The following is a 57671-nucleotide window of genomic DNA, read 5'->3' on the forward strand; positions in this document are numbered from 1 at the left end:
TGGTGAGCCGCGGTAACCAACACAACCGTATTTCGCTGATGGTATTGCAAGCCGCTTATTTGGCTGGGGACTTAAAGCTGGCTGATAAGATAGCCGCAGCTGTGAAAAAGGATTTGCAACAGCAAGTGCGCTATTACAATAGCCTCTCTGGTTATGCAGCTGATAATATGATGGATGATAAGCAAACCTGTGAAGCATTTATACAGGGTATTAACCAAATGCAGCAGATGTTTGCGCCTAAGCCGGATAGCACAAAAGATGTGATAATCCCGGGTAAAACAGCACCAAAAGATTCTGCAAAGAAATAAACTGGAAAGGGCTGCTGCAAAGCAGCCCTTCTTATTTAAACCATTACTTTGTTCTGGTGTTTTATCATAACTTGATTCTATGATCGGACATCGCTTTCTGAAATATGATCCACAAGCCAATGGCAAAACCCGCTTCGAGCAGATGCTGGATATTTTCACGCAACTGCTCAACTATACCAATGGTGATGCGGGCGAAGCATTGGAATGGATGAACCAATTAGATCGACAGTATCATTTTACAGACGATCAATATGGTATGGGCGATTTTATAGAAGACCTGAAAGAGAACGGTTATCTGCAAGAGAATCCTGCCAACGGAGAAATCAGCATAACTGGAAAGACAGAGCAAACCATCCGCAAAAGAAGTCTGGAAGAGATTTTCGGTAAGCTCAAGAAATCAAAGCAAGGCAATCACCAGACCTTTAAACCTGGTCAGGGTGATGAGTCCAATTCTGAAACACGTCCCTTTCAGTTTGGCGATATGCTGGAGCAGATTGATTTCACGGAAAGTATCCGCAATGCACAGGTGAATCATGGTATTGAAAGCTTCTGCATGCAGGAGGATGATTTGCAAATTCGTGAGAGCGATTTCAAAACACAGACTTCAACAGTATTGATGATTGATATTTCTCACTCCATGATTTTGTATGGTGAGGATCGCATCACGCCAGCCAAGAAAGTGGCCATGGCTTTGAGTGAGTTAATCACTACACGTTATCCAAAAGATACTTTGGATATTGTGGTGTTTGGTAATGATGCATGGAGTATTGAAATCAAGGATTTGCCTTATTTGCAAGTGGGTCCTTATCATACCAATACGGTTGCAGGTTTGGAGTTGGCGATGGACTTGTTACGCAGGCGTAAGAACCCCAACAAACAAATATTTATGATCACTGATGGTAAGCCAACTTGCCTGAAAATTGGTGGTCGCTATTACAAGAATAGTTTCGGCTTGGATAGAAAAGTGCTGAACAGGTGTATGAATCTGGCGGCACAGTGTAAGAAATTAAAAATTCCCATCACCACTTTCATGATTGCTTCAGATCCTTATCTGCAGCGCTTTGTGCAAGAGTTTACGGAAGTGAATCAGGGTAAAGCCTTCTTTGCTTCACTGGATAAGCTCGGTGCTTTCATCTTCAAAGATTTTGAAAGTGGTAAAAGAAAGACTGTCTATTAATATGGAATGGCAAAAGATTAAAACACTCGGTGAGCTGAAGCAGGCTGGCTATCGTTCCCGTTCAGTGAAAGAAGAAGTACGTGAGAACCTAATTGGCATGATCCGCAGAAAGGAAAATCCTTTCCGTGGCATTATGGGCTATGAGGATACAGTGATTCCTGATACAGAGCGTGCGTTGCTATCGAGACACAATATGTTGTTTCTGGGTTTACGCGGACAAGCAAAGACGCGTATGGCAAGGCAGATGGTGGATTTGCTGGATGAATATATTCCGGTAATTGCGGGTAGTGAAGTGAATGATGACCCGCTGCAGCCTTTGAGCAAGTATGCCAAAGACTTGATTGCCGAGCATGGCGATGATACGCCCATTCATTGGGTGCATCGTACAGAGCGTTATGGCGAGAAGTTAGCAACGCCTGATGTAAGTGTGGCTGATTTGATAGGTGATATTGATCCCATCAAAGCAGCCAATCTCAAGCTCAGCTTTGCGGATGAGAAAGTGATTCACTATGGTATCATCCCCAGAAGTAACCGAGGCATTTTCGTGATTAATGAATTGCCAGATTTGCAAGCACGTATTCAGGTTGCACTCTTCAATATTTTACAGGAAGGCGATATTCAAATTCGTGGTTTCAAACTGCGTATGCCATTGGATATTTTGTTTGTGTTTACTGCCAATCCGGAAGACTACACCAATCGTGGCAGCATTGTTACGCCGTTGAAAGACCGTATTGAAAGCCAGATTCTCACGCATTATCCAAAAGATTTAGAGACTGCATTGGCTATTACTGAACAGGAAGCAAATCTACATTCTGAGCAGTCAGGAAATATCAATGTCAGCGATCTGATTAAGCGATTGATTGAGCAAGTAGCTTTTGAAGCGAGAAATAATGAATACGTAGATCGCAAGAGTGGCGTAAGTGCCCGTTTAACCATTGCTGCTTTTGAGAATGCAGTCAGTGCAGCTGAGCGTCGTCTCTTGATTCATGGCGAAAAAGCTACACAGGTTTGGATTGCCGATTTGATGGGTATCATACCTGCTATTACAGGTAAGATTGAGTTGGTGTATGAAGGTGAGCAGGAAGGGCCTTATCAGGTTGCCTTGAATTTATTGGAGAAAGCTATCCGTACACAATTCACACAATACTTTCCCAATCCTGAGCTCAGTAAGAAGAAGCGTAGCACTGGTAAAGCATCTCAGCAAGAGAAAGGCGAGGAGAACCCATATCGTCCGATTACTGCATGGTTCGATAAGGGCAATCAATTGGACCTTTTGTTAGACATGTCTGATGCTGATAAAAAAAATACACTCTATCAGGTAGATGGGCTGCACGCGTTTGTCAAGAAGTCCTATCCCAAAGCCAATGAATCAGAATTGTCCTTACTGATGGAGTTTGTGCTTCATGGTTTAGCGGCTTACTCGCTCATCAGCAAGCGCATGCTGGATGGGAAACTATCCTTCCAGGATTTAATGGGCAGCATGATGAACTTCGGTGGTCAATCGCTTGACCTAACCGAAGAAGACTTTGAAGAAGATGATGATAACTAAGCTTAGAACTTAAAGCCTGCTGAGATACCTCCGTAAAAAGGGAAAAAGCCACCTTCTGGTACAATCAAAGGAGAGAGAAATACTCTGCCCGTAAACCCTTTTTTGATGGGTTGATAACGATAGCCTAAGCTGAGGTATCCAATCACTGTAGAGTTGTTGGCCTCAAAAACAGATTCACCATCAGACAAAGAAAATAAGGAAGCACCAGCGCCGGCTTCAAAGTAATGACCATCCTTACCGGATAAGTAGTTTAAACCAACGGGCAAAGTGAATACACCTGCATTAAGAAATCCAATACCACCTAAGCCAAGACGCATACCTAGACCTGATTGTGATTTTTGGAATCTGAAATCATAGTTAACAGAAAATAATCCCGGACCGCCTATTTCACCGTAAACGGAGCTGGCACCTTTTGTTGAGGTATTGGTTGATTTATCTTGCGCTGTAGCAGTAAAGGATGCAATCAATAGTATTACGATAGGCAGTATCTGTCGCATATTGTTTTTTTTATCAAGTTATGTAATCTCTGCGAAACTAGATCAGTGTGGTTAATAGCTGCACTGTTTGATCAATTTCTGCAGTGGTATTGTGCTTGCTGAATGAGAAGCGCACAGTCACCTGGTTGGGATTATTGTTGATAGCCCTGATTACATGGCTACCGGCATCCGCACCACTGGTACAAGCACTGCCTCCAGAGGCGCAGATATGGTTGATGTCCAAATTGAAGAGCAACATCTCACTTTTCTCTGTCTTAGGGAAGCTAACACTCAACACGGTGTATAAACTGCGTCCTTCAGGATCGCCATTAAAGTTTACAGCCTTGATGTGTTTCTCCAACTCGCGCTTCATATACAATTTCAACGATTGCATGTAAGCGCTGTCTTTATCATGATTCTCTGTAGCTAGTTCTAAAGCTTTTGCAAAACCAACGATGCCATACAGGTTTTCAGTGCCTGCACGCATGTTTCTTTCCTGTGAACCGCCATGTACAAAAGGTTTGATGCGCACATTCTCATTGATGTAGAGAAGGCCCACACCTTTAGGTCCGTGGAATTTATGTCCCGCACCTGTGATAAAGTGTACTGGTGTATTGCGTAAATCAAATGGAAAATGACCAACTGTTTGTACCGTATCGCTATGAAAAATGGCTTGGTGTTTTTTGCATAATTCACCAACTGCATGGATATCCAGCATATTGCCAATTTCATTATTGGCATGCATCAAAGTAACCAGACATTTTTCTTCACTATTCGCTAATAATTGCGCTAGATCATCCATATCTACATGGCCATTGGGCAGAATCTTTACATAGCTTAATGCTGCTTCTCCGGTATGATACAAATGTTCTACCGTGTGCAGGGTTGCATGGTGTTCGATAGGAGAAGATATAATGTGTTTACAGCCCAAATCACGAACAGCAGCAGTGATAGCTGTATTGCTACTCTCAGTGCCACCACTGGTGAAAAAGATTTCAGCAGGGTGGGCGTTCAGGATTTTAGCCACGCTTTTACGTGCATTCTCGATCGCTAAACGACTCTCTCTACCATAACTGTAGATAGAAGACGGGTTGCCAAAATGCGACGTTAGATAGGGCATCATGGCTTCCAGAACCAACGGGTCTAGGGGTGTGGTAGCAGCATTATCCAGATAAATCCTGTTCATTCGTTTGGGCTTAGGAGGTGCAAATGTAAAAAATCCCGCCGAGGCGGGATGATTAAGTATTGTGTAGGATTTACATAGCTTCTCTGATGTCCTGCATAATCCGCTTGGCAATATTGTCTGCCGTTGTTTCGAAATTGCTTTCGGCATAAATGCGGATAATGGGTTCTGTATTGCTGGTGCGCAAGTGTACCCAGTCTGTTTCAAATTCGATTTTCAGTCCGTCTTCTGTATTGATCTCCTGTTTCTTGTACTTCTTTTTAATCTGCTCAAAGATCTGCTGTACATCAATCTGCTTATCCAGCTCAATCTTATTCTTACTCATGAAATAATCCGGATAGCTGTTGCGGATCTGTTTGGCAGATTTGCCTTCCTTGGCCATGAAAGTGAGGAAGAGTGCAATGCCAATCAGTGCATCGCGACCATAATGTAAATCGGGTACAATAATACCGCCATTGCCTTCGCCACCGATTACGGCATTGACTGCTTTCATCTTTGTTACCACATTCACTTCACCAACAGCAGAAGGGTAGTATTGTCCGCCATGTTTCAACGTAACATCTTTCAAAGCACGGGTAGAAGACATATTGCTGACGGTATTGCCTTTTCTTTCGCGCAGCACATAATCAGCCACAGCTACCAGTGTATATTCTTCGCCGAACAGGCTACCATCTTCGCATACAAAACAGAGACGATCAACATCGGGATCTACTGCAATACCCAAATGGGCTTTTTGTTTGTTCACCTCGTTGCAGAGCTCAGTAAGGTGTTGGGGTAATGGTTCGGGGTTGTGGGCGAATTTGCCATTCACTTCTCCATTCAATACCACCACATCTTTTACACCCAATGCTTTCAATAATGCGGGCACTGCAATAGCACCTGTACTATTGATGGCATCCAGCACAATGCGGAATTTCTGCTTCTTGATAGCTGCAACATCTACCAGCGGATAGGCAAGGATTGCTTCAATGTGTTTATCTAATGCGTTTTCAACAACAGTATGCGTACCCAGTTTATCAACACTTGCAAAATTGAAATCTTCTTTTGCAGCAATTTCCAATAAAGCTGTGCCATCGGCACCGCTGATGAACTCGCCCTGCTCATTTAATAATTTCAGGGCATTCCATTCTTTGGGGTTATGGCTGGCAGTGAGGATAATACCACCGGCTGCTTTTTCAAATACCACGGCCATTTCAACCGTAGGAGTGGTGCTCAGGCCCAGATCCAATACATCAATACCCAAAGCATTTAGGGTACTGATCACAAGCCTTTGTACCAATTCTCCGCTGATACGGCCATCACGGCCTATTACTACTTTTTTATTATCGCCGGCACGGGATAAAAGCCAAGTGCCATATGCTGCAGTAAAACGAACTACGTCTAAAGGGCTCAATGTATCCCCGGGCTTACCGCCAATGGTGCCTCTGATACCTGAAATACTCTTAATCAATGCCATGATTCACAATTTTGCTTCGGGGGGTAGGGCTGCAAACTTAGTTGAAAAACTATTTCTTGCACCTGTTATTTTTGCGCCAATTTAGCAGCATGCAACAGCAGTCGTGGTATAGAGATTGGTTTAATTCGCCGTATTATCATATGCTTTACCAGCATAGGGATGACCGGGAAGCTTTTGCCTTTATCAATACCCTGATTGGCTATCTGCAACCACCGCAGGGTGCTATTATGCTCGACATAGCCTGTGGCAAAGGAAGGCATAGCAAGGCACTGGCGGAAATGGGTTTTGATGTAACCGGTATCGATTTATCACATGCATCTATTGAAGAAGCAAAACAGGACGAATCAGACAGGTTGCATTTCTATCAGCATGATATGCGCAGAACATTTCGGGTGCACTATTATGATTATGGGTTTAATTTCTTTACCAGTTTTGGTTATTTCAATACCCGCAGAGAGCATGATAATGCCATTCGCACCATGGCGCAAAGCCTGAAACGCACCGGAACATTAGTTATTGATTATCTGAATGTCCACTACGTGGAAGCCGGACTGGAAAAAGCAGCTATTCACACAGTGGATGATGTGCAGTTTCAGATTACACGCTGGCATGATGAAGCGCATTTTTTCAAACAGATTCAGGTACTGGATGCCGGTGCGCATTCGCCAAGGCATCTGTATACAGAGCGTGTGGCCAAATTCACTTTAGGTGATTTTACAGAAATGCTGGCGTATCAGGGCTTACAGATACAAGAGGTATTTGGTGATTACCATTTGGGCCAATATGATATACATCACTCCCCAAGGATGATTCTGCTGGCGAAATATCGTTAAGGCTTTTTAATTTTTGATAGACTATCTGTCAATGATTGCTGGGGCATAGAAAGTATAATTCTTGGATTGTTTGAATAGCCAATGGTTGGGATGGTGCTCTTATAGTGTTTATCCGGTCGTATCACTGCCATTCGATCCAAATTAGATTCGTATATATCAAAACCGCCACCATTATTGCCTTTGAAAACAAAAGAGGGTTTTTGTTGATTGCTGATCGCATTCGGCATTTGATTTTCGGGTGCTTGTTGATGAGCTTTTAATCTATGCTTGTTGAATTCGGGCAGGGATGTATCCCCTTTCTGCTTTTTGGGTTGCGCAGTAAATACTTTTATTGAAGGCGGATAACTCATTTGCGCACTTGCAAATGAGCCAATCAGGCTGAATAAGCAAATAAAACTTACACGCATACAACAGATTTCGCTACTAATTTATCCTTTTTGCCGAATGTGTTTCCTGTTTGTGCGGTGCCTTCTTTAATTTTAACAAATGCAGACCCTGTTAAGTGCCTTCAATTTTTGGGATAGAATCTGGTTTACACTCAATGAGTGGGATACCTGGCTTTTTCTGCAGATCAATAATCATTGGACCAATACCCTTTTCGACAGTGTTTTTCCTTGGTGGAGAGAATCTGTTGCTTGGGCGCCATTATATGTCTTTTTAATTGCACTGGTATTTGTCAATTTTCGCAAACAGGCTTGGTATATCATCTTGTTTGTACTTATTACCGTTACCTTGAGTGATCAGATCAGTAGTAACCTGCTGAAAAAATGGATTGAGCGTCCAAGGCCTTGTAATGATGCAGCTTTATTGTCTGATGTGCGTTTGTTATTGAATCACTGTTCGGGAGGATTCAGTTTTACCTCATCTCATGCTACCAATCATTTCGCCATCAGTATGTTCTTGTTCATGACCATGCGTCAATTCTTTGGTAGATGGATATGGGCTTTTTTCCTTTGGTCGGCCAGCATTTGCTATGGTCAAATCTATGTTGGTGTACACTATCCGCTGGACGTTTTTTGCGGCGCATTACTGGGTTTGAGCATTGGTTGGTTTACCGGGACAGCGTTTTTGAAACAACAAGCATCTCTTGAACTGACCTAAATCCAATAGCACATGATCCCCCAAAGAGTCTTTTGGTTCATCATTTTTTTATGTATTGGCACCTACCTGCTTGGTGCTTTCTGTATACCCCTAATGGATATTGATGCAGCACAGTATGCATCCATCAGCCGTGAAATGTTGGAAAAGCAAAGTTTCTTACAGGTATATGATCTAGACCATGATTACCTGGATAAGCCGCCCATGATATTCTGGCTATCGGCCTTGAGTATGTCTGTATTTGGTATACACGACTGGGCTTACAGGTTACCTTCCATTCTTTTCGCATTGCTGGCTATTCTGAGTACCTATCGCTTTGCAAGAATCTATTATCAAAAAGAGATTGCACAATTGTCTGCCATGATTTTGGCTGCATCTCAGGCGATGTTTCTAATTACCCATGATGTGCGCACAGACACCATGCTCATGGGTTGGGTGATGTTGAGTGTATGGCAATTGGCTGCATGGTACCAGACCAACCGGTGGATTCATTTTATTATTGCTTTTACTTGTGTGGCTGGAGGAATGATGACGAAAGGTCCGATTGCATTGGTGGTGCCTGGTGTTGCATTTGCTATTCACTTTTTATTACGCCGTTCGTGGAAACAGTTTTTCAGATGGGAGTACATCGCTGCAGTGTTGTGGATTGCCTTGCTTTTATTGCCGATGAGTATCGGATTGTATCAGCAATACGATTTGCATCCCGGCAAGATGATCAATGGTGTACCCATTCAATCGGGATTGCGCTTTTATTATTGGACACAAAGCTTTGGTAGATATACAGGCGAGAACGTATTCAATGAAATGAATCACTTCACCTTCCTGTTGGAAAACATGTTCTGGAGTTTTCTGCCCTGGGTATTTCTTTTCTTGATTGGTTTATTGAATCAGGTGATTGCATTGATCAGAAGTCGGTTTCATTTAACAGATAAAGAAGAGTGGGTAAGTGTTGGTGGATTCCTGCTTACCTATGTGATGTTAGCTCGCAGCCAGGCACAATTGCCGCATTATATTTTTGTCGTCTTCCCATTTGCGGCAATCATCACTGCAAGGTTTGTATATCAATTATTTCATACGGCAGATTTTACAAAATGGAGGAAACCTTTATTGATTTTTCATGGTTTCATCTTTGCCATCATTTGGTTGGCTACCATTGCGCTGATGTACTGGCCTTTCCGAGCAACAGTACCCATCTATGTACCCATACTCGCAGCATGTTGTTTGCTAGGTTATTTTACCATCCTCTCTGCTAAAAAACTATCACTGCCGCACTTGCTTGAGATTAGCTTCTTTACCATCATCGGTGTGAATATATTCTTGTCGACAGCATTTTATCCCAACGTGCTTCAATACCAAATGGGTAATACTGCTGCCGAAAAATTGGCTGCAAAGAAGATTGATCCGGACAAAGTATATCTCTATCACATCTACCCTGGTCATTCCATGCATTTTTATGCAAAGCATGTATTTCATCCGCAACATCAGCCTGATTCACTAGCGCAAGGCAATTATTTACTAGCACCTAAAGACAGTACTGCTGTGCTAACAAGCAAACATCCATTTTTACAAGTGATAGATGAGGGCCCGCACTTTGGCGTAACCAAGCTTTCATTGCCTTTTTTGAATCCTGCTTTACGCAATCAGGAAGTGCCGGATTATGTCTTGCTACAGCGCAAATAAAGCACTTGTAGAAGTTTGATTAGTTTCGCAGCATGACTGAAGTCTTAATCATATTTGGTTTGATTGTGGTGAACGGTCTTTTCTCCATGGCTGAGATTGCCTTGGTATCTGCGAGAAAAGCCAGATTGGAAGGGCAGGCTGCTAAGGGCGATATGGCTGCAAAAAAAGCACTGGAGCTGGCGAACCATCCAGATACTTTTTTGTCCAGCGTGCAAATTGGTATCACACTCGTTGGTATTTTGACAGGTATTTTTTCTGGCGAAAAATTTACCGGCGATCTGGAAAACTGGTTACAAACCATTCCTTCGCTTGCGCCCTATAAAGGCATTATTGCAACATCAATAGTGGTAGTGGCCATTACTTATTTCTCCTTGGTGCTTGGTGAGTTATTGCCCAAGCGTATCGGTTTGAGTAACCCGGAAACAATTGCCAAAAGAGTTGCGGGCCCAATGCGCATCATCAGCCTGATCACTTTCCCTTTTATCTGGTTATTGAGTAAATCTACTTGGGTATTGGTGAAACTGCTTGGTATCAAAAGCAACGAGAATCAGGTTACGGAAGAAGAAATCAAAGCCATTATCAGCGAGGGTACCGAGCAGGGAACTATTGAAGAGGCGGAGCAGGAAATTATTGAGCGTGTTTTCCATCTGGGTGATAGAACTATTACATCCTTAATGACCCATCGCAGCGATATTGAATGGGTGAGTCTTCAGCAGACTGTTGGAGAAATGAAAGCTGCTATGAGCGAAATGGTTCACACTGTATATCCTGTTTGTGATGGCTCGATTGACAATATCAAAGGCGTTATCTCTGTTAAAGATATTCTCAAAGCTGATGAGCAATTGTTGGTGAAAAACCTCATGAAGCCGGCAATGTATGTGCCGGAGAATAACTCTGCTTATGTGGTGTTGGAACGTTTCAAGCAAACCAAGATTCACCATTGTTTTATTGTGAATGAATATGGCAGTATTGAAGGGATGATTACCCTAAATGATATCCTGGAAGCCATTGTGGGCGATATTCCGCAGCCTGATGAAGAGAATTATGAAATTGTACAGCGTGCAGATGGTAGTTATCTGGTAGATGCACAAATCAGTTTCTTTGACTTTCTGGCTTATTTTGATCACGAAGATTGGATGCCAGAAGGGGAACAGGAGTTTGATACGCTGGCCGGCTTTGTGTTACATAAGCTCGAGAAAATTCCAGCAACGGGCGATGTCTTCAGCTGGAGAGGTTTTCAGTTTGAGATCATCGATATGGATAACCATCGTATCGATAAGATTTTGGTAACTACTGCAAAAACAGCAGACTAAAACTCGAACCTTACAGTATTCTTGGGGTATTCCAGTTTGTAGCTTTTTTCTGTGCCTTTATTTTTCACATGGAAAATATTGATCTGATTTTTTTCAAAATCATACAATAGCTCACAGTGGATGTCCATTGACTTGAAGCCTGTAAAATTTTCTACCTCAAGATAACACCAAGTACTTTCTTTGATTTGTTCAAAGCCTAATAATTGCCATTTAACAGCCTTGCCATCAGTGCTGATATGTAGTTGCTTATTCAGATAAGCAGCAAGCAAAGCTTCTGTAGCTTTTTTGTCTGCAGGATTTAATAAATCCACTTTGGTTTTGCCAAACTGTTGCAAGGTTTTCTCGAGGTCATCCGTAAAAATGCGCACACTAATTTCAAGGGATCTGTCCTGCTGATTATGGTTGATATCGATTACGCTCACGAAAAATGGGTGAAGCAGGCCCAGCAGGGCAGTGAACAGCCATTGGTGTACTATATTTACCATTCAACCGGTTTTTTTGGACACGACAAATGTCCTGATTAATTTGACACCGACTGCATATGAGTGACTTCAGCATATATTTCGGTATCGGCTACGAACATATCGCCGATTTTAAAGAGTTCAAAGGCCTGGATCATATTTTATTTATCCTGGCACTTACCCTTCGTTATCAATGGAGTGATTGGAAAAAACTGTTGATTCTTGTAACAGCTTTTACAATAGGCCATTCCGTTTCGCTGGCATTAACAGCTCTTGATATTATTGATCCGCCAATGGATTGGGTAGAGTTCCTGATTCCCTTATCTATCGTCATTACAGCTGCCACCAATGTTGGGGTAAAGAAATTCAATTTTAAATCAAAGTTTCCTTTAATATATTTCCTAGCCCTTTTCTTTGGTTTGGTACATGGTATGGGTTTTGGTTACGGCCTCAAAAGCCTTTTGGGTAAGGGTACAGAATTGCTGATGCCATTACTGGCTTTCAATGTCGGGCTGGAAATTGGGCAATTGGTAGTTGTTGTCGCAATACTATTGCTAACCTTTATATTTACAGGCCTTTTGAAAGTGAACAGAAGAGAATACCTGCTTTTTGCGTCTGCTATGGTATTCGCACTGGCACTGCAAATGAGCATTGAAAGAGCACCTTTTTTAAACCACTGATACAATGAGAAGAATTACTGTCCTATTCATGTTGTTTTGTTTCGCAGTAGCTGCGCAAGCACAAAATATAATGAATAACCCCACGTCTAATCACGGTAACAAGTTTGAGCAGCTGGGTACCATTCTGCCTACGCCAAATGAGTATCGTACCGCGAGCGGTGCACCTGGTCCCAAGTACTGGCAACAGCGTGCTGATTACGACATCAAATGTGAGTTGGATGAGAAAAACCTGAAACTCACCGGTAGCGAAACCATCACTTATTACAACAACTCTCCAGATGTATTGACATATCTCTGGTTGCAGTTGGATGAAAACGAGCATAGCTCTGTTAACAATGCCAACTATCAGGATGGCTCATCACTGGGTCGCCAGGTTTCTGTTCGCACCTTGGAAGCAATGGAAGAGGCCAAGACAGATAATGGTTATGGCCATATCATCAGCAAGCTAACTGATGCTTTGGGTAAGCCATTAAAGTATACTATCAACAAAACAATGATGCGTATTGATTTGCCGGCCCCACTCAAGCCTGGTCAGAAATTCGTGTTCAACGTTGATTGGAGTTATAAGATATCTAACCGTATGGCTATGGGTGGCCGTGGTGGTTATGAGTTTTTCCCTGAAGATGGTAATCATGTGTTTACCATTGCACAGTGGTATCCTCGTTTGTGTGTGTACAGCGATTTCCAAGGCTGGCAAAACCATCAGTTTACCGGGCGCGGTGAATTTGCACTCACATTTGGAAATTACAAAGTGTCTATGACCGTACCTGCTGACCACGTTGTTGGTTCTACAGGTGAGTGTTTGAACTATGCACAAGTGTTAAGCCCAGCACAATTAAAGCGTTGGACTGATGCTCAAACTGCTAAAGAGCCTGTAGAGATTGCAAATTTGCCTGAAGCAGTTGCTGCTGAGAAGCAGAAGAGCAGTGCAAAAAAGACTTGGGTATACAAATCAGATAATGTGCGCGATTTTGCCTGGACTTCTTCACGCAAATTCGTTTGGGATGCAATGCCTGCTTATGTAGAAGGTAAGAAGATCATGTGTATGAGCTTTTATCCTAAGGAAGCGTACAACTTGTGGAAGCGCTATTCAACAAAAGCTGTAGCACACACCATCAAAGTCTATTCTAAATTCTCTATTCCATATCCTTATCCAACTGCACAAAGTGTAGAAGCCGCAAATGGTATGGAATATCCAATGATCTGTTTCAACAACGGTCGTTGCGAAAAAGATGGCAGCTATAGTGAAGCTACCAAGTATAGCATGCTGGGTGTAATCATTCACGAAGTTGGACATAACTTCTTCCCAATGATCGTAAACAGCGATGAACGTCAGTGGAGCTGGATGGATGAAGGTTTGAATACATTTGTGCAGTATCTGGCTGAGGAACTGTGGGATAATAAATATCCTTCTCGTCGCGGGCCAGCCTGGGCAATTGCTGATTATATGAAATTGCCAAAAGATCAGTTGGAGCCAATCATGACCAACAGTGAAAACATCATTCAGTTTGGTCCTAACGCTTACTCTAAGCCTGCAACTGGTTTAAATATTCTGCGTGAAACCATCATGGGCCGTGAACTCTTTGATTTCTCTTTCCGTGAATATTCACGTCGATGGGCATTCAAGCATCCAACACCTGCTGATCTCTTCCGCACAATGGAAGATGCCAGTGGCGAAGACCTGGATTGGTTCTGGAGAGGTTGGTTTTATAGCATTGAAGCTTGTGATATTGCGATTGATACTGTAAAGTATGCTGTATTTGATCCGAACGCAGCTGCTGCAGCACCTCAGGGTGGCTTTGGTGGTCAGCGTCCGGGTGGCGGCATGGTGAACCTGGCAAAACCAATGATGAACAGCTTTGAAGACATCTCTAAGATTCGTAACCGTCAGGATAAGAGCATTCTGTTTGCAACGGATGTTGATACCACATTACGTGATTTCTACTGGCGTTATGCACGTGGTCTGGAACCATACGATACAACGAAGTATCCAGCTCCTAGCTTTAATATGACACCTGAAGCTTTAACGGATGCAGAAAAAGCCAAGTGGTCAAATGCACACTTGTATGAAATTACTTTCACCAACAAAGGTGGTCTTGTAATGCCTGTGATTGTTGAGTTTACTTACGAAGATGGTACTAAGGAAACAGAGCGTATTCCTGCACAAATCTGGCGTAAGAATGAAAACAAGTTCAGCAAAGTATTCATGACCAAGAAAAAAGCTGTAGGTATCAAATTGGATCCAATGCGTGAAACTGCAGATATTGATGAGACAAACAACAGCTGGCCTAAAGTAAGCGAGCCTAGCAAGTTCTCCATCTTTAAAGCGGCTGCACGTTCTCGTGGTGCTGGTGGTGGTATCAACCCCATGCAAAAAGCTATGGAGAAAAAGAACAGCAACTAATTCGTTGATAAATTTAGCTAATCCCTCTGCCGCAATGCAGGGGGATTTTTTATTTTAGACACATGAAAAAGCTGTTACTCCCCATCTTGCTTGTGTTTGTATCCATTTGTGTGCAAGCGGCTGAAGTAGATACTATTCAGGTGTTCAGCAAAGCCATGCAGAAAGACATCAAAGTTGTGGTGGTAAAGCCAGCACAGTACAAGAAAAAGAAACTGCGTTTTCCTGTCGTGTACTTACTGCATGGTTATAGTGGCAGTTATGCGCAATGGGTAAAAGATGCACCACTGCTGATGCAACATGCAGATCAGTTCAATCAATTATTGGTTTGTCCTGATGGCGGCTTTAATAGCTGGTATTTTGATAGTCCTGTTGAACCCAGTGTGCGCTATGAAACTTTTTGTAGCAGCGAATTGATTAATGCCATTGATGCGCAATACAGAACCATTGCAGATAAATCAGCACGTGCCATTACCGGTCTAAGTATGGGCGGACATGGAGCGATGTATTTAGCTATCAGACATGCAGATGTTTTTGGTGCGGCTGGCAGTATTTGTGGGGGAGTGGATATCCGTCCTTTTCCTAAAAGCTGGGATATGACACGTGTGCTCGGTAACCCTGCTACGAATCAGGAGAATTGGGAAAAGAATACAGTCATCAATGTGGTAGATCAACTGCAGAATGGAAGCGTAAAGCTGATTATTGATTGCGGCTTGGGCGATTTCTTTTTACAAGTAAATAGAGCATTTCATCAAAAGCTTGTCGAAAAGAAAATAGATCATGAATACATTGAACGTCCCGGTGCGCATAACAAAGCTTATTGGGGTAACGCAATAGGGTACCAGTTGTATTACTTCAACAATTTCTTTAAACAAGTGAAAGCTTAACCGCCTGTTCTGCCATCACGAACTTTGGCACCTTTCTTTACCTTTTTTTCAAACTCAAGCACTTGCTTGGGTTTGTTTTTATCTTTTTCTTTATCTGCATCCTTACTGTTAATCAGGCCTGTTGCAGATTTCTTTACAGAGAATGAATCTGTAACAACATTGAAATTTTTATTGTCTTCACCTGCTTGCCTTAGCCTGCCTAAGAAATATTCTTCTTTCTTCACTAATCTGCCATACACTGGATCGTAGTATTTCCATTCTCCGTGTTTTACAGAACTGCCTTCCAGTCGAATAGCTACTCTTTCAATCTTTGTTGGATCTGTTGGATCAGCAACATCAATGGTGTCTAATGGTTTATCAGGATTGGCTGCTTTCCAATTTTCTTCTCGTTCCAAACCTGCAAGTGTGAAATATTGTGATTTGCCATTGAGTAAGCCCCAGCGATAGGTCTCGGCTGCTAGCATATCACCCATCAGATTGAAGCGTCGCCAAACGCCCTCTTTCTTATCATTCTTAAAAAAGCCCTCTTCTTCATAACCTGGCTCTCCGCGCAATGGAGGCATCCTGACAATCCACTTACCCTGGCGCAGGTTATTCATATCAATACAGTTCAATGTATCGCCTTTGGCGGATAGCTTATAAGTCTTGCATTGAGCCAGACCGTCCATCCAAAAAATCAATAATGGTATGATCAGCAAGCGCATAACCTGTAAATTAGATTCCTAAAATTAAGTCTAATCCCTAAAGCCATGAGGAAATTAACAGTCTTTCCGGCCTTACTATTGGTGGCACTTGCTAATGCCCAGGTAAAGCCTACACCCGCCTCAGAGAGAATGAAATCTGTAGAACAGCGTGCAGCGCTGGAACAGAAATCAGTTGTGAATGATATTTCATTCAGAAATATTGGACCAACCGTGATGAGTGGTCGTGTGGTGGATATTGAAGTAAACTTCGCCGACCCAACTGAATTCTATGTTGCGTATGCATCAGGCGGACTTTGGCATACCACCAATAATGGACAAAGCTTTACACCCATTTTTGATTCAGAAGCCATCATGACGATTGGTGATATCGCTGTGAATTGGTCAAATAGAACCATTTGGGTTGGTACAGGTGAAGTAAACAGTAGCCGTTCTTCTTATGCAGGTATTGGCTTGTATAAATCAACCAATAATGGCAAGAGTTGGGAATACCTTGGATTACCTGAATCGCACCATATTGGTAAAATACAATTGCATCCAACTGACCCCAATACTGCATGGGTAGCTGCTTTGGGCCATTTGTATTCGCCTAACAAAGAGCGTGGCGTGTACAAAACTACTGACGGCGGTAAAACCTGGAAGCTTACACTCGCCATAGATGAGAATACTGGCGCGGTTGATTTGGAAATGAACCATGATAAGCCAAACGAACTGTATGCTGCCATGTGGTATAGAACCAGACGTGCTTGGAATTTTGAAGAGGGTGGAAAAACAAGTGGTATTTATAAAAGCACTGATGGTGGTGAAACATGGAAACTCGTGAGTGGCCCTGGTAGTGGTTTTGCTACTGGTGATGGTATTGGCAGAATTGGATTGAGTATGGCCTGGACCAATACCAATACGATTTATGCGATCGTAGATAATCAGAACAAGAAAGAAGGTGGTGCTGCCAGACCAACTTCAACAGGCATGAGTATTCGTGATTTCAAAGGCCTTAGCAAGGATCAGTTTTTACAATTGGATGAGAAGCGTGTAGATAGTTTCCTGCGCAATAATCGTTTCCCAGCGGAATATACTTTTAACAAAATCAAAGAGAAAGTAGGAAAAGATGAGTTTAAACCATCTGTTATCTATGATTACCTCAAAGGTCCAAACGATGATTTACTGGATGCTTCGAATATCATTGGTTGTGAAATATACAGAAGTGATGATGGCGGTGCTACATGGAAAAAAACGAATACCAAAGACCTGCCTAACATGTACAGTACCTATGGATATTATTTCGGAAAAGTATTCGTGTCGCCCACCAATATCGAGAAGATTGTCATTACAGGTGTGCCTATTATGATGTCAGTTGATGGTGGTAAAACCTTCACCAATATTGATGGAGACAATGTGCATAGCGATCACCATTTTGTGTGGATGAATTATAAGCGCGATAGTCATATGATCATCGGTAATGATGGCGGTGTGAACATTACTTATGATGATGGCAAGAATTGGTACAAAGCCAATTCCATTCCTGTAGGACAGTTTTATTCCGTATTCGTTGATGAAGCTAGACCTTACAATGTCTATGGCGGCTTGCAGGACAATGGTGTATGGTATGGTCCGTCTACAAACAGAGAGAGTAGTGGTTGGCATGATAACGGTAACTATGCATTCAAGATGATTGGCGGTGGCGATGGTATGCAAGTGCAAGTAGATACGCGCGATAACAATACTTTCTATGCTGGTTCACAGTTTGGTAGTTATTTCCGTAACAACAAACAGGGTACGCAGCGCCTGCCGATTCGTCCAAGACATCAGTTGGGTGAAACACCACTACGTTTTAACTGGGAAACACCTATTTGGTTGTCTAAACACAACCAGGATATTTTCTACATCGGTTCTAACCGAGTACATCGCTCTTTCAATAAAGCAGAGAATCTGCAGAATGTATCTCCTGATCTTACCAAAGGAGGTATCGCCGGTGATGTGCCATTTGGAACGCTTACTTGCTTAATTGAATCACCAATTCGTTTTGGCTTACTGTACACAGGCAGTGATGATGGTTTGGTGCATGTGTCTAAAGATGGTGGCTATAGCTGGACGAATGTAACAGGTAAATTACCTAAAGATCTTTGGGTAAGTTCAGTTCAACCATCAGCACATGTAGAGGGTAGAGTTTATGTAACGCTCAATGGGTATAGAAACGACCATTTTACAGCTTATGTGTATGTTAGTGATGATTATGGCACAAACTGGAGACCTGTTTGTAAAGACCTGCCAGCAGAGCCAGTAAATGTGGTGAAAGAAGACCTGAAAAATGCGTCTATTATTTATGTTGGTACAGATGGTGGGCTTTATGTAAGTCTGGACGGTGGTGAAACCTCGATGATGTGGACCAAGGGCTTGCCAAAGAGTATTCCAGTGCATGATATAGCAATTCAGGCTCGTGATAATGAGCTCGTTCTGGGCACACATGGCAGAAGCATCTATATCGCTAAACTGGATCAGGTGCAGCAAAAAGCTAAGAAATAGCGATTTGTTAAAAATCTGACGGATAATCAAGCCAGGATATAGGGTTTTGTGTAGGAACACATAAAATTTGGCTTAAAAAAGTTGCAAAGGCAACGAATAACATAACCTTAACTAAATGATAATCATTTGGTTAAGGTTTTTTAATGTATCAAAGCTAACGGGTGTTAGCAAAAATTGAGTTTTCATTTGAGCAATTACTTTATATTCGCACTGGTTTTTCATAGGATATTGGATTTTAAACGGGGTTGCATGTCTATGCAGACCCTTTTTTTATGTCTGCACATCACAATTCTCTCATTTTAAGCACCTTCTTTGTTACATTCACGCTTCATTTTCAATTCATATGAAGCGATTTATCCTCGTATTGGCAACCCTGTTTTTTGGGTTACAAACATGGGCACAGCAGGTGCCAACTCCGGCAAGTTTTCTTGGTTATTCAGTTGGAACAAAATTTACCAGACACCATCGTATTGTAGAGTACTTTAAAACAGTTGCACAGAGCAGACCTGATATGGTAAAACTGGAGCAGTATGGTGAAACCAATGAAGGTCGCCCATTGATGCTGGCATTCATTGCATCACCAGCTAATTTGCAGCGTCTGAATGAGATTCGCCAAAACAATCTGCGTCTTGCAGGCTTGGCAAAAGATAAAATGGCGCCAACAGAAAATACGACACCGATTGTTTGGCTGAGTTATAATGTGCATGGTAACGAAGCCTCTTCTTCTGAAGCGGCAATGCTTACTTTATATGCATTAACCAATCCAGCTAATGCTGAAGCTGCTGAATGGTTAAAGCAGGTAGTAGTGGTGCTTGATCCTTGTATTAATCCTGATGGTCGCGATCGCTATATCAATTGGTACAATAGTGTGGTGGGTAGAAATATGAATCCTGATCCGCAGTCACGTGAGCATATTGAACCATGGCCTGGTGGCAGAAGTAATCATTACAATTTTGATCTAAACCGTGATTGGGCTTGGCAAACCCAAGTTGAAACACAACAACGTCTAAAAGTTTATAACAGTTGGATGCCTCAAGTACATGTGGATTTTCACGAGCAAGGGTACAACGAGCCTTATTATTTCGCACCTGCTGCAGAACCATTTCATGATGTAATTACCAACTGGCAGCGCGACTTTCAAACAGCAATTGGTAAAAACCACGCACGCTATTTCGATAAAAATGGTTGGTTGTTTTTTACCAAAGAGCGTTTCGATTTATTGTATCCTTCTTATGGTGATACCTATCCAACCTATAATGGAGCTATTGGTATGACGTATGAGCAAGGTGGTCATAGTCGCGGCGGCTTGGGTGTAATCAATGAAGACGGTGATACGCTTACATTGGTTGATAGAGCAACGCACCATTACACAACTGGTATTTCAACTATTGAGATTAGCGCCAAGAATGCTGCTAAGCTTGTTAGCGAGTTCAAAAAGTTTTTTGATGATTGTCGTAATGGTAAACCCGGCGAATACAAAACATATGTTATGACCAGCAAGGATGAATCACGTATTCGTTCACTGGCTGCATTATTGGAAAAGAATGGTATTGAATATGGTACAATCAATAACAAAACCTTCCGTGGTTTTAACTACACAACCGGTAAAGACGATGCATTTACAGATGAAGGCTTTCATCTGGCTGTAAGTGCTTTTCAACCTCGTTCTGCCATGGCGAAAGTGTTGCTGGAGCCAAGAACCTTTGTGTCTGATTCCAATACTTATGACATTACAGCATGGTCATTGCCTTATGCGTATGGTGTAAAAGCATTTGCTGTTAAAGAAAAACTGGATGTGCAAATAGGTTTGCCAGCCGCTACTCCTGCAAAATCTGTACAGTCAGATTATGGTGTAATTATTCCTTATACTTCTTTGAATTCAGCCAAAGCACTGGCATATATCTTAAAGCAAGGTGTGAAAGTGCGATACACAGAAAAGCCTTTCAGCTATAAGGGAGTGAATTATGACAGAGGAACATTATTGGTTTTAAAAACATCGAATGCTGCTGGTTGGCTGAATACGGTGAATGAAGCCATCGCTAAATTCCAGATTAAAGCTGATGCTGTAGAAACTGGTTTTATGGATAAGGGTCCAGATTTTGGTAGCCCTGATATCAAGATGATGCAACAGCCTAAAGCTGTTCTGGTAACAGGCGATCAGGCATCTTCATTGGGTGCAGGTGAAGTATGGAATTTCTTTGACCATCAATTAGAATACCCACTCACATTGGTGAATGCCGCAGATTTAGGCCGTACCAATTTGAGAAATTATAACGTTGTTATTGTTCCTGATGGGTACTACAGAAGTCTTACAGAAAAAGCAGTGGCTGATAAGCTAAAGGAATTTGTACGCGGCGGTGGTAAGATTATCGCTATGGAAAATGCGGCAGTGCAAATGGCAGGTTCTGATTGGGGTGCCAAAATGAAAGAAGATAAAGACGATAGCAAAACAGAATTGCAGCATAAATATGCAGACCGCGAGCGCCAGTGGTTGACTAATTCAATACCCGGTGCAATCTATAAAGTTGATATCGACAATACACATCCCCTGGGTTATGCCCTTGGCGATACATATTATACATTAAAGACAGATGCTAACCTCATGGAAACGATGAAGGGTGGCTGGAATGTAGGTGTACTCAAAAAAGACGCGCATGTGTCTGGCTTTGCGGGTGTGAAAGTGAAGAATAAGCTGAAAGATGGAACACTCTTCGCTGCTCAGGACATGGGTGGGGGTAGTGTGGTTTACTTGATTGATAATCCACTTTTCCGACTCTTCTGGGAGAATGGTAAACTGCTGTTTGCCAATGCCCTTTTCATGGCCGGAAATTAATTTAAACGTATTAATTGAAAGCGTCGCCTTGGCGGCGCTTTTTTGTTTGAACGGTGTGAGGCCTATACGCCACTTGATTATCTTAGCCCAAAATTGCCATCGTGAGAAAACTGCTTCTTGGATTTGTTTTACTGCTGCACCTAAATGTATTCTCGCAGAAGCCTGTTGGCTATTCTGCTGCTGAAATCTATCAACAGGTTAAGAAATTACAAGTGCTGGGCAGTGTGTTATACATCGCTGCACATCCTGATGATGAGAACACCCGTTTGCTGGCATATCTGGCGAGAGAACGTCAATACAGAACCGGTTACCTTAGTTTAACCAGAGGGGATGGTGGACAAAACCTAATTGGCGATGAGCAAGGGGTAGAGCTTGGCCTGATCAGAACACAGGAATTATTGGCCGCGCGCAGAGTAGATGGTGCAGAGCAATTTTTTACACGAGCGTATGATTTTGGCTTTTCAAAAACGGCAGACGAAACACTGCGTATTTGGGATAAGCAAAAAGTATTGGCCGATGTAGTTTGGGTCATCAGAAAATTTAGACCCGATGTGATCATCACTAGATTTCCGGGAGATGCCCGTGCAGGCCATGGGCATCATTGGTCATCTGCTTTACTCGCCAATGAAGCGTTTAAACTTGCTGCAGATCCAAATGCTTTTCCTGAGCAATTGAAAATTGGCGTCAGTGTTTGGCAGGCTAAACGCATTTTTTGGAACACGTTCAATTTTGGTGGCAACAATACAACATCAGATAGTCAGCTAAAGATTGATGTAGGTGTGTACAATCCTGTAACAGGAGAAAGTTATGGTGAAGTGGCTTCAGAGAGTAGAAGTCAGCACAAAAGCCAGGGCTTTGGCGTGCCGCGTGGACGTGGACAAAGCTTTGAGTATTTTGTTTTAACTGGTGGCGAACCAGCCGTGAATGATATCATGGATGGAGTGAATGCCGGATGGAGTAGAGAGCATGGTGGAGCGGCTTTCGCAGATAAGGTAAAATCTGTGCTCACACAATTCGATTTACAATCACCCGAAAAATCTGTACCGGCTTTATTAGATATTTATCAGCAATTACAACAACAGCCAGATAGCTACTGGAAAAACCAAAAGTTGAAAGAGCTTGCACAAGTTATTGAGGCGGCAAGTGGTTTGTTTTTAGAAGCCACAAGTAATCAGGGAGAAGTGGTTGTGGGAGAGCAGCTAAGAACACAAATATGGGCTTTGTCAAGATCAGGTGTACAGGTACAGATTCAACGGCTTCGTTTTGCAGACAAGGATTTCATAGTGAATCAACAACTTGCCAATAACAGAAACTGGCAGTTTGCTCGATCAGCTGCTGTTACACAGCAATATCGTTCTACGCAGCCCTATTGGTTGAATATGCCACTAGCCAAGGGTATGTTTCAGGTACAAGATCAGCAACTAATTGGTGATGCTGAGAATGTTTCATTAAATAGCGTTGTTTTTGATCTTACTATTAATGGGGTGTCTTTTAGCATTGCTAAGCCTATCAGATATAAGTTTACCGATCCTGTTAAAGGTGAATTGTATCAGCCACTGTATATCAAACCTGCTGTTGAAATTAAGTTCAATCATGAATCTTATTTGGTAAATGGCAAACTGCCTCAGGTAGCTTTGACCATTACATCCAACAGCACTACTGCGCTGACTGCATTACGTGTTCAATTGCAGGCAGGCGACGCATCACAATTCGTGGAGCTTGGTACACTCAACCCTGGTGAGCAAAAAGCGATTACAGTTGCTTTGGATAAAACTTTTGCTGGTCAGAGTACCTTACATGCAGCTGTAGTTGGTGCCGGACAAACTTTCAGTCAAAAAGGTAGAACTATTGCATATGATCATATCCCTTTGATCTATTATACACAAGCTGCACAAACACATTTGTCTCAGGTATCATTGGTTACAAAAGGTAAAAGAATCGGTTATATTGTTGGTGCCGGTGATAAAGTACCGCAGGCATTGGAACAAATGGGTTATGAAGTGAAGATCTTGCATGAAGACGATTTTACGCCTGTTGTACTTAATGGATTGGATGCCATCATCACAGGGGTACGTGCATACAATATTCATGAATACCTCAGTGCGAAGTATGATGCGTTGATGGCCTATGTGCAGCAGGGGGGTAATCTCATCGTGCAATACAATACCAATAACCAGATTGGTCCCGTGAAAGCAAAGATTGGTCCCTATCCTTTTACAATTACTCGTACCCGTGTAACAGAAGAAGATGCAGCAGTCAACTTTTTGCTGCCACAACATCCTGTTTTGAATACGCCTAATAAGATCACAGCAAAAGACTTTGAAAACTGGATTCAAGAAAGGAGTATTTACCATGCTGAAGGACTTGATCCTGCTTTTGCAGCACCCTTGGGTATGCATGATCAGGGTGAAAAAGAAAATAATGGCAGCTTGGTTATTGCACCTCACGGTAAAGGTAATTTTGTCTATACAGGATTGGTCTTTTTCCGCGAATTGCCAGCTGGAGTTTCCGGTGCTTATCGATTAATGGCCAACTTGATTGCTTTACCAAAGAATAAATAATGCATCAGCGAAGAAAAATAACGGCTGGACTCATTATTCTCATTGCAGTAGTAACCGGTCTCTTATTAAAGAATATGCGTGTTGGACTTATCGCCGGATTGGTCCTCGGGTTATTGGCAGGTGGTCTGCTGGGGAACGCTAATAAGTCCTGATTTATGACTAATATGCAGGATATGGATCAAGATAATGCGCAAATGCCCTTGTTTCGACAATGGAAACATTGGTACTGGTTTGTATTATTGATGCTATTATTTGAAATCATCTTTTTTCTAATGCTGACCAATCGCTTTTCATGAGTCAATTAGACTGGATTATACTGGTATTGACACTCACAGGTATTATTACCTATGGTCTGTACAAAAGCAAGACCAGCAGAAACCTGGATGGTTATTTTCTGAGTAACAGATCCATGCCTTGGTATTTGGTTTTGTTGAGTATCATGGGTACCCAAGCTAGTGCCATTACTTTTTTATCTGCACCCGGGCAGGCTTTTACTGACGGTATGCGCTTTGTGCAGTATTATTTCGGTCTGCCAATCGCCATGGTCGTATTGTGTATCACATTTGTGCCTATTTTTCATCGGCTCAAAGTATATACAGCTTATGAATATTTAGAACAGCGGTTTGATATAAAGACCAGAACATTTACTTCTTTACTCTTTCTGGTTTCTCGCGGACTCTCTACCGGTATCAGCATTTATGCGCCTTCTATTATTCTATCTTCTTTGATGGGTTGGGATATTTTCTGGACCAATATCGTCATGGGTGGTCTATTGATTATTTACACAGTTAGCGGTGGCGCTCGTGCTGTTGCATATACGCAGCAGCTTCAGTTGATCATCATATTTGTAGGTATGTTTCTGGCTGGTTATATGATTGTGCGTTTGCTGCCGGCTAATATGGGCTTTTGGGATGCTTTACAAATCAGTGGCGCAGCTGGTAAGATGAATGTCATTACAACAGGCATTACAGATACTGGCTTCGATTGGAAAGACAGGTATAACCTTATCAGTGGAACCATTGGTGGTTTCTTCTTAGCACTCTCTTATTTCGGTACAGACCAGAGTCAGGTAGGCAGATACCTTACAGCAAAAAATCTTACAGAAAGTAGGATGGGTTTGCTCATGAATGGGTTGGTAAAAGTACCGATGCAGTTTTTTATTTTGTTGTTGGGTGTATTGTTGTTTACGTTTTATCAGTTTCAGCAAGCACCTATTTTCTATAATCAATCTGTTGAAACAAGGGCATTGCAAACCCCAGCCAAAGAGCAGCTGATGCAACTTTCTGCGCAATATGAACAAAAGCGACAAGCATTGGCGTCTGCAGCACTTGAAAAGCTACACGCTAATGAGCAGGTGAGTAGCGATCTGGTGAAGCCCTATGCAGAAGAGATGCAGACTTTGCAAAAACAATATAAAGCAAGGATCAAAGAAGCAGTACCTGATGCTGACACCAATGATACCAACTATATTTTCTTGCGTTTTGTGATTGATCACCTACCTGTAGGATTGGTAGGTCTGTTGATAGCAATCATTTTTCTGGCTGCATGGGGTTCTATTGCTGCTGCATTGAATTCGTTGGCATCTTGTACGATGGTTGATTTTTATTTACGCTTCAAAAAACAAACAACGAATCCGGCAAACGATGAATCAAAGTACCGTATGTCTAAGTGGCTCACTTTTTTTTGGGGTGTATTCTGTGTAATTACTGCTGAGTTTGCGAATGGTATGGGTAGTTTGATTGAAGCTGTCAATATTTTAGGCTCCTTGTTTTATGGTGTTATTTTAGGGATATTCCTTGTTGCTTTCTATTTAAAGAAAGTTCAAGGCAACGCGGTTTTTTGGGCGGCAGTAATTGGAGAACTACTGGTTATTGCTTGTTTCCTCATGGATCGCTACAATATCATTGGCCTTGGATTCCTATGGCTCAATGTGGTAGGTGCTATTGCAGTTGTAATTTTGGCCCTCATCTTACAGCCATTGCTCCGTAAACCGATTACTGCACAGTAATATCAAAGCCGTATCTTCCTGTTCAATTCCGTAAATGCGGTATTGATTAATCAGCAAGTATGGCAACCGAATTTCCACTCGTCTCTTGGGCTAAGGATACAAATATTTATGAAGTCAACATAAGGCAGTATACCCGTGAGGGGAGTTTTGCTGCTTTTGGAAAGCATTTGCCCAGACTAAAGTCAATGGGCGTAGAGGTACTCTGGATGATGCCCATCACACCCATCAGTGTGGCAGTTAGGCAGGGAACCTTGGGTAGTTATTATGCATGTAGTAGCTATACAGCCATCAATCCTGAATATGGTAATCTGGATGATTTCAAACAATTGGTGCAGGCGATTCATGCAGCCGGTATGTATGTGATTATCGACTGGGTGGCCAATCATACTGGCTGGGATCATCATTGGACTAAAGAGCATCCGGATTGGTATGTGCTAGATGAGGAGGGAAATTTCACGGAGAAAAACGGTTGGCATGATGTGATTGATCTTGATTACACCAATCAGGCCATGCGCAATGCCATGATTGAAGCGATGCAGTTCTGGGTGAAAGAAACCGGTATCGATGGATTCCGTTGTGATATGGCGCATTTGGTGCCACTTGATTTTTGGAAATCAGCCAGAGCAGCCTGTGATCCTATCCGACCATTATTTTGGTTGGCTGAATGTGAAGTAGTCGATTATCATCAGGTTTTTGACCTGAGTTATGCATGGCATTGGATGCATACAACAGAAAAGTATGCTAAGGGAGAAGTTGATGTACAATCGATACAACAAGTGCTGCATAGCTATAGCCAGTATCCCACAGGTGCACACAAATTATTCTTTACCAGTAACCATGATGAAAATAGTTGGAATGGCACTGAGTATGAGAAATATGGTCGCGCAGCATTGCCCTGGTCTGTTTTTACTGCTACGTGGAAGGGTGTGCCCTTGGTGTATAGCGGACAAGAATTGCCTAACCTTAAGCGCTTGGCATTTTTTGATAAAGACCTCATTGAGTGGAATGAAAGGCCCGCATTACATGATTGGTATTGTCGTTTGCTTAGATTAAGAAAAGAAGCTGGTTTGCAAGAAGCAGAAACTTTTGTCTTGCCCGTTTCTCACCCGCATGTAATGGCTTATTTACGCAGGTATCAGAGTAAGGTAGTTTTGGTGTTGCTTAACTTTTCAGCAGATACACGAGTAAAGATCACAGTAGCGCATGAATGGGTGAAAGGAAATTTCCGCAGTCTTGCTTCTGGATTGCATTATTCGTTCAAAAATGAACATCTATTCGAGTTGCAAGCATATGATGCTTTGGTATACATAAGTGCATAAAAAAAGGCTTCCAATCGGAAGCCTTTTGATGTATAGGGTACTGATTAGTTCTCACTTAATCTGATGGGGTAGCGGTAGGATTCTGCATAACCCGGATAGATACCTTCAAAGAAAACGGTACCATTGGCGTCTTTGACGGCATTTCTCAGGTCATCCAGATTCTTGATTTCATTACCGTTGATTGAAGTAATTACAAAACCTTCCTGCATTCTGGAATTCTTCAGTGCACCATTACCGATTTTCTTCACCACAACTCCACCTGCAATATCATTGGCAGCGGCTATCTTCTTATCAACTGTTTCAAACTCGCCACCCAATTTTTCAAATGCAGTTTCTGTCTTCACAACAGTAGTTGTGCCCAGCTTATTCTTCAAGGTAAGACTGGTGCTGCTTTCCTTACCATCGCGCTTGTAAGTGATGGTAATTTTATCGCCTGGTTTGTATCGTGAAATCTGATCCTGTAATTCAGGTCCTGTTTTCACGGCTACACCATTGATTTTGGTGATGACATCCTTTTTACGAAGTCCGGCTGCTTCCGCGGCACCTGATGCAAGAATATCGGTAAGGAATACACCTTCGCTGGTGCGCCATGCAGAGCCGAATTGATTATCCAGTTCTTTTTCAGAACGATCATCCAAAGTTTCTCTTGGATAGCTTACACCAAGGAAAGCACGCTGCACTGTTCCGTATTTTACGATATCCGTAATCACTTTCTTCGCAATGTTCACAGGGATGGCATACGATACACCTGCATAAGAACCCGTAGGAGAAGCAATGGCTGAGTTGATGCCAATCAACTCACCAGTTGTGTTGATCAATGCACCACCACTGTTGCCGGGGTTAACCGCTGCATCAGTTTGGATAAATGACTCAACCGGTGTTTGGCTTTGTCTTTCATTGATATTGATGCTTCTTGCTTTGGCGCTCACAATGCCTGCCGTTACCGTAACATCCAGGTTCAAAGGATAGCCTACGGCCAAAACCCACTGACCCAGTTTCACATCATCGCTATTGCCATAAACCAGATAAGGGAATCCCTTGCCTTCAATCTTAATCACAGCCAAATCAGTACTTGGATCTGTACCAATGATACTGGCTTTGTATTGCTTTTTATTAGGCAGGGTTACATTGATTTCATCTGCACCTGCTACTACGTGGTTATTGGTAACGATAAAGCCATCATCCGTAATTATCACACCGCTACCGCTGGCACGTTGCTCCGGTATAATGCGCGGACCGCCACCAAAGAAATCATCAAAGAAATCATCCCCAAACAAATCACCAAATGGGTTAGATCTTCTTTGTTGTGTATTGGCCATTTGCTTGGCCTTGGTTCTAGTCTTAATGTGTACTACTGCCGGGGTAGCAGTGCCAGCTGCCGTGGTAAAGTCCACAGGTGCTGCTGAACCTCCGTTATTGCCAAAAAATCCTGCATAGTTAACAGGCAGTTTGCCACTGTCCTGCACGCCAGCATAATTCGTTTGATACAATTTGCCATAGCCCCAAACACTCAAAATGGCGGTGGCAGCGCTGATAGCTACAACTGCTAAAATGTTTTTGAGTTTCATCATTTGTTCCTTTTTTTTGCTGTTAGATCAAATAGAATGCCTTTCTGTTACAAACTAAACGAATCTGTTGTTTCGTCAGTTCACCGGACGAACAAATTAACAGATGTTTTACGATATCTGTCGTAGATGCTATAATCCTGCCAAAAAGGCCATCGTGTCCACGCCATCTGCATAATCCGTGAGGCTAGGTGTTTGCGCCGAGCCAAAGGGAAGTGCAGCATGGCCTACTACGCACTGAATATCCGGATTGTTCTGTACATGCGCAATAATTGTGGCTGCGTTTTGATAATACTGATAATGAAGATGACTTACCGGCGAAAATGGAGATTCATGTTCCTGCATCACCACAACGCCATTGTTCATATAGAATTTGTTGTTCATGATCAGCAAAGTGAGGTGATAATCATAATTGTGTTTATACGAATGGTGGTCCGTATAATGCTTGTAAGCTTCTAGTGTCTTCAGTAAGGGAATAAAATCGTATCCCTCGGGCACATAAACCTGTGTGATGTTTCTGCAACCCAGACCAAAATACAGCATGATGTCTTTGGATAGTGCTTCTAATTCTTCAGTAGTTTCCGATCCGTCTAAAACCGCTACCGAGGTTCTGTTTTTGCGGATAATGTTCGGGTATTTACCAAAATAATAGCTGAAGTAGCGACTGGTATTATTCCCCCCAGTAGCGATATAGGCATCGCAGTTTTTGAGTTGCTCCTGAAATTGAATCAAGTTGCTAATGCGGGCATCCAATTCAATCATTTTGTTGACGATGTATTTCAACAAAACACTGTCTTTTGAAGACGGCTTAATCAAGGCTTTATGTCCACTGATAAAAATGCAAAGCAAGTCATGAAAGCCCACCAAAGGAATATTGCCTGCAGTAACCAAGCCTACGGTTTTGGTAACAGGATTTGTTTGGGGTAAGCCATACTGGGCTGACCAGGCTTGTAATAGTTGTGGCTGGAGGAACTGCTGACAAATTTGTGCTACGGCATGATCAATAAATTCAGGAATAAACCAAGGGTTTTCGCGGGATGCCCGTTCCTTGGTACTAAGCCATTCAGGGTGGTCGGAAGCGAGGTGTTTTCCAATCTCCGACATCAGTTGAATTCGTTCTTGTAATTCCATCATTCAGCCTTATATTTGAAAAGCAAATGTATAACCAGAAAAATTGATTCGTTATGGCAATTAAAATAACAGAAGAATGCATCAACTGCGGTGCTTGCGAACCAGAATGTCCGAATAACGCGATTTATGAAGGTGGCGTAGAGTGGGCCATCGCTGATGGTACAACTGTTAAGGGTTCATTTACCCTGTTAGACGGTACTGTGGTAGATGCTGATCAGAAGCATGCGCCTTTGAGTGTGGATACTTATTACATCACACCGAATAAGTGTACAGAGTGTCAGGGTTTCCATGAGGAGCCACAGTGCGCAGCTGTTTGTCCAGTTGATTGCTGTGTGCCTGATGAAATGTACCAGGAAACAGTAGATGCATTGATGGAGAAGAAGTCAAAACTGCACATCTAATTTGCAGAAAAATAGTCGTGAATTTTAAGGTGTTTTTCTTGAAATTCTCAACCTGCTTTTCTACCTTTAGGATACAATGCTTGTCGCCAGTAATGAGACGACATTTTAACACGGCGGGTGATATTTCCCGTTTTTAAGAGGTGAAGAATCAGACATTCTTCACCTTTTCTTTTGTTAATCATCGAGGTAGTTTAGCAGCATAGCAGTATTTTAATTTTCTTTGTTCGGTAATTCAGTTGCATGAAGAAAAAAATTGCTTTAGTCACCGGCGGATTGAGTGGTGAAGCTCAGATCAGTTATAAGAGTGCGGTAACTGTTGGTAATAATATCAACAGGGATGTATATGATGTTTACAGAATTGATATTAACCCGGATGGCTGGTGGTATTGGCCATGGGAGGGAGATCGCTCACGTGTAAACCGGGATGATTTTTCCATTACCCATAACGGCGCAACCATTCATTTTGATGCGGTACTGATGTGTATTCATGGAACACCCGGAGAAGATGGCAAACTCCAGGGATATTTTGATATGCTGGGTCTGCCTTATACTTCCTGTGATGCAGCTACTTCTGCGCTTACATTCAATAAAAGATATACTGTTGCCGTTGCTGCTTTTGGTGGAGTGCATGTTGCCAAAAGCATGCATTTGTTTGTGCATACACCGGTAAGCCCTGAGCAAATATTGCAACAGCTCAGTTTGCCTGTGTTTGTAAAGCCAAATAACGGTGGTAGTAGTATTGGCATGAGTAAGGTAAATCAACCTGAAGAACTTGGTCCGGCCTTACAAAAAGCATTTAAAGAAGATAGTCAGGTACTGGTGGAGGAATTCATCAGCGGTAGAGAATTTACTATTGGTGTATTTAAGCAAAATGGAAAAATTACCGTGTTGCCCATAACAGAGATTATTGCACATAATGAGTTTTTCGATTTTGAAGCAAAGTATCAGGGGAAGAGTGAGGAAATTACACCTGCGAAAATTAGTACAGCGATGCAATCTGCACTGGAATCTGCAGCGGTAAGGGTGTATGAAGTGATGAACTGTCGCGGCGTAGTGCGTGTTGACTTTATCTGTAATGAAGCAGATAACAAACCATTTATGTTGGAAGTGAACACGGTGCCCGGCCAAAGTGAAGCTAGTGTGATTCCACAGCAGGTGAGAGCTATGGGCTGGGATTTGAAAGATTTTTATGGCGCCATCATTGAAGAAAGCCTGAAATACTAATATTGCACTATGCCACAGCAAAAAAGCAATTTCTTTTCCTTTATCACCCAGCGGCCTTTGTGGCTGAATATTCTTGCAGGCGTAGTGCTGGGATTATTTGTGCTCATCATTTTCTTTAATTCATTAAAGTGGATTACCGGGTTTGGCGAGCAGCAGAAAGTGCCTTCTGTAATGGGACAGAATATTGTTGCTGCACAAAAAATGTTGGAGGACCAGGGTTTTGCAGTTGAGATACAAGATTCTGTCTATGTTGATTCTGTTGCCAAACTTTCAGTGTTGAAGCAATCGCCTGAAGCAGATGAAATTGTAAAAAAAGGAAGAACCATCTACCTCACAATCAATAGGGCAATGCCCCCACTTGTGGATATGCCAAATCTTGTTGGCCTGTCTATACGAAGTGCTGAAATGTACTTGCAAAGTATGGGACTTAAATTAGGGATGGTTTCATTCAGACCTGATATCGCCAGAAACGCTGTGTTAGAACAGTTGTATAATGAGAAGCCAATTGTAGCAGGTACTAAAATACCATTGGGTAGTTCTATAAGCTTTGTGCTGGGAAATGGATTAGGTGGTAATGATATGGAAGTGCCCAATTTGGTTGGTTTGAATTTTATGGAAGCTAAAGCCTATCTCCAAAGCATAGGTATTAATATAGGCGCCATCATTGCAGATAATAGTTTGTCTGATTCAGCAAGTGCTTATATCATTAAGCAGAATCCACAGGTATTTGCAGAATTGCCAACCGGCGAAAGACAAGTGAATAAAATTAAACCTGGCCAGCTGATGGATATCTGGCTGAGTTCAACACCCCCGCCAACACCAATCGTTGATTCCATTAAACAGCAATAACCACTTCATATGAAACTAATCACTGTAGAAGACCTTAAACAAAGAATTGATTCTGGTGAATCCATTCATCTCATTGATGTTCGCGAACCACATGAGCATGCTGAATTTAATGTTGGCGGCCAATTGATTCCTTTGGGTAAGATACAGTCCATGCAATTGGATGAACTGGAAGAACTGAAGCAGGAAGAAATTGTCTTGTATTGCAGAAGTGGAAACAGAAGCGGACAAGCTTGCATGATCTTAGAAACAATGGGCTTTACCAATGTGGTAAATGTTGCAGGTGGTATGTTGGCTTGGCAAGAAAAAATTGGAAAGTAATCACAGTTTTACACAGAGACGATACCCTTGGGTATTGCAGCAATAAGTTGTTGCGTATAGGCTGATTGAGGATTGGTGTAAACTTCATTAGCATAGCCGCTCTCAACAATTCTGCCTCCTTGCATTACCATGATCCGATCGCTGATATAACGCACTACTGATAAATCATGTGAGATGAAAATGGCTGTAAAGCCAAAGCTGTCTTTCAGTTCATTGAGCAAATTCAGCACTTGCGCCTGTACACTCACGTCCAAAGCACTCACACTTTCATCGCAAATCACAAAGCTGGGTTGTAGTGCCAATGCCCTTGCTATGACAATCCTTTGTCTTTGCCCTCCACTAAACTGATGTGGGTATCTGTTGTAATGATCTGCCTTCAATTGTACTTTTTCCAATAACTCAATCACGGCAGCTTTTCTTGTTGCGTGATTGGTATATACTTTGTGTACTTCCAAAGGTTCTGCAATGGCTTCGCCAATAGTAAGGCTGGGATTTAATGATGCATAAGGGTCCTGAAAAATCAGCTGCATATCCTTCCGCAGCAATTGCCACTCTTTTTGATTGCAAGTAGTAAGTTCTTTGTCCTGATACTGAATTTTACCGCTGTGCGATTTAATTAGACCCAATAAAGTTCTTCCCAGCGTGGATTTCCCGCAACCACTCTCACCCACAAGACCAAGTGTTTCTCCTTTGAACACCTCGAAGCTTACGCCATTCACAGCCTTGTAATAATCTACAGGTTTGCCCAAAAGATTGTGATTAGTGGGATACCAAACATGCAAATCATGCACCTGCAGCAGCTTGGTTGAATCTTTTTTCGTTATCTGAACATCAGCTTTTGTTTTTTGTGTCTCGATTGTATCCCCATGCAGAAAATCTGCAACAACGGGTAAACGTTCTCCTTTGCTGTAGAGAACCGGTCTGCAAGCAAGTAATGCTCTTGTATAAGGATGCTGTGCTTGTTTGAAAATGGTTGATACAGATCCCTTTTCCACCAATTGACCCTGATACAATACGGCAACTGTATCTGCGAAATCAGCAACAAGATTCAGGTCGTGTGTTATGAATACAATACCCATCTGGTATGCTTGTTGCAATTGTTTCAAAAGTTCCAGAATGGTTTTCTGAACAGTAACATCCAGGGCTGTAGTAGGCTCATCACAGATCAGGATATCTGGTTGGCAGCTCATCGCCATGGCGATCATGACACGTTGTTTCTGTCCGCCACTAAGTTGGTGTGGGTATCGGGAAAAAATTGCTTGTGGATTGGATAGTAGCACTTGTTCAAAAAGATGGATTGTAGCTGTTTTCGCGGCAATCGCATCTAGTTTTTGATGCTGTAGGATGGCTTCCATAACCTGTTCCCCACAAGTAAGAACGGGGTTAAGTGAGGTCATGGGTTCTTGGAAAATCATGGCAATTCGATTGCCCCTTATTTGTGCACGTGTTGTTTCGTCTGCAGTTAGCAAATCAATCATCCTGCCTTTGTCATAAAATTCAATTGCGCTATCTGGGCTATAGATACTGGTTTGTTCGGGTAGAAGCCCCATAATGGACAAGGATGTAACCGATTTGCCAGAGCCTGATTCACCAACTATGGCCAGGATTTCACCCTTATGTAAGGTTAAATCAATCCCTTTCAGTGCAGGAAGCTTTCGGCTATCCTGTTCAAAATCAAGGGAAAGCTTGCGAATATTTAAAAGCACTTGGCGGTCCATACTGCAACAAGATACGGCTGAACTACAGCATGAATTACATAATGTGGATAAGCCTGGTCAATGTTGCGTAAAATTTACACGACCATTGGTATTGTTGGGGGGCTTTATCCTATTTTTGCCGCCACATATCCGAACGGCTGTTAGCACGGTAAAAAAACACAGATGCTTCGTAAATCCTGGTGGAAAATATTGTCTTTCTTATTGCTGGTGTACACCTGTACATATGGCTTCCTGGTAAAAGTGCCAAAATTGGATGATCGTATGCAAGAGAGCATCCGAAACTTCTTCTTCCACGTGCCGATGTGGTTTTCGATGATGGTGCTATTTACTGTATCTGTCATTTACTCTATCAAGTATTTGCGTAATCCTTTGCGCAAGCACGATCATTATGCCAAAGCATATGCTGCTACAGGCACTTTGTTGGGTGTATTGGGTATTGTTACTGGAGCTATCTGGGCAAACTATCAGTGGGGTGCACCCTGGAGTGGAGATCCTAAGCAGAATGGCGCAGCCATCGCTATCCTTATCTACTTTGCTTATTTCGTACTGAGGGGAAGTTTAACCGATGAGGAAAAGCAATCCAGAGTAGGTGCCGTATTTAATGTTTTTGCTTTTTTTATGCTTTTCCCAACGCTTTGGATCTTACCAAGATTAACTGAATCATTGCATCCGGGTGGTCAGGGAAGTGAGGGTAATCCCGGCATCAACGGTCAGGATTTGGATCCTTCTATGCGATTGGTATTCTGGCCGGCTGTTTTAGGCTGGACTCTTTTAGCCGTATGGATTACCACTTTGAAAATACGTATTGAATTACTCAAGGATAAACAGGAACAACATGCATAATCGTAAACACTACCTGCTTTCAATTTTGGCCATGTATATGGCATTTGCAGCTAATGCTCAGGCAGAAACTGATGTCATGCGCAGCAATGGAAAAATCTATGTGGTCATGGCAGTAGTATTGGTGATTTTACTGGGCCTGTTTGTGTATGTTTGGCGTGTTGACAAAAAGATCTCGCGCTTAGAAAAGTAGTCTAACGATTGAACCATTTATAAAACAAAATCTCTGATCATGTCTGGAACAAACTACAGTTTCTTTCAAAGTGTAGAAAGAAGCTTTGATAAGGCAACCAAATTTACCAAGTGGGAGAAGGGCTTGCTAGAGCAGATTAAAGCGTGTAACAGTATTTACAGCATGCGTTTTCCGGTAAAAATGGATGATGGACGTATTGAAGTTATTGAAGCATATCGTGTGCAGCACTCTCATCACAAAACGCCTTGTAAGGGTGGTATCCGTTTCAGTGAAGAAGTGAATCAAGATGAAGTTATGGCTTTGGCTGCCTTGATGACCTATAAGTGTGCGATTGTGAACGTGCCTTTTGGTGGTGGTAAGGGTGGTATCAAAATCAATCCAAGAAAACACTCTGCATACGAGTTAGAGAAAATTACGCGTCGTTATACTGCTGAGTTGGTGAAAAAGAATTTCATTGGCCCAGGTACTGATGTGCCAGCACCAGACTACGGAACAGGCGAGCGTGAAATGGCTTGGATTGTGGATACTTACCAATCACTGAGACCTGGTGAAATTGATGCTGCTGGTTGTGTTACCGGTAAGCCTATCACACAAGGTGGTGTGCGTGGTCGTAAAGAAGCAACCGGATTGGGTGTGTTCTTTGGAGTGCGTGAAGTATGTAGTATGCCAGATGTAATGGCTAAGTTGGGATTAACAACTGGCGTGGAAGGTAAGCGTGTGGTAGTGCAAGGTTTGGGTAACGTAGGTTATCACTCAGCCAAATATTTCCGCGAGCACGGGTCTAAAGTAATCGCCATCGCAGAATACGAAGGTGCTATCATGAACCCAGACGGTTTGAATGAAGAAGAAGTATTCCAGCACAGAAAGAAAACTGGTTCAATTCTAAACTTCCCCGGTGCAACCAATATCACCAAGAGCGGTGATGCTTTGGAACTGGAATGCGATATCCTGATTCCTGCAGCTTTGGAAAACGTAATCAACGGTGAAAATGCAGACAGAATCAAGGCTAAGATCGTAGGTGAAGCTGCCAATGGTCCTTGTACACCAGAAGCTGATGAAGTGTTTGCAAAGAAGGGTATTCTTTGCATCCCTGATATGTACCTGAATGCAGGTGGTGTTACCGTGTCTTATTTTGAATGGTTGAAAAACCTGAGCCACGTGCGTTATGGTCGTATGGAAAAGCGTTTTACTGAGAATATGAACGGACATATCCTTGGTCAGATTGAATCTTTAACCGGTAAACAAGTAGGCGAAAAAGAACGCAGCATGATTCTTCATGGTGCAGATGAAGTGGATTTGGTACATAGTGGTTTGGAAGAATCCATGATTTCTGCCACTAGAGAAGTAATGGACTGCTGGAAGAGCAACCCTGAAATTCCTGATATGCGTACTGCGGCTTATGTAGTAGCGATCAATAAGGTAGGTACCAGCTATGCTGAACTGGGTATTTTCCCATAAGCATTGGCCTATAAGAATGTTAAAGCCATCTCCTTTGAGGTGGCTTTTTTGTTGCACAAAAAGGATTTTGTAAATTGAGTGAACCATGCTGCCCTGTAAAACCTTTGTTACGATTGTGTTTTGCTGCTGTTTGCTTGCCGCTACAGCACAGTATAAGCCGGGCTTTGTGGATTCTGTTCTGGCAAATAAGATTTTGCGCATACCCGCCTATAAACAGCCCTCAACCAGTAATGAAAGCATGTTTTTGCCAATGGGCTTCGGGAAAAGTGAGATTCTGGACACCATGGGTTTTTATGAACTACGCTTTGCAGAAATATTATCTGTTGATTTGCTTTTCACTGATTATCCTGCCAATCTTGACTTAAAGCCTCTGAACAGAAAACGCTTTCAGAATCTTTGTAAGCTGATTCCTTACGCATTGTCAAATCCCAATACCCGCTGGCAGGTCATCAGACAAATGGATGGGTTCGATAAAACAACTGCATCTTTCATGATGCATGGTTTTGTTATCAATTATCGAAAGCCGGTTACTTCTGAACTCACTCGACGTGAAATTAGTTTGATACAATCGGTTACACCTGAAAAGCCAGATCCGCCTGCACCTAAAAATGATAAGCTACGCAATTGGGACGCGATACCGCTTACAGGTGGCAGACCCGCAGATAAAGGCGTGTATATGAAGCGGGGAATTAAGGAGATCAGCAGACATAAAGATAAGTTGGTGAAGAAAATGCTGGTGGGTGATACATTGGTGGCTATTACCGCAAGAAAAGCTGTGCAGGAAGAAATTATCTCTGAGAGAGAAAAAATGATACTACGCGATCAGGATTCATTATACCTTATGCTCGCTGCTCCTCCTGAATTGCAGAAACCATTAGTCGTCTCAGTTCCACCAAAGCCGAAAGCAATGATTCCTGATTCAACGGTAATACAGGTTTTTAAACGAAACAGGTTTAAAGACATGTTACTGGTGGCAGATGTAACGGCAAGCATGAGCCCTTATACGGCGCAAATCATCCAGTGGCTGGCAGATGAAAGTTCTGAACACAATCTCAGATACCTCGTTTGTTTTAATGATGGAGATGGTAAGGCAGATCAACATAAGCAAACGGGAAAGGTAGGCGGTATTTATGGCGACTATTTCAGGGATGTGTATCAGATTAGTGAATTGATACAGGCAACTATGCTGAAAGGTAGTGGTGGAGATCTTCAGGAAAATAATTGTGAAGCGTTGTTGTATGCAGTCAATCATTGCAGTCAGTACGGCGATCTGGTGCTGGTTGCGGATAGCTGGGCACCAGTACGTGATCTTGAATTATTGGCACAATTAAAGCAGCCGGTGCGTGTTATTGTTTGTGGATCAGAGTTGGGCCCCCATCCTGATTATGTCACAATTGCTGTGAAGACAGGTGGTAGTCTGCATTACATGCAGGAAGATATTGGTGATTTATCGCAGCTGAAAAAGGGAGAAAAACTGACCATCAAAGGCCGAACCTATCAGATGGTAAATGGTAAGGCTGTATTAGCCCTTCGTTGAGTTAGGCCATTCCGGAAAATCATCTTTTACCAAAAGTTTGCTTTCATTAATCTCCCATAACAATGTATCATTTCCATTACTGATGCACAGGTATGCTACAGATGGTAAAACTGATTTGTAAGCAATCATTTGTTGCGCCACGGCTGCATTCAATTCCTGGTCTTGCTCCTTGCACTCAATCAGTAGCCATGGAACTTCGTTTTGATAAACCACAATATCAAATCTTCTATTTACGCCATTTACCAATAGCGCTTTTTCAACCGCCATCATAGCAGCAGGATACTGTTTGATTTGAATCAGGTATTGCAATAGGTTTTGTCGAACCCATTCTTCAGGTGTTAGGCGAACATGCTTTTTTCGGATAGGATCGAAAATCATTTCCTTTCCTGCCTGCAAGCTGATAGTGAAATTGTATTTAGGATATTCTACATGAATCATGCTTGCAGAGAAAGGGGATTTCGTTATTTTAGCTGATTAATCTGTTCAAAGATAAGAGCAGGTTGGACAAAACACCTAAAGTCTGCAATATGAAAACGAAAGATGAGATTGTTAAAAACTGGTTACCCCGCTACACGGGTGAGAGCCTGGAAAATTTCGGTAAGTATATTTTGCTGACCAATTTTGGCAATTATGTACACATGTTCGCCAAGTGGAATAAGGTGAAAGTGATAGGTTTAGACAAACCATACCAGTGTGCAACTGCCAATGGTATTACCATCATCAATTTTGGTATGGGTAGTGCATCCGCCGCCACGGTGATGGATCTGTTGAGTGCAATTGAACCTAAAGCAGTATTGTTTCTGGGTAAGTGCGGTGGTTTGAAAAGAAAAAATAAGTTAGGTGATTTGATCTTGCCTATTGCGGCAATCAGAGGAGAAGGTACCAGTAATGACTATTTCCCGCCTGAAGTGCCAGCACTTCCTTCATTCGCCTTAGAAAAAGCGATATCAACTACCATCCGTGATTATGGAGTGGACTACTGGACTGGAACAGTTTATACAACCAACCGTAGAGTTTGGGAACATGACAACGAGTTTAAGAACTATTTGAGGAAAGTACGTGCCATGGGTATTGATATGGAAACTGCTACAATTTTCTCCGTAGGCTTTTTTAATCATATTCCAACCGGTGCACTGTTGTTGGTGAGCGACCAGCCAATGGTGCCAGAAGGTGTGAAGACCAGTGTTAGTGATAAGAAAGTGACAGAGAAATTTGTTGACCGCCATTTGCAGATTGGTATCGATTCGCTGAAGCAGCTGATCAATAACGGTCTAACTGTAAAACACCTGCGCTTCTAATCCTTCCATAAAAAAGGAAATAGTATAATGGCCAGTGCGATGACCAGCAGGTCTAAGCCTGCCAGCGTGCCGGCCATTTCCCAGAATCCGCCTTGCACAACATCTGCAAAAGCAACGGAAGAAATTTTCATCAGTAGCAGTAGTTGCGGTACGATGATGGGGAAGCCCATGATAGCCATCATGGCTGATTGTTGTTGTGCTTTAGCGGCAATCGCAGCAAGAAAAGTAAACACCAGACTAATGCTTACTCCGCCCAAAATGGTAATACCCAAAAACGTGAGTAAGTGTTCCAGTGGATTGCCAAGTAGTAGTGTATAAATTGCCAGTGCTAGTATACTCATCACTAGCATCAGCAAGGCATTGAATAAAAGTTTGCTTAGTATAAAATCTCTTGCGCCGGCAATAGAGTAGAAGTATAACATCCTGCCCCTGCCTTCTTGTAAAAAACTTTTGGCTACAGCATTTACACAAACAAAAAGTTGAATAATCCAGAACAGCGCATTCCACGTACTTGCTTCAGGCTGTCCCATGGACAAGTATGCAACAAAAATGGTAGAAGCAACATAGAGCAATACGCCAAAAAGGGTGTACTGCTGGCGCCATTCCAACAGAAAATCCTTTTTTATGAGGGCTGCAATATGTTGTATGCTTCTCTGCATAATACAAAGTAAGGACTTCTTCAGGGAAAGCCCATTTCTTTTCCGTTCAATGAATTGAGGTTATGTTTGTACGATGAAGTACAGGTTTGTTGTTTTCTTGGGTTTGTTTTTCAGCATGCAGGTGTATGCCCAACAGAAAACGCCTATCTGGAAAAAGCTGCATCCAGATTCTTTGGTAAACCTCAACCTGAAAGTTTTGCCGGTTCCTGTAGCTTCCTATTCTCCGGAAACAGGATTGTCGGTTGGCTTTAACCTCAGTTATTTTTTCAATGCTGGGGATAGTGGTGCCAAAGCAACCACCCGAAATTCCTTGGCAGGCCTTGAGTTTCGTTATACCAGTAGAAAGCAAACAACTATTCAAGCAAACTGGAGTATTTATACGAATAAAGAGCAATTCTTTATCAATGGTGCAACAGGGTTTGCGGATTTTTATGAGCGTTTCTGGACATTAAGCACGCCCGCCGGAGATAATGATCGATTCAGGGAGCTTCAATACTATCGCACTTATTTTAGAAATACGTTTGCCAAGAATTTGGGTAAGCAATCATTTCTTGGTTTCGCTTTGAATTATAATCGCATCACGAATATGCGTTTGTCGGGCGATACTTCCATCAAGATCAACAATATCCCTGGCGCAAATGGTAGTACAGTATTTGGTCTTGGTCCGGTATTATTATTGGATCATCGCGATAATCAATTCAGTCCCTCCAGCGAAGCATGGTATGCAGCTTTCAATGCTTTGTTTTACCTGAATGCATTAGGTGGTCAGTATACTTTTCAGCAATACAATATTGATTTACGACAATACAATGTGATTAAAGCAACAAATGGTTTGTTGTGTTTTCAAGCAGTTGGCAATTTTGGTTCTGGCGAGATTCCTCTGGTTGAAAAATCCCGGTTAGGCAGTAACATGATCATGCGTGGATACTTTCAAGGGAGATTCCGCGATAATCAGTTATTGGCAGCGCAAGTGGAATACAGACAACCTCTTGGTCGGTTCTTGGTGCTGGCTGCTTTTATGAGTGCGGGACAAACAGCACCATCACTTTCATCCATGCGGATGAACAATATGGAATCAGCCGCAGGCGGTGGTGTTCGGGTTTTGCTCAATAAAGCCAAGAAGATTTATGCCAGAATTGATGTGGGTTATACCCGCTTGGGCAATTTTGGATTCTATGCCCGCTTGGGCGATGCATTTTAATCGCCGTCGTGATAGCATTTTCTGCAACGAGGCTCATATACATCTTTTTCACCCAATAAGACCTGACCAGTCTGTTTAGTTTTTCGGTATGAGATATTAGCAATATTGCCACACTTCACACATATCGCGTGCAGTTTGGTAATATAATCGGCAGTAGCCAACAAATTCGGCATCTGACCAAAAGGTTTGCCCATATAGTCCATATCCAGACCGGCAACTATCACCCTGATACCCCGTGTAGCCAAGGTTTCACAAACATGCATGATCTGGTCATCAAAGAACTGAGCTTCATCAATACCCACCACATCAACATCTTCAATCATCAGCAGAATTTTCTGCGAGTTATCGATAGGCGTAGAGTGTATTGCATTGGCATCGTGGCTGACTACCTGGGTTTCATCGTAGCGCACATCAATAGCAGGCTTGAATATTTCTACTTTTAGATTGGCAATTTTAGCTCTTTTCAGGCGGCGGATGAGTTCTTCGGTCTTGCCGCTGAACATGCTGCCACAGATTACTTCAATCCAGCCTCTTCTTTCTCCTGATATGTTAGGTTCAATAAACATGTCTGAAAAACACGAAATTTCAGTTGAGCGATGTAATTTTAAGAATCGCGTAAAGATAACCCTCAAACCTTCATCCCCCATGGAAAGAGTGGGCACTTTGATCAATAAATTAAAAGAACAACTGGAACAGGGTGCTGGTCCGGACAAAATGTTGATTACCCTGCAAATGCTGCAAACGGAACTAATGCAACAGCAGCAGGTTGTAAAAGGATCCAGTGGGGTATCTGTAGTTATGCCTTCTATGCCGGTGCATCAACCTCCTGTTGAAATCAAAATGGTAGAAGCCAGACAACACAAACCGGTTAAGAAAGAGGAACAGAGTGGTTGGTTGTTTGATCCTGTGGTAACCATTCCTACATTGGCCCATCAACCCGTTAAGGAAGTGTTTGAATTAAACGGCCATTATGCAGATAGTGATGGTGAGAGCTTGAATGAAAGATTGAAAGAGGAATATGTAGAAGTTTCTAGCGTATTGAACGGTGCGCCTATTCGGGATTTGCGTAAAGGCATTGGTGTAAACGATCGTTATCTTTTCATCAATGAGTTGTTCCGTGGTGATGAGAATATGTATGAGCGTAGTATCAAAACCATAAATGCGTTTAATATTCTTGCTGAGGCGGAATATTGGATTCAGCGTGAATTAAAAGTAAAGTTGGGTTGGCCGGATAATAATCCAACCGTTAGTCATTTTGATCAATTGGTCAAGAGACGATTTAATTGAATCCATTCAATCGTCTTTTCTGTTGCACCCTGCTTAGCGGCAACATAGTTACCAGCTTTTTCTCCAATGCTTTTCCTGTGTATGCTATCTGATATCAGTTTAGCTAGATTTTGTTGCGCATCAGATTTGTTGTGCATAACGATGGCGCCACCAGCTTCAATCAATTCAATCACTTCTGCATATTTATGATAGATGGGGCCTAGCAAAACCGGCTTGTGGTAGACCGCTGCTTCCAATACATTGTGTACGCCTTCCTTGTCAAAACCACCGCCAATCCAGGTGATGTCAGCGTAATGATAAAGTTTGGTAAGTAAACCAATTCTATCGATTAATAAAATCCGACCTGATTGTCCTTTTTCTGCATTTGTATAAGTAATTGCTTCAGGTATTTGTTTGCAGGCTGCTTCAATACTTGATGCGTCTACATGATGTGGAGCAATGATGAAACATAGATCAGGGAAAGCATGCATCATTTCTTGCAGTAGCACATGGTCTTTGGGCCAGGTACTTCCTGCAACCAGCGTAGTTCTGCCTTGTATGAAACTATCTACTACTTTGTTAGAGGAAAATTGTCTAGCAATAGTAGCTACACGGTCAAAACGAGAGTCACCACTAATCATGGCTTCGCCAGTATAACCACATTCACGTAAAAGAGCTAATGAGTTTTCGTTTTGAACAAAAATCGCTGAGTAGGTTTTCAGTATTTTTCTATGTAGTTGCCCATACCATTTAAAAAAGGGTTGGTCTTTTCTAAATATAGCTGCTATTAATAAAGTTGGAATCTGCTTTTCTTGTAAAGTAGTGAGGTAGTAATACCAGAATTCATACTTGATAAATATAGCCAGTTTTGGATTGGCTGTTTCGATAAAAGCTTTTGCGTTTTTCTTTCCATCCATTGGCAGGTAGCAGATATGATCTGCATGCGGATATTGTTTGCTTGGTTCTAAACCTGATGGAGAGAAAAAACTGATGAGGATTGCGTAATTGGGGTATTGTAAACGTAATGCTTCAATAATGGGCTTGCCTTGTTCAAATTCGCCAAGGGATGCTGCATGTACCCAGATAAGCGGCTTTTGGTTATGCTGCTTCCAGCTGTGCAGCTCTGTTAAAACCCGTTTTCTGCCTGCTACCCAAGCTGCAGCTTTGGGATTGCGTAAAGCAAGCAATCGTGCTGCCAACACATACACTTGTAAAAACAGGTTATAGAAGAGTATAGACATTCCCTCAAAAGTAGCTTAAAGAGGCAATGGATTCCTGATGCACTCGGCTTTTTTGCAGTATTTTCGCGTCAAGTTATGATGAGACCAATTCAGATGGTAGATACCAAGACGCAGTATCTCCATATCAAACAAGAAATAGACAAGGCGGTGCTGGATGTTATTGACAGTGCAGCATACATCAATGGTAAGCCTGTGCAGGATTTTGCAGCCAATCTGGCTGCTTATCATGGTGCCAAGCACGTGATTCCCTGCGCCAACGGTACCGATGCTTTGCAAATTGCGATGATGGCCCTTGGCTTGGAGCCGGGTGACGAAGTGATTACCCCATCTTTTACCTATATCGCCACAACAGAAGTAGTTGCCCTGCTTCGCCTGAAGCCGGTATTTGTAGAAGTGGATCCTGCTACTTTCTGTATGGACCCTGAAAGTCTGCGTAAAGCAATTACCCCAAAAACCAAAGCCATTGTGCCGGTTCATTTGTACGGTCACCCCGCACATATGGAACCCATTCTGCAGATTGCTAAGGAATACAATCTTTTTGTGATTGAAGACAATGCACAAGCCATTGGTGCCGACTACGCATTTTCTAATGGACGTGTAGCCAAAACTGGTACCATGGGGCATATCGGTGCAACATCCTTCTATCCAAGCAAGAACCTGGGTGCTTATGGTGATGGTGGTGCACTTTGTACCAATGATGATGCATTGGCGCATAAAATGAAGATGATTGCCAATCATGGTCAGCAAACGCGTTACTACCATGAAATTGTGGGTTGCAATTCCAGATTGGATACCATTCAGGCAGCGATTCTGGATATTAAATTAAAACGCTTGGATAGTTATATCGCTTCAAGAAGAAAAGCAGCTGCTTACTATGATCAAGCATTTGCGAATCATCCAAAAATCAAAACACCTTACACTGCTGCTTATGGTAAGCATGTGTATCACCAATATACGTTAACCCTGGATGGCGTTGATAGAGATGGATTGAATAAATATTTGGCAGAGCATAAGATTCCATCCATGATTTATTACCCTGTGCCCGGACACAAACAACAAATGTTTGCGGCTTTTGGTCTGGATGCATATCATCTTGAAATCACCGATTGGTTAACAGAAAGAGTAATCTCTCTGCCTATGCATACTGAGCTGGATGAAACCCAATTGCAGTATATTACAGAGCATGTGCTAAACTATATCAATTCTTAAGCAATCATAACAAGCAATCATGAAAATAGCAGTAATTGGAACGGGCTATGTGGGATTGGTAACGGGTACTTGTTTTGCTGAAACCGGCAATAAAGTAACCTGTGTGGACATCGATGTCAACAAAGTCAATAAACTCTCTAACGGCCAGATCACTATCTACGAGCCTGGTTTGGAGAAGATTTTCTTGCGCAACCTGAAAGAAGGTCGACTGAAGTTTACCACTAATCTGGCTGAAGGAGTAGAAGATGCACAAATCATTTTCCTAGCCCTGCCAACACCTCCCGGTGCGGACGGTTCAGCGGATTTGAAGTATGTCTTGGGTGTAGCTTCCGATTTAGGTAAGATTCTGAAAGAGTATAAAGTCATCGTTGATAAGAGCACAGTACCTGTTGGTACAGCTGAGAAAGTGCACAACGCTGTTGCGGCCAACTACAAGGGTGAGTTTGATGTGGTGAGCAACCCTGAGTTCTTAAGAGAAGGGGTAGCAGTGGATGATTTCATGAAGCCTGATAGAGTGGTGATTGGCACCAACTCTGAAAGAGCAAGAAAACTGATGGGCGAATTGTATGCACCATTCGTAAGACAGGGTAACCCCATCATCTTTATGGATGAAAAATCAGCTGAGTTAACCAAATATGCAGCTAACTCATTCTTGGCTACGAAGATTTCCTTCATGAACGAGATCGCACAATTGTGTGAGAAACTAGGCGCTGATGTAGATATGGTACGCAGAGGTATTGGTAGTGATGAGCGTATCGGTAAACGGTTCTTATTCCCCGGTATCGGTTATGGTGGTAGCTGCTTCCCTAAAGATGTACAGGCTTTGATTAAGTCGGCAGATGAAGTGAGCTATGATTTCAAGATTTTGAAAGCGGTAGAGGTGGTGAATGAGAAGCAGAAACTGCACCTGATGCCGAAGATTGAAGCTTATTTCAAGAACGACTTGAAGGGCAAGCATTTTGCTTTGTGGGGATTGGCGTTCAAACCCAACACAGATGATATCCGCGAAGCACCGGCTTTGTACCTGATTGATGCACTCACCAAAGCAGGCGCAACCGTAACTGCATTTGACCCTGAAGCTATGCCAAACGTAGAAGCACAGATTGGTAGCAAGGTGGTTTATGCGAAAGATCAGTACAGCGCATTGGAAGGTGCAGATGCTTTGATCATTGCAACAGAATGGAGTGAGTTTAGAACACCGGAGTTCGAGCAATTAGATGCAAAACTGAAACACAAAGTGATCTTCGATGGTCGCAATGTGTTTGATACAGATAAGATTCGTTCACTGGGCTACCATTACGAAAGTATCGGCAGGCCTTAACGCAAATAATTATGTCAAGAAAACGCGTATTGATTACCGGTGCAGCCGGCTTCCTCGGTTCACACTTGTGTGATCGCTTCATCAAAGAAGGTTACCATGTGATTGCTATGGATAATTTGGTGACAGGTGATCTGAAAAATATTGAACACTTATTCAAACTAGAGCAGTTTGAATACTATCATCACGATGTAACCAAGTTTATCCATATTCCGGGTGAGCTACACTATATCATGCATTTCGCTTCACCAGCAAGCCCTATTGATTATTTGAAAATCCCTATTCAAACATTGAAAGTGGGTGCACATGGTACACACAATTGTTTGGGTTTGGCCAAAGAAAAGAAAGCCAGAATTTTGGTTGCATCAACCAGTGAAATCTACGGTGATCCACTCGTGCATCCGCAGACAGAAGAATACTGGGGTAATGTAAATCCGGTTGGTCCGCGCGGTGTATACGATGAAGCCAAGCGTTTCATGGAATCCATCACCATGGCTTATCATACATTCCATGGAGTAGAAACCAGAATTGTCCGCATTTTCAATACCTATGGTCCGCGCATGCGCCTCAATGATGGTCGCGCTCTGCCTGCGTTTATTGGACAAGCTTTACGTGGTGAGGACTTAACTGTATTTGGTGATGGTAGTCAGACACGTTCATTCTGTTACGTGGATGATTTGGTGGATGGTATTTACCGTTTGTTGCTGAGTGATTATGCAATGCCGGTGAATATTGGCAACCCGAATGAAATCTCTCTCAAGGATTTTGCAGAAGAAGTGTTGAAACTGACAGGCTCTTCTGTAAAGATTAGTTATAAGCCTTTGCCTGTAGATGATCCGAAGCAACGCAAGCCGGATATCACCAAAGCAAAATCTATATTGGGTTGGGAGCCTAAGGTTGATCGTGCAGAAGGTTTGAAGAAGACCTATGATTACTTTAAATCGCTCCCATCAGAAGAGTGGTTCAAACAGCCTAAAGAGTTTCAAAGCAGAAAATAAATACATGCTTCCACTGATATTGGTAACAGGCAGAAACGGCCAGCTAGGTTGGGAACTGGAGCAGGTTGCACATGTATATGCACAACAGTTTCGTTTTCATTTTACCACGAGAGTGGAACTGGATTTAACACAGCCTGATCAAGTACAGGCAGCACTCGATAGAATTCAACCTGATTATATCCTGAATTGTGCAGCTTTTACGGCTGTAGATAAAGCAGAGCAGGAGCAGGAAGCCGCACTCAAAACCAATGCACACAGTGTGGGCGAAATGGCGGCATGGTGTGAAAGCAATGGCAAGCAGCTGATCAGCATTTCTACCGACTATGTATTCGATGGAAAAGGTACAGCGCCTTATACCGTGCAGCATCCAACTGATCCATTGAATTATTATGGTTACAGTAAATGGTTGGGCGAGCAGTTAATCAAAGAAAATCATCCCAAGGGCATTGTTGTGAGAACTTCCTGGGTGTATAGTACCCATGGTAATAATTTCGTACGTACCATGATGCGTTTAATGAAAGAACGCAATGAGTTGAATGTGGTAGCAGACCAAATTGGTTCGCCTACTTATGCAGCTGATTTAGCACAGGCATTAATGCAAATGGTGATTGGCCTGCAAGCAGGTAGGCTGCACCAATCTGTCTATCATTATAGCAATGCAGGAGTGATTAGTTGGTTCGATTTTGCAACAGCGATCAGAGACAAAGCTGGATTAACCTGTCAGGTTAATCCTATTCCATCTTCTGCATATCCAACTCCCGCTAAGCGCCCGGGTTACTCTGTAATGGATTGTTCAGATTTAGTTAGCGATTTTGGTATTCAGCTCAAACCTTGGCAAAAAAGTCTGGAAACTTGCATTCAACAATTACAACAAACACATGTATAAAAGAAAATCCCGCCAATTGGCGGGATTTTTTCGGTAGTTGACCCATAAGGATTCGAACCTTAACAGACAGAACCAAAATCTGTAGTGCTACCGTTACACCATGGGTCAATCCGTAATAGGGGTGCAAAAATAGGGTTGGGCCTAAAATGTTCCAAATTTTTTCTCTCTTCCTTCAACAGTTTTTATACCGACTAGTTTCACACAGTTCTGTGAATCCGTAACTTGTGGCAAATAACCCACCACATGAAGCAATTGCTTGGCGTTTGCGTATTGAGTTTAGCGCTGATGTCTTTTCAGCCCCCCAAAAAGAAAAAAATCATCTTCTTTGGTGATTCCATCACTGAAATGGCGGTGAAATATGAAGGCTATCTGGTAAAACTGGATTCGATGATCGCTGCGCAGGGAATGAAAGAACAATATGAACTGGTGGGGTCTGGCATCAGCGCAAACAAGGTATATGATCTGTATTTGCGTCTGGAAACAGATGTGCTGGAGAAAAAACCTGACGTTGTCGTAATTTATATCGGTGTAAATGATATCTGGCACAAGAAATTGGCAGGAACAGGAACGGATTTCTGGAAGTTTACTAAGTTTTATGAGGCGCTGATCGCTAAGATGCAGGCAGCCAATATTCAGGTAGTTGTTTGCACACCTGCTGTCATTGGAGAGCGTACTGATTTCTCTAATGAAATGGATGGCGACTTGAATTACTACAGCAATTGGATTCGTTACTATGCAGCACAAAAAAATCTTCCTTTAGCCGATATCCGCAAAGCTTTTTTGGAATACAATCTTATTTACAATAAACAGAACCTGGAGCAGGGTATACTCACTTCAGATAAAGTACACTTGAATCCGGAAGGTGCCAGGGTAGTGGCTGCCACGATGTGGACAGCCATACGCCAGCTGAAATAATTTATACGGCTTTTACGAAGTAGTAATTCTTTTTGCCCTTCTGTACAAGCAGATATTTGTTCTGCAACAAGTCAGCAGTAGTTACCTGTGTCTTGTCTGCGCCAATCTTAGTTTTGTTCAAGCTGATGCCGCCGCCTTGCCACATTTTTCTGGCTTCTCCCTTGCTGGGGAAAATGCCATTGTCGGCCAAAAAGCTTAACAATTCATAACCTGCTTCCAATTGTGCCATAGGTATTTCAACAGAAGGCACGCCATCCATCACCTGCAACAATTGTTGTTCAGATAAACTTTGCAATACTTCTGTAGTAGCATTGCCAAACAAGATTTCAGAAGCTTTGATGGCGAATTCCAAATCTGCTTTACTATGCACAAAAGTTGTCAGTTCTTCTGCCAATGTTTTCTGCAGGGTGCGCAAATGCGGTGCAGCTTCATGTTCTGCAATTAGTGTATCAATGGTTTCTTTTGGTAGAAGTGTAAATATTTTGATCCACTTGCGTGCATCTTCATCACTAGCGTTTAACCAGAACTGATAGAACTGATAAGGTGAAGTTTTATTGGCATCTAACCACACATTGCCTTTTTCTGTTTTACCAAACTTGCCACCGTCTGCTTTTGTGATGAGCGGACAAGTAAACGCGAAAGCTTCACCGCCTGCTTTTCTGCGTACAAGCTCAGTACCAGTAGTGATATTGCCCCACTGATCGCTACCGCCCATTTGCAGTTTGCAATTTTTGTTGGCATAGAGCCAGTAAAAATCATAACCCTGCATCAACTGGTAAGCAAACTCGGTATAGCTGATGCCTGTTTCGCCTTCAATACGCTTACGCACTGAATCCTTGGCCATCATGTAATTCACGGTAATATGCTTGCCAGTATCGCGGAGAAAATCAATAAAGCTGATGTTTTTGAACCAATCATAGTTATTCGCCATCTCGGCTGCATTTGCCTTGGCAGGATCAAAATCCAGAAATTTTTCTAATTGTGCTTTTACGCCGGCAATATTGCGTTGCAGGGTATTTTCATCCAGCAGATTGCGTTCTTCGCTTTTGCCGCTGGGATCGCCTACCATACCGGTAGCGCCACCAACTAATGCAATGGGTTTGTGTCCGGCACGCTGTAAATGAACCAATAGGAGAATGGGTACAAGACTGCCAATATGCAGGCTCTCTGCAGTAGGGTCAAAGCCAATATAGGCCGTCGTCATTTCTTTCTGCAATTGCTCTTCCGTACCGGGCATAATGTCCTGAATCATGCCACGCCATCTCAGTTCTTCTATAAGGTTCATGTATCCTGAATTTGCCGCAAAAGTAATCATTGCGCCGATTCCGGCTGTGCCGCTTATTTTTGCCCCATGAAAACAACTGGTATTGGAACACGTGTGCTGAATTTTCTGGTTGACACCCTGCTGGTCTTTCTGCTAGCTATGCTGTTTTACCGCATTTGGAACTGGAATGTGTTTTACTGGGGCTTTACCCCTTTGAATTTTGGCTGGTTCTTTTTTGGTACCCTGTTTCTGTATTATTTCGTTGCAGAAGGCTTTTTTAGTAAAAGCCTTGGCAAGCGCATCAGTTATTCCCGTGTGGTCAGTAAGACAGGCGGCAAAGCAGGTTGGGGTAGGATTTTTATCCGTAGTTTGGTTCGGCTCACAATTATAGATATGTTTTTCATCCCTTTTCTGGATAAAACCCTGCACGATTACCTGAGTGGTACCGAACTGGTGCAGGATTGATTGGTTATATTTCCAAAATCACAAGCCTAGCCGAGGGGCATTGCTTTAATTTCGCGGCTCAAAACGTACACTATGGCCAAGATTGGTATCAATATCGCAACTGGTAGTCTGCAACAGGAAGAAATGATTGTGGGTATTGATTTGGGTACCACCAATAGTTTGGTTGCCATCATTCACCCAGAGAGCAAAAAACCGATTGCTTTAAAAGAACACGATAGTAGCAGTCTGGTGCCAAGTGTGATTCACTTTGATGCTTTTGGAAACACAGAAGTCGGTGCGAGTGCAAAAACTTATCTGGAAACAGATCCGCAGAATACCATTTTCTCTGCCAAGCGCCTGATGGGTAAAAGCTATCAAGACTTAAAACAACATGCAGATTTCTTTACCTATAAAGTGATTGATGATGATACTGAAAGTCTGGTAAAAGTGCAGGTGGGTGACCGATTCTTTTCGCCTGTTGAGTTATCATCATTGATTTTGAAAGAACTCAAGCAAAGAGCAGAACATATCCTGAAAACACCGGTTACCAAAGCGGTGATTACAGTGCCAGCTTATTTCAACGATGCACAACGTCAGGCAACCAGAGATGCGGGTAAACTGGCAGGACTGGATGTTTTGCGTATTGTGAACGAACCAACCGCTGCGAGTCTGGCTTATGGTTTGGGTTTGAATCCTGAAGAAGAGAAAACCATCGCTGTATATGATTTGGGTGGTGGTACTTTTGATATTTCAATTCTGCGTATCACCAATGGTGTATTTGATGTGTTGAGTACAAATGGTGATACGTATTTGGGTGGTGATGATTTTGATCACGCCATTGTACAGCATTGGGTAAAGTATTTTGGTATTACTCAGGATGAATTACGTGCAAACAAACAATTGGCGCAGGGTTTACGTCTTCGTGCAGAAGAAGCAAAGAAAACGCTGAGCAATGCTGATGTGTACACAGCGGAATGGAATGGTGATACATTGCGTATTACAAAAGCTGAGTTTGAAGCGTTGATTCAACCATTGATTGATAAGACTATTGCTTCTTGTTCAGCTGCATTGAAAGATGCGCAGTTAACTGCCGCAAACATTGATACCATTGTAATGGTGGGTGGAAGTACGCGCGTTCCATTGGTGAAACAAGCTGTGTCTGCATTTTTTGGAAAGCCTGTGCATGATGAAGTGAATCCTGATGAAGTAGTGGCTTTGGGCGCTGCTGTGCAGGCCGATATTTTGGCTGGCAATAACAAAGACTTTTTACTCTTAGACATCACACCATTAAGCTTGGGCATTGAAACCATGGGTGGTTTGATGGATGTCTTGATTCCGCGCAATTCAAAGATTCCAACCAAAGCAGGCCGACAATATACCACGCAGCAAGACGGACAAAGTGGTATGCGTATTTCCGTATACCAAGGTGAGCGTGATTTAGTAAAGGATAATCGCAAGTTGGCAGAATTCAATCTTACTGGTATACCAGGAATGCCTGCAGGCTTACCAAAAGTAGAAGTGAGTTTTTTGATCAATGCTGATGGCATCTTGGTGGTGAAGGCCAAAGAACTCCGCAGTGGGGTAGAGCAAAGTATTGAAGTAAAACCGCAGTACGGTTTAACTGATGAAGAAGTGGAACGTATGTTGCTCGAAAGCATTACGCATGCAAAAGATGATATTCAAACACGTGCTTTGGTAGAAGCCAGAACCGAGGGCGAGCAAATCCTCAGCACAACTGAGAAGTTCATCGCAAAGAATAGCAGCTTATTGACTAAGCAAGAGATGATCGACACCGCCAATGCTATGCAAGCTTTGCAATTGGCATTAACCATGGACAATAAGGATTTGATTCACCAAAAAATTGAAGCCTTGAATGAAGTGAGCAGACCTTATGCTGAACGTGCCATGGATCAGGCTGTTGCCGGTGCGCTCAAAGGAAAGACTGTATAAATTCCATACAGTTTTTTAACTTCCATTAGTGAAATCCGCGTAATCAGTGTAATTAGTGTAATCTGTACAATCCGTGAAATCCGTGCTATCGGAGTTCCATCCATCGTTGCACGTATTTACCCAGTATATCAAATTCCAGATTCACTGTATCGCCAGCTTGTAATCGATGAAAGTTGGTGTGTTCGTACGTGTATGGAATAATCGCAACAGAAAAGCGATCCTTCCCCACATTGAAGCAAGTGAGGCTGGTGCCATTGATGGCGATAGAGCCTTTTTCAATAATCAGGTGGCCGAAATTTCCTGTAAACGTAAAGTCATATTGCCAGCTGCCATCCATTTCTGTCACCTTGGTGCAAGTGGCTGTTGTGTCCACATGTCCTTGCACAATATGTCCGTCTAAGCGTCCATGCATGGTCATGCATCTTTCCAGGTTCACCACAGCACCTACTTGCAGGCTGTCCAAATTTGATTTCTGCAAGGTTTCAGCAATGGCGGTCACCTGGTGAGTATTGCCATTATTGGCTTCCACTGTTAGGCAAACCCCATTATGGCTAACACTTTGATCCACAGCTAACTCTGTTGAAATGGGGGACTGTATATGAAAAGTTTTATTGGTGCCCTGTGTCGTAATGGCTTCAATGATGCCCAGGGTTTCGATGATTCCGGTAAACATGCTGCAAATTACGGTGCAACGGCAAAATTGTAATGAATTTGGAATTTTCATGCAGGTCAGTATCTTTGCAGCCCATTTATTCACCCAAATTACCTGAGGAGGTATATTAGTTATGCTGATTATTGACTCTAAAGACTGCGAGAATATCGACAAGGCGCTCAAGAAGTACAAGAAGAAGTATGAGAAGAGCAAAACGTTGTTGCAGCTGAGATCACGTCAGGCTTTCGTGAAGCCTTCTGTGAAGCGTAGAGGCGAGGTTTTGAAAGCTATCTACAAGCAGCAGATTGCCAGCGGAAAGATCGAGGCATAATTTCTGCCTTTATCACAATAAAATTCAGCAGTCAGAGGTTTTACCTTTGACTGCTTTTTTTATGTCAGAATACCAGCAAAGTCAGATTCAGCCCTTTTTGGATTATCTGCGTTTTGAACGCCGGTATTCGCGTCATACGATCATCTCTTACGAAAATGATCTAACCCAGTTTTTCGATTACCTCGTGACCGATTTTGGTGGGGTAGAGCCTGCACGTATCAATGCCGCAATGATTCGTAGTTGGCTGGCTTCTTTGAAGGGGGATGCGATGAGTGCCAAGACCATCAATCGAAAGATATCTGCGCTCAAATCTTTTTTCAAATTCCAATTACGTGAGGGTAAGATTGCTCAATCACCCATGACAACAATTGTATCACCTAAGGTGAGCAAGCGTTTACCCATGTATGTGGAAGCCAAGGATATGGATACCTTATTGCAGCATGTAACATTTCCTGATGATTGGCCCGGTAAGACAGATCGGTTGATTATTCAGTTGTTTTATGCAACAGGCATGCGTTTGAGTGAGTTGGTTGGATTGAAGTTGGATTATGTAGATGTAGCACAAAAGCAAATCAAAGTATTGGGAAAGGGCAATAAGGAAAGGCTGATACCCGTAGCACCAGCTTTATTAGAAGCGATCAAAGATTATATTCAAAACAGACCAGCAACAGCGAATGATCAACCTTTTGTATTTGTTAATGAAAAGGGGAAGCAGCTGAATAGTCGAACTGTTTATGCCAGTATCCGTAAATACTTGTCTTTGGTAACTACGATTGAGAAAAAGAGTCCGCACGTTCTGCGACATAGTTTCGCCACCCATCTGATGAATAATGGTGCAGATCTGAATGCGGTGAAGTCTTTGTTAGGCCACAGTAGCTTGGCTGCCACGCAAGTTTATACGCACAATTCCGTAGAAAAGCTAAAAGAAATCTTTCGTAAGGCGCATCCCAAAGCCTGATTGTCTGCCACTTGTAAAATTCTACCAAAATTATTCGGCATTTCTTCCAAATAAAGCCAATTTGTATTAACTTAAACGTCCCAAGCAAATCGAGCTGAACAAAGTTCTTTCACATATTTTCATCACTTCCTAAAACGTGAGTTGCTATGAACGTAAACATTCAATCTGTGCGCTTTGATGCCGATGTTAAATTGGTTGAGTATGTAACACGTAAACTTCAAAAACTGGATACTTTTCATGACAAAATTCTGAAAGTGGATGTCTACCTGAAGTTGGATAACGTGGTACATAACATCAAGGATAAGATCGTTGAAATCAGGGTGCATGTACCGAGGCATGATTTCTTTGTGAAAGCATCCTCGAAATCATTTGAAGAATCTTTCGATAGCGCATTAGATTCTCTGGTTAACCAGATAAAAAGAAAAAAAGAAAAGCTTGCCGCATAAGCGTAGAAACCCTGCCTCAACCAAACTGTTGGGGCAGGGTTTTTTTATGCAGTTTCGTGTTGCCTGAAATGCTTTCATAGCGTGGATTTGCGCAAGTTGCCGACAGGCGTGAAAAAGTAGCAGAAAATTTTCTTTTCAAAATTTTGCTGATTGACATTTTCCATTACCTTTGCCATCCCAAATTTTTGGGGAGAGTTCTTTTTTGCACGCTGAAAATCAAAGCTGTGTAGAGATTTAATAGGCCACTTTAGCTCAGCTGGTAGAGCAGCTGATTTGTAATCAGCAGGTCGTTGGTTCGAGTCCGACAAGTGGCTCTGAGGGCAGTTTCCAGAGCGGCCAAATGGGGCGGACTGTAAATCCGCTGTCTTTCGACTTCGGTGGTTCGAATCCACCACTGCCCACAGTTCTTTGTTTGAAAATCAGGGAAACCTGATTTTTCGCGGGAGTAGCTCATTTGGTAGAGCGATAGCCTTCCAAGCTATAGGTGGCGAGTTCGAGCCTCGTCTCCCGCTCTATAAGTTCTTGGAAAAGGAGTTGTGGCGAGTCCTGACGCTTTGGTCAGGATGCTGACAAGTTTTACTTCGTTAGCATTCGAGCCTCGTCTCCCGCTCTATAAGTTCTTGGAAAAGGAGTTACGGGCGAATCCTGACGCTTTGGTCAGGATGCTGACAAGTTTACTTCGTCAGCATTCGAGCCTCGTCTCTCGCTCGGTATATGACAGGTGAGGGAGGCGGCGCAGAGGTGCTGAAGCTACTAGGTCAGCTGTCACGGATCTAATGCCGTTGTAGCTCAGTGGTAGAGCACTTCCTTGGTAAGGAAGAGGTCGTGAGTTCAATTCTCATCAACGGCTCAATTAAGGCGAAAGCCTTCGATGAAAAAAGCTATGGTCAATGGGCAAATGCTTGTTGACAGCGATTATAAACAACAATAAAACCGATAAAGATGTCTAAAGAGACCTTTAAGAGGGAGAAACCTCACGTAAACGTTGGTACCATTGGCCACGTTGACCATGGTAAAACAACCTTAACTGCAGCCATCACAGACGTACTGTCTAGAAAAGGTCTGGCTCAGAAGAAGAACTATGACGAAATCGATGGTGCTCCTGAAGAAAAAGAGCGTGGTATCACCATCAACACTGCACACGTTGAGTATCAGACTGACAACCGCCACTATGCGCACGTTGACTGTCCTGGTCACGCCGACTATGTGAAGAACATGATTACTGGTGCTGCTCAGATGGACGGTGCTATCCTGGTAGTTGCTGCTACAGATGGTCCTATGCCTCAAACAAAAGAGCACATCCTGCTTGCTCGTCAGGTAGGTGTACCTCGTATCGTTGTATTCATGAACAAAGTTGACCTGGTTGACGATCCTGAATTGCTTGACCTGGTTGAAATGGAAATCCGTGAACTGTTGAGCTCTTATGGCTTCGACGGTGACAATACACCAATCATCAAGGGTTCTGCTACCGGCGCTCTGGCTGGTGACGAAAAGTGGGTTCCTTGCATCACTGAACTGATGGATGCTGTTGACAGCTACATCCCACTGCCTCCACGTCCTATCGATCAAGCTTTCTTGATGTCTGTAGAAGATGTATTCTCTATCACTGGTCGTGGTACAGTTGCTACAGGTCGTATCGAGCGTGGTATCATTAAAGTAGGTGATCCTGTTGAAATCGTAGGTCTGATGGAATCTCCATTAAACTCTACTGTAACAGGTGTTGAAATGTTCAAGAAACTGTTGGATCGTGGTGAAGCTGGTGATAACGCTGGTTTACTGCTCCGCGGTATTGAAAAGAAAGATATCCGTCGTGGTATGGTTATCTGCGCGCCTAAGTCTATCACTCCACACACTGAATTCAAGTGTGAAGTATACGTACTGAGCAAGGAAGAAGGTGGTCGTCACACACCATTCTTCAACAAGTATCGTCCTCAGTTCTATTTCCGTACTACAG

The 57671-nt window shown here is 42.6% G+C and carries 52 protein-coding genes and 5 tRNA genes (2 of these 57 running past the window's edge); 41 read left to right on the top strand and 16 right to left on the bottom strand.

The window, feature by feature from the left end; translation table 11 throughout:
- The 3 genes from J0L83_01325 to J0L83_01335 all read left to right on the top strand — a co-directional run.
- A protein-coding gene (locus J0L83_01325; GenBank protein MBN8663187.1) for a DUF2723 domain-containing protein crosses the window boundary here: on the top strand, nt 1-308 show its end. Its footprint begins 2953 nt before the window's first position; only the last 308 of its 3261 coding nucleotides appear in the window; the start codon falls outside the window, past its left edge; it ends in the stop codon at nt 306-308.
- Nucleotides 309-387: 79 nt separating this feature from the next.
- Nucleotides 388-1485: a VWA domain-containing protein gene (locus J0L83_01330; protein ID MBN8663188.1), complete on the top strand. Its 1098-nt coding sequence runs from the start codon at nt 388-390 to the stop codon at nt 1483-1485.
- Between the two features lies 1 nt (nt 1486).
- The gene (locus tag J0L83_01335; GenBank protein MBN8663189.1) at nt 1487-3034 is read left to right on the top strand and encodes a sigma 54-interacting transcriptional regulator; all 1548 of its coding nucleotides are present in this window, start codon (nt 1487-1489) and stop codon (nt 3032-3034) included.
- Between the two features lie 2 nt (nt 3035-3036).
- On the opposite strand, the gene J0L83_01340 is transcribed toward J0L83_01335, so the two are convergent.
- From J0L83_01340 to glmM, 3 genes are all read right to left on the bottom strand, one after another.
- Complete coding sequence (locus J0L83_01340; GenBank protein ID MBN8663190.1) at nt 3037-3531, bottom strand: hypothetical protein; 495 nt, start codon at nt 3529-3531, stop codon at nt 3037-3039.
- A 37-nt stretch (nt 3532-3568) separates the two neighbouring features.
- Nucleotides 3569-4696, bottom strand: a complete 1128-nt coding sequence (locus tag J0L83_01345) for a cysteine desulfurase (GenBank protein MBN8663191.1) — start codon at nt 4694-4696, stop codon at nt 3569-3571.
- A gap of 70 nt (nt 4697-4766) precedes the next feature.
- A complete protein-coding gene (gene glmM / locus J0L83_01350) occupies nt 4767-6149 on the bottom strand; it encodes a phosphoglucosamine mutase (protein ID MBN8663192.1) in 1383 nt (460 codons plus the stop codon).
- Between the two features lie 89 nt (nt 6150-6238).
- Here glmM and J0L83_01355 point away from each other — a divergent pair, with 89 nt between their 5' ends.
- Nucleotides 6239-6982, top strand: coding sequence for a class I SAM-dependent methyltransferase (locus J0L83_01355; protein ID MBN8663193.1), 744 nt, complete (start codon nt 6239-6241; stop codon nt 6980-6982).
- Here the strand turns inward: J0L83_01355 and J0L83_01360 are convergent.
- A complete protein-coding gene (locus tag J0L83_01360) occupies nt 6979-7389 on the bottom strand; it encodes a hypothetical protein (protein MBN8663194.1) in 411 nt (136 codons plus the stop codon). The two genes, J0L83_01355 and J0L83_01360, sit on opposite strands and share 4 nt — an antisense overlap.
- A 79-nt stretch (nt 7390-7468) precedes the next feature.
- On the opposite strand from J0L83_01360, the gene J0L83_01365 reads away from it, so the two are divergent.
- From J0L83_01365 to J0L83_01375, 3 genes are read left to right on the top strand one after another with little or no spacing between them, the layout of a single operon-like run.
- Nucleotides 7469-8083 carry a phosphatase PAP2 family protein gene (locus J0L83_01365; protein MBN8663195.1) on the top strand — a complete coding sequence of 205 codons (615 nt, stop codon included), beginning with the start codon at nt 7469-7471 and terminating at the stop codon, nt 8081-8083.
- A gap of 12 nt (nt 8084-8095) precedes the next feature.
- Nucleotides 8096-9760, top strand: coding sequence for a glycosyltransferase family 39 protein (locus J0L83_01370; protein MBN8663196.1), 1665 nt, complete (start codon nt 8096-8098; stop codon nt 9758-9760).
- Nucleotides 9761-9792: 32 nt separating this feature from the next.
- The gene (locus J0L83_01375; GenBank protein MBN8663197.1) at nt 9793-11073 is read left to right on the top strand and encodes an HlyC/CorC family transporter; all 1281 of its coding nucleotides are present in this window, start codon (nt 9793-9795) and stop codon (nt 11071-11073) included.
- On the opposite strand, the gene J0L83_01380 is transcribed toward J0L83_01375, so the two are convergent.
- Nucleotides 11070-11558: a hypothetical protein gene (locus tag J0L83_01380; protein MBN8663198.1), complete on the bottom strand. Its 489-nt coding sequence runs from the start codon at nt 11556-11558 to the stop codon at nt 11070-11072. The genes J0L83_01375 and J0L83_01380 overlap by 4 nt on opposite strands.
- Nucleotides 11559-11614: 56 nt before the next feature.
- Here J0L83_01380 and J0L83_01385 point away from each other — a divergent pair, with 56 nt between their 5' ends.
- The 3 genes from J0L83_01385 (at nt 11615) to J0L83_01395 (ending at nt 15502) form a co-directional block, all read left to right on the top strand.
- A complete protein-coding gene (locus J0L83_01385) occupies nt 11615-12214 on the top strand; it encodes a HupE/UreJ family protein (GenBank protein MBN8663199.1) in 600 nt (199 codons plus the stop codon).
- A gap of 4 nt (nt 12215-12218) precedes the next feature.
- Nucleotides 12219-14618: a M1 family metallopeptidase gene (locus J0L83_01390; GenBank protein ID MBN8663200.1), complete on the top strand. Its 2400-nt coding sequence runs from the start codon at nt 12219-12221 to the stop codon at nt 14616-14618.
- 62 nt (nt 14619-14680) lie between these two features.
- Nucleotides 14681-15502 (top strand): prolyl oligopeptidase family serine peptidase, encoded by an 822-nt coding sequence (locus J0L83_01395; GenBank protein ID MBN8663201.1) that lies wholly within the window; start codon nt 14681-14683, stop codon nt 15500-15502.
- On the opposite strand, the gene J0L83_01400 is transcribed toward J0L83_01395, so the two are convergent.
- On the bottom strand, nt 15499-16206 hold the full coding sequence (locus tag J0L83_01400; protein ID MBN8663202.1) for a hypothetical protein: 708 nt from the start codon (nt 16204-16206) through the stop codon (nt 15499-15501). The genes J0L83_01395 and J0L83_01400 overlap by 4 nt on opposite strands.
- Nucleotides 16207-16251: 45 nt before the next feature.
- Between J0L83_01400 and J0L83_01405 the strand changes: the two genes are divergently transcribed.
- The 5 genes from J0L83_01405 to J0L83_01425 all read left to right on the top strand — a co-directional run bounded on the left by J0L83_01405 (nt 16252) and on the right by J0L83_01425 (nt 27447).
- On the top strand, nt 16252-18726 hold the full coding sequence (locus J0L83_01405) for a hypothetical protein (protein ID MBN8663203.1): 2475 nt from the start codon (nt 16252-16254) through the stop codon (nt 18724-18726).
- 343 nt (nt 18727-19069) lie between these two features.
- Entirely contained in the window at nt 19070-21559 is a 2490-nt protein-coding gene (locus J0L83_01410) for a zinc carboxypeptidase (protein ID MBN8663204.1), read from the top strand.
- A gap of 92 nt (nt 21560-21651) precedes the next feature.
- The gene (locus tag J0L83_01415; GenBank protein MBN8663205.1) at nt 21652-24120 is read left to right on the top strand and encodes a PIG-L family deacetylase; all 2469 of its coding nucleotides are present in this window, start codon (nt 21652-21654) and stop codon (nt 24118-24120) included.
- A gap of 292 nt (nt 24121-24412) precedes the next feature.
- Nucleotides 24413-26128, top strand: a complete 1716-nt coding sequence (locus tag J0L83_01420; protein ID MBN8663206.1) for a sodium:solute symporter — start codon at nt 24413-24415, stop codon at nt 26126-26128.
- A 59-nt stretch (nt 26129-26187) separates the two neighbouring features.
- Entirely contained in the window at nt 26188-27447 is a 1260-nt protein-coding gene (locus tag J0L83_01425; GenBank protein MBN8663207.1) for an alpha-glucosidase C-terminal domain-containing protein, read from the top strand.
- Nucleotides 27448-27491: 44 nt separating this feature from the next.
- On the opposite strand, the gene J0L83_01430 is transcribed toward J0L83_01425, so the two are convergent.
- On the bottom strand, nt 27492-29015 hold the full coding sequence (locus J0L83_01430; GenBank protein ID MBN8663208.1) for a trypsin-like peptidase domain-containing protein: 1524 nt from the start codon (nt 29013-29015) through the stop codon (nt 27492-27494).
- A gap of 129 nt (nt 29016-29144) precedes the next feature.
- Nucleotides 29145-30143: an acyl-CoA reductase gene (locus J0L83_01435; GenBank protein MBN8663209.1), complete on the bottom strand. Its 999-nt coding sequence runs from the start codon at nt 30141-30143 to the stop codon at nt 29145-29147.
- A gap of 53 nt (nt 30144-30196) precedes the next feature.
- Here J0L83_01435 and J0L83_01440 point away from each other — a divergent pair, with 53 nt between their 5' ends.
- The 4 genes from J0L83_01440 (at nt 30197) to J0L83_01455 (ending at nt 32935) form a co-directional block, all read left to right on the top strand.
- The gene (locus J0L83_01440) at nt 30197-30544 is read left to right on the top strand and encodes a 4Fe-4S dicluster domain-containing protein (GenBank protein ID MBN8663210.1); all 348 of its coding nucleotides are present in this window, start codon (nt 30197-30199) and stop codon (nt 30542-30544) included.
- 240 nt (nt 30545-30784) lie between these two features.
- Complete coding sequence (locus J0L83_01445) at nt 30785-31768, top strand: D-alanine--D-alanine ligase (GenBank protein MBN8663211.1); 984 nt, start codon at nt 30785-30787, stop codon at nt 31766-31768.
- A 9-nt stretch (nt 31769-31777) separates the two neighbouring features.
- A complete protein-coding gene (locus J0L83_01450) occupies nt 31778-32617 on the top strand; it encodes a PASTA domain-containing protein (GenBank protein ID MBN8663212.1) in 840 nt (279 codons plus the stop codon).
- 9 nt (nt 32618-32626) lie between these two features.
- Nucleotides 32627-32935 (top strand): rhodanese-like domain-containing protein, encoded by a 309-nt coding sequence (locus tag J0L83_01455; GenBank protein ID MBN8663213.1) that lies wholly within the window; start codon nt 32627-32629, stop codon nt 32933-32935.
- Nucleotides 32936-32943: 8 nt separating this feature from the next.
- On the opposite strand, the gene J0L83_01460 is transcribed toward J0L83_01455, so the two are convergent.
- Nucleotides 32944-34653, bottom strand: coding sequence for an ABC transporter ATP-binding protein (locus tag J0L83_01460; protein ID MBN8663214.1), 1710 nt, complete (start codon nt 34651-34653; stop codon nt 32944-32946).
- 162 nt (nt 34654-34815) lie between these two features.
- Here J0L83_01460 and ccsA point away from each other — a divergent pair, with 162 nt between their 5' ends.
- From ccsA to J0L83_01480, 4 genes are all read left to right on the top strand, one after another.
- Entirely contained in the window at nt 34816-35496 is a 681-nt protein-coding gene (ccsA, locus tag J0L83_01465) for a cytochrome c biogenesis protein CcsA (GenBank protein MBN8663215.1), read from the top strand.
- Entirely contained in the window at nt 35489-35686 is a 198-nt protein-coding gene (locus J0L83_01470) for a CcmD family protein (GenBank protein MBN8663216.1), read from the top strand. Before ccsA ends, J0L83_01470 begins: the two co-directional genes overlap by 8 nt.
- Before the next feature lie 39 nt (nt 35687-35725).
- Entirely contained in the window at nt 35726-37144 is a 1419-nt protein-coding gene (locus tag J0L83_01475) for a Glu/Leu/Phe/Val dehydrogenase (GenBank protein ID MBN8663217.1), read from the top strand.
- 85 nt (nt 37145-37229) lie between these two features.
- Nucleotides 37230-38681: a hypothetical protein gene (locus tag J0L83_01480; GenBank protein ID MBN8663218.1), complete on the top strand. Its 1452-nt coding sequence runs from the start codon at nt 37230-37232 to the stop codon at nt 38679-38681.
- Here the strand turns inward: J0L83_01480 and J0L83_01485 are convergent.
- On the bottom strand, nt 38667-39119 hold the full coding sequence (locus tag J0L83_01485) for a type I restriction enzyme HsdR N-terminal domain-containing protein (GenBank protein ID MBN8663219.1): 453 nt from the start codon (nt 39117-39119) through the stop codon (nt 38667-38669). The two genes, J0L83_01480 and J0L83_01485, sit on opposite strands and share 15 nt — an antisense overlap.
- A gap of 89 nt (nt 39120-39208) precedes the next feature.
- On the opposite strand from J0L83_01485, the gene J0L83_01490 reads away from it, so the two are divergent.
- Nucleotides 39209-39979: an AMP nucleosidase gene (locus tag J0L83_01490; protein MBN8663220.1), complete on the top strand. Its 771-nt coding sequence runs from the start codon at nt 39209-39211 to the stop codon at nt 39977-39979.
- Here J0L83_01490 and J0L83_01495 read toward each other — a convergent pair.
- Nucleotides 39976-40638 carry a heme exporter protein CcmB gene (locus tag J0L83_01495; GenBank protein ID MBN8663221.1) on the bottom strand — a complete coding sequence of 221 codons (663 nt, stop codon included), beginning with the start codon at nt 40636-40638 and terminating at the stop codon, nt 39976-39978. The genes J0L83_01490 and J0L83_01495 overlap by 4 nt on opposite strands.
- 73 nt (nt 40639-40711) lie before the next feature.
- Here J0L83_01495 and J0L83_01500 point away from each other — a divergent pair, with 73 nt between their 5' ends.
- A complete protein-coding gene (locus J0L83_01500; protein ID MBN8663222.1) occupies nt 40712-41839 on the top strand; it encodes a hypothetical protein in 1128 nt (375 codons plus the stop codon).
- Here the strand turns inward: J0L83_01500 and J0L83_01505 are convergent.
- Entirely contained in the window at nt 41836-42405 is a 570-nt protein-coding gene (locus J0L83_01505; protein ID MBN8663223.1) for a thymidine kinase, read from the bottom strand. The two genes, J0L83_01500 and J0L83_01505, sit on opposite strands and share 4 nt — an antisense overlap.
- Nucleotides 42406-42484: 79 nt before the next feature.
- Here J0L83_01505 and J0L83_01510 point away from each other — a divergent pair, with 79 nt between their 5' ends.
- Nucleotides 42485-43126, top strand: coding sequence for a hypothetical protein (locus J0L83_01510; protein MBN8663224.1), 642 nt, complete (start codon nt 42485-42487; stop codon nt 43124-43126).
- On the opposite strand, the gene J0L83_01515 is transcribed toward J0L83_01510, so the two are convergent.
- Nucleotides 43099-44346 (bottom strand): 3-deoxy-D-manno-octulosonic acid transferase, encoded by a 1248-nt coding sequence (locus J0L83_01515; GenBank protein ID MBN8663225.1) that lies wholly within the window; start codon nt 44344-44346, stop codon nt 43099-43101. The two genes, J0L83_01510 and J0L83_01515, sit on opposite strands and share 28 nt — an antisense overlap.
- 78 nt (nt 44347-44424) lie before the next feature.
- Between J0L83_01515 and J0L83_01520 the strand changes: the two genes are divergently transcribed.
- Genes J0L83_01520 through rfbD form a run of 4 tightly spaced genes read left to right on the top strand, consistent with a single transcriptional unit; the run spans nt 44425 to nt 48757 of the window.
- A complete protein-coding gene (locus J0L83_01520) occupies nt 44425-45555 on the top strand; it encodes a DegT/DnrJ/EryC1/StrS family aminotransferase (protein ID MBN8663226.1) in 1131 nt (376 codons plus the stop codon).
- A gap of 19 nt (nt 45556-45574) precedes the next feature.
- Nucleotides 45575-46876 (top strand): UDP-glucose/GDP-mannose dehydrogenase family protein, encoded by a 1302-nt coding sequence (locus tag J0L83_01525; protein MBN8663227.1) that lies wholly within the window; start codon nt 45575-45577, stop codon nt 46874-46876.
- An 11-nt stretch (nt 46877-46887) separates the two neighbouring features.
- Nucleotides 46888-47871: an SDR family oxidoreductase gene (locus J0L83_01530; GenBank protein ID MBN8663228.1), complete on the top strand. Its 984-nt coding sequence runs from the start codon at nt 46888-46890 to the stop codon at nt 47869-47871.
- Between the two features lie 4 nt (nt 47872-47875).
- Nucleotides 47876-48757, top strand: coding sequence for a dTDP-4-dehydrorhamnose reductase (rfbD, locus tag J0L83_01535; protein ID MBN8663229.1), 882 nt, complete (start codon nt 47876-47878; stop codon nt 48755-48757).
- A gap of 37 nt (nt 48758-48794) precedes the next feature.
- Here the strand turns inward: rfbD and J0L83_01540 are convergent.
- Nucleotides 48795-48865: transfer RNA gene (locus tag J0L83_01540), tRNA-Gln, on the bottom strand.
- 135 nt (nt 48866-49000) lie between these two features.
- Between J0L83_01540 and J0L83_01545 the strand changes: the two genes are divergently transcribed.
- Nucleotides 49001-49672, top strand: a complete 672-nt coding sequence (locus J0L83_01545; GenBank protein ID MBN8663230.1) for a G-D-S-L family lipolytic protein — start codon at nt 49001-49003, stop codon at nt 49670-49672.
- Nucleotide 49673: 1 nt separating this feature from the next.
- Here the strand turns inward: J0L83_01545 and J0L83_01550 are convergent, their stop codons facing one another.
- Nucleotides 49674-50957, bottom strand: a complete 1284-nt coding sequence (locus J0L83_01550; GenBank protein MBN8663231.1) for a tyrosine--tRNA ligase — start codon at nt 50955-50957, stop codon at nt 49674-49676.
- A 66-nt stretch (nt 50958-51023) separates the two neighbouring features.
- Here J0L83_01550 and J0L83_01555 point away from each other — a divergent pair, with 66 nt between their 5' ends.
- Entirely contained in the window at nt 51024-51401 is a 378-nt protein-coding gene (locus J0L83_01555; protein MBN8663232.1) for an RDD family protein, read from the top strand.
- A 72-nt stretch (nt 51402-51473) separates the two neighbouring features.
- Nucleotides 51474-53330: a Fe-S protein assembly chaperone HscA gene (gene hscA / locus J0L83_01560; GenBank protein ID MBN8663233.1), complete on the top strand. Its 1857-nt coding sequence runs from the start codon at nt 51474-51476 to the stop codon at nt 53328-53330.
- 85 nt (nt 53331-53415) lie between these two features.
- On the opposite strand, the gene J0L83_01565 is transcribed toward hscA, so the two are convergent.
- Nucleotides 53416-54003: a riboflavin synthase gene (locus tag J0L83_01565; GenBank protein MBN8663234.1), complete on the bottom strand. Its 588-nt coding sequence runs from the start codon at nt 54001-54003 to the stop codon at nt 53416-53418.
- A gap of 112 nt (nt 54004-54115) precedes the next feature.
- Here J0L83_01565 and J0L83_01570 point away from each other — a divergent pair, with 112 nt between their 5' ends.
- The 8 genes from J0L83_01570 to tuf all read left to right on the top strand — a co-directional run.
- Entirely contained in the window at nt 54116-54313 is a 198-nt protein-coding gene (locus J0L83_01570) for a 30S ribosomal protein S21 (GenBank protein MBN8663235.1), read from the top strand.
- 61 nt (nt 54314-54374) lie between these two features.
- Nucleotides 54375-55271 carry a tyrosine-type recombinase/integrase gene (locus tag J0L83_01575; GenBank protein MBN8663236.1) on the top strand — a complete coding sequence of 299 codons (897 nt, stop codon included), beginning with the start codon at nt 54375-54377 and terminating at the stop codon, nt 55269-55271.
- A gap of 146 nt (nt 55272-55417) precedes the next feature.
- A complete protein-coding gene (locus J0L83_01580) occupies nt 55418-55717 on the top strand; it encodes a ribosome-associated translation inhibitor RaiA (protein MBN8663237.1) in 300 nt (99 codons plus the stop codon).
- Between the two features lie 241 nt (nt 55718-55958).
- A tRNA-Thr gene (locus tag J0L83_01585) sits at nt 55959-56031 on the top strand.
- A gap of 4 nt (nt 56032-56035) precedes the next feature.
- Nucleotides 56036-56118: transfer RNA gene (locus J0L83_01590), tRNA-Tyr, on the top strand.
- 38 nt (nt 56119-56156) lie between these two features.
- Nucleotides 56157-56229, top strand: a tRNA-Gly gene (locus J0L83_01595).
- Nucleotides 56230-56495: 266 nt separating this feature from the next.
- Nucleotides 56496-56567: transfer RNA gene (locus J0L83_01600), tRNA-Thr, on the top strand.
- 92 nt (nt 56568-56659) lie between these two features.
- On the top strand, nt 56660-57671 hold the 5' portion of the coding sequence (gene tuf / locus J0L83_01605) for an elongation factor Tu (protein ID MBN8663238.1). Its footprint extends 176 nt past the window's final position; only the first 1012 of its 1188 coding nucleotides appear in the window; its start codon is at nt 56660-56662; its stop codon lies off the right edge, out of view.

Source organism: Chitinophagales bacterium, assembly GCA_017303835.1.
Taxonomy (GTDB): Bacteria; Bacteroidota; Bacteroidia; order Chitinophagales; family Chitinophagaceae; genus JAFLBI01.

Bases quoted from the DNA above. Each gene is read 5' to 3' on its own strand.
- J0L83_01520 (MBN8663226.1), top strand. From the start codon at position 44,425: ATGAGACCAATTCAGATGGTAGATACCAAGACGCAGTATCTCCATATC.
- hscA (MBN8663233.1), top strand. From the start codon at position 51,474: ATGGCCAAGATTGGTATCAATATCGCAACTGGTAGTCTGCAACAGGAA.
- J0L83_01425 (MBN8663207.1), top strand. From the start codon at position 26,188: ATGGCAACCGAATTTCCACTCGTCTCTTGGGCTAAGGATACAAATATT.
- J0L83_01370 (MBN8663196.1), top strand. From the start codon at position 8,096: ATGATCCCCCAAAGAGTCTTTTGGTTCATCATTTTTTTATGTATTGGC.
- J0L83_01570 (MBN8663235.1), top strand. From the start codon at position 54,116: ATGCTGATTATTGACTCTAAAGACTGCGAGAATATCGACAAGGCGCTC.
- J0L83_01410 (MBN8663204.1), top strand. From the start codon at position 19,070: ATGAAGCGATTTATCCTCGTATTGGCAACCCTGTTTTTTGGGTTACAA.
- J0L83_01335 (MBN8663189.1), top strand. From the start codon at position 1,487: ATGGAATGGCAAAAGATTAAAACACTCGGTGAGCTGAAGCAGGCTGGC.
- J0L83_01490 (MBN8663220.1), top strand. From the start codon at position 39,209: ATGAAAACGAAAGATGAGATTGTTAAAAACTGGTTACCCCGCTACACG.
- rfbD (MBN8663229.1), top strand. From the start codon at position 47,876: ATGCTTCCACTGATATTGGTAACAGGCAGAAACGGCCAGCTAGGTTGG.
- J0L83_01480 (MBN8663218.1), top strand. From the start codon at position 37,230: ATGCTGCCCTGTAAAACCTTTGTTACGATTGTGTTTTGCTGCTGTTTG.
- J0L83_01420 (MBN8663206.1), top strand. From the start codon at position 24,413: ATGAGTCAATTAGACTGGATTATACTGGTATTGACACTCACAGGTATT.
- J0L83_01550 (MBN8663231.1), bottom strand. From the start codon at position 50,957: ATGAACCTTATAGAAGAACTGAGATGGCGTGGCATGATTCAGGACATT.
- J0L83_01400 (MBN8663202.1), bottom strand. From the start codon at position 16,206: ATGCGCTTGCTGATCATACCATTATTGATTTTTTGGATGGACGGTCTG.
- J0L83_01515 (MBN8663225.1), bottom strand. From the start codon at position 44,346: ATGTCTATACTCTTCTATAACCTGTTTTTACAAGTGTATGTGTTGGCA.
- J0L83_01460 (MBN8663214.1), bottom strand. From the start codon at position 34,653: ATGGACCGCCAAGTGCTTTTAAATATTCGCAAGCTTTCCCTTGATTTT.
- J0L83_01435 (MBN8663209.1), bottom strand. From the start codon at position 30,143: ATGGAATTACAAGAACGAATTCAACTGATGTCGGAGATTGGAAAACAC.
- J0L83_01455 (MBN8663213.1), top strand. From the start codon at position 32,627: ATGAAACTAATCACTGTAGAAGACCTTAAACAAAGAATTGATTCTGGT.
- J0L83_01380 (MBN8663198.1), bottom strand. From the start codon at position 11,558: ATGGTAAATATAGTACACCAATGGCTGTTCACTGCCCTGCTGGGCCTG.
- J0L83_01475 (MBN8663217.1), top strand. From the start codon at position 35,726: ATGTCTGGAACAAACTACAGTTTCTTTCAAAGTGTAGAAAGAAGCTTT.
- J0L83_01580 (MBN8663237.1), top strand. From the start codon at position 55,418: ATGAACGTAAACATTCAATCTGTGCGCTTTGATGCCGATGTTAAATTG.
- J0L83_01330 (MBN8663188.1), top strand. From the start codon at position 388: ATGATCGGACATCGCTTTCTGAAATATGATCCACAAGCCAATGGCAAA.
- J0L83_01470 (MBN8663216.1), top strand. From the start codon at position 35,489: ATGCATAATCGTAAACACTACCTGCTTTCAATTTTGGCCATGTATATG.
- J0L83_01345 (MBN8663191.1), bottom strand. From the start codon at position 4,696: ATGAACAGGATTTATCTGGATAATGCTGCTACCACACCCCTAGACCCG.
- J0L83_01355 (MBN8663193.1), top strand. From the start codon at position 6,239: ATGCAACAGCAGTCGTGGTATAGAGATTGGTTTAATTCGCCGTATTAT.
- J0L83_01365 (MBN8663195.1), top strand. From the start codon at position 7,469: ATGCAGACCCTGTTAAGTGCCTTCAATTTTTGGGATAGAATCTGGTTT.
- J0L83_01430 (MBN8663208.1), bottom strand. From the start codon at position 29,015: ATGAAACTCAAAAACATTTTAGCAGTTGTAGCTATCAGCGCTGCCACC.
- J0L83_01530 (MBN8663228.1), top strand. From the start codon at position 46,888: ATGTCAAGAAAACGCGTATTGATTACCGGTGCAGCCGGCTTCCTCGGT.
- J0L83_01525 (MBN8663227.1), top strand. From the start codon at position 45,575: ATGAAAATAGCAGTAATTGGAACGGGCTATGTGGGATTGGTAACGGGT.
- J0L83_01440 (MBN8663210.1), top strand. From the start codon at position 30,197: ATGGCAATTAAAATAACAGAAGAATGCATCAACTGCGGTGCTTGCGAA.
- J0L83_01505 (MBN8663223.1), bottom strand. From the start codon at position 42,405: ATGTTTATTGAACCTAACATATCAGGAGAAAGAAGAGGCTGGATTGAA.
- J0L83_01405 (MBN8663203.1), top strand. From the start codon at position 16,252: ATGAGGAAATTAACAGTCTTTCCGGCCTTACTATTGGTGGCACTTGCT.
- J0L83_01500 (MBN8663222.1), top strand. From the start codon at position 40,712: ATGAAGTACAGGTTTGTTGTTTTCTTGGGTTTGTTTTTCAGCATGCAG.
- J0L83_01555 (MBN8663232.1), top strand. From the start codon at position 51,024: ATGAAAACAACTGGTATTGGAACACGTGTGCTGAATTTTCTGGTTGAC.
- glmM (MBN8663192.1), bottom strand. From the start codon at position 6,149: ATGGCATTGATTAAGAGTATTTCAGGTATCAGAGGCACCATTGGCGGT.
- J0L83_01510 (MBN8663224.1), top strand. From the start codon at position 42,485: ATGGAAAGAGTGGGCACTTTGATCAATAAATTAAAAGAACAACTGGAA.
- J0L83_01485 (MBN8663219.1), bottom strand. From the start codon at position 39,119: ATGATTCATGTAGAATATCCTAAATACAATTTCACTATCAGCTTGCAG.
- J0L83_01495 (MBN8663221.1), bottom strand. From the start codon at position 40,638: ATGCAGAGAAGCATACAACATATTGCAGCCCTCATAAAAAAGGATTTT.
- J0L83_01445 (MBN8663211.1), top strand. From the start codon at position 30,785: ATGAAGAAAAAAATTGCTTTAGTCACCGGCGGATTGAGTGGTGAAGCT.
- J0L83_01575 (MBN8663236.1), top strand. From the start codon at position 54,375: ATGTCAGAATACCAGCAAAGTCAGATTCAGCCCTTTTTGGATTATCTG.
- ccsA (MBN8663215.1), top strand. From the start codon at position 34,816: ATGCTTCGTAAATCCTGGTGGAAAATATTGTCTTTCTTATTGCTGGTG.
- J0L83_01395 (MBN8663201.1), top strand. From the start codon at position 14,681: ATGAAAAAGCTGTTACTCCCCATCTTGCTTGTGTTTGTATCCATTTGT.
- J0L83_01565 (MBN8663234.1), bottom strand. From the start codon at position 54,003: ATGTTTACCGGAATCATCGAAACCCTGGGCATCATTGAAGCCATTACG.
- J0L83_01360 (MBN8663194.1), bottom strand. From the start codon at position 7,389: ATGCGTGTAAGTTTTATTTGCTTATTCAGCCTGATTGGCTCATTTGCA.
- J0L83_01545 (MBN8663230.1), top strand. From the start codon at position 49,001: ATGAAGCAATTGCTTGGCGTTTGCGTATTGAGTTTAGCGCTGATGTCT.
- J0L83_01340 (MBN8663190.1), bottom strand. From the start codon at position 3,531: ATGCGACAGATACTGCCTATCGTAATACTATTGATTGCATCCTTTACT.
- J0L83_01385 (MBN8663199.1), top strand. From the start codon at position 11,615: ATGAGTGACTTCAGCATATATTTCGGTATCGGCTACGAACATATCGCC.
- J0L83_01390 (MBN8663200.1), top strand. From the start codon at position 12,219: ATGAGAAGAATTACTGTCCTATTCATGTTGTTTTGTTTCGCAGTAGCT.
- J0L83_01375 (MBN8663197.1), top strand. From the start codon at position 9,793: ATGACTGAAGTCTTAATCATATTTGGTTTGATTGTGGTGAACGGTCTT.
- J0L83_01450 (MBN8663212.1), top strand. From the start codon at position 31,778: ATGCCACAGCAAAAAAGCAATTTCTTTTCCTTTATCACCCAGCGGCCT.